45 protein-coding genes, 4 tRNA genes and 1 pseudogene are annotated in these 56540 nt (G+C 59.8%); 24 read left to right on the forward strand and 26 right to left on the reverse strand.

What is annotated here, in order from left to right; translation table 11 throughout:
- The first annotated feature begins 197 nt into the window (after window positions 1-197).
- Together HX805_RS12730 and HX805_RS12735 are read left to right on the forward strand one after the other, a co-directional pair.
- Window positions 198-1856: an MFS transporter gene (locus tag HX805_RS12730; protein WP_003207803.1), complete on the forward strand. Its 1659-nt coding sequence runs from the start codon at window positions 198-200 to the stop codon at window positions 1854-1856.
- Window positions 1853-2998 (forward strand): HlyD family secretion protein, encoded by a 1146-nt coding sequence (locus tag HX805_RS12735; protein ID WP_177116907.1) that lies wholly within the window; start codon window positions 1853-1855, stop codon window positions 2996-2998. The genes HX805_RS12730 and HX805_RS12735 overlap by 4 nt, the downstream gene beginning before the upstream one ends.
- Before the next feature lie 123 nt (window positions 2999-3121).
- On the opposite strand, the gene HX805_RS12740 is transcribed toward HX805_RS12735, so the two are convergent.
- The 10 genes from HX805_RS12740 to HX805_RS12785 all read right to left on the reverse strand — a co-directional run bounded on the left by HX805_RS12740 (window position 3122) and on the right by HX805_RS12785 (window position 12220).
- Window positions 3122-3982, reverse strand: coding sequence for an aldose 1-epimerase (locus HX805_RS12740; protein WP_134327686.1), 861 nt, complete (start codon window positions 3980-3982; stop codon window positions 3122-3124).
- 194 nt (window positions 3983-4176) lie between these two features.
- The gene (locus HX805_RS12745; RefSeq protein ID WP_003207810.1) at window positions 4177-5457 is read right to left on the reverse strand and encodes a TRAP transporter large permease; all 1281 of its coding nucleotides are present in this window, start codon (window positions 5455-5457) and stop codon (window positions 4177-4179) included.
- On the reverse strand, window positions 5458-5985 hold the full coding sequence (locus tag HX805_RS12750) for a TRAP transporter small permease (protein WP_003207813.1): 528 nt from the start codon (window positions 5983-5985) through the stop codon (window positions 5458-5460).
- A 67-nt stretch (window positions 5986-6052) separates the two neighbouring features.
- The gene (locus HX805_RS12755; protein ID WP_177045908.1) at window positions 6053-7024 is read right to left on the reverse strand and encodes a TRAP transporter substrate-binding protein; all 972 of its coding nucleotides are present in this window, start codon (window positions 7022-7024) and stop codon (window positions 6053-6055) included.
- Between the two features lie 51 nt (window positions 7025-7075).
- Window positions 7076-7951 (reverse strand): SMP-30/gluconolactonase/LRE family protein, encoded by an 876-nt coding sequence (locus tag HX805_RS12760; protein WP_177041568.1) that lies wholly within the window; start codon window positions 7949-7951, stop codon window positions 7076-7078.
- A gap of 30 nt (window positions 7952-7981) precedes the next feature.
- The gene (locus HX805_RS12765; RefSeq protein WP_003207819.1) at window positions 7982-8803 is read right to left on the reverse strand and encodes an NAD(P)-dependent oxidoreductase; all 822 of its coding nucleotides are present in this window, start codon (window positions 8801-8803) and stop codon (window positions 7982-7984) included.
- Window positions 8804-9109: 306 nt separating this feature from the next.
- Entirely contained in the window at window positions 9110-10378 is a 1269-nt protein-coding gene (locus tag HX805_RS12770) for an OprD family porin (RefSeq protein WP_177116908.1), read from the reverse strand.
- A 148-nt stretch (window positions 10379-10526) separates the two neighbouring features.
- On the reverse strand, window positions 10527-11384 hold the full coding sequence (copD, locus tag HX805_RS12775; protein WP_003207822.1) for a copper homeostasis membrane protein CopD: 858 nt from the start codon (window positions 11382-11384) through the stop codon (window positions 10527-10529).
- A gap of 3 nt (window positions 11385-11387) precedes the next feature.
- Window positions 11388-11753 carry a copper homeostasis periplasmic binding protein CopC gene (gene copC, locus HX805_RS12780; RefSeq protein ID WP_003207825.1) on the reverse strand — a complete coding sequence of 122 codons (366 nt, stop codon included), beginning with the start codon at window positions 11751-11753 and terminating at the stop codon, window positions 11388-11390.
- A gap of 23 nt (window positions 11754-11776) precedes the next feature.
- A complete protein-coding gene (locus HX805_RS12785) occupies window positions 11777-12220 on the reverse strand; it encodes a GNAT family N-acetyltransferase (RefSeq protein ID WP_003207827.1) in 444 nt (147 codons plus the stop codon).
- Window positions 12221-12364: 144 nt separating this feature from the next.
- Here HX805_RS12785 and HX805_RS12790 point away from each other — a divergent pair, with 144 nt between their 5' ends.
- Complete coding sequence (locus HX805_RS12790) at window positions 12365-12985, forward strand: TetR/AcrR family transcriptional regulator (protein WP_003207828.1); 621 nt, start codon at window positions 12365-12367, stop codon at window positions 12983-12985.
- Window positions 12986-13104: 119 nt separating this feature from the next.
- Here HX805_RS12790 and preA read toward each other — a convergent pair whose 3' ends face one another.
- From preA to hydA, 3 genes are all read right to left on the reverse strand, one after another.
- Window positions 13105-14379 carry an NAD-dependent dihydropyrimidine dehydrogenase subunit PreA gene (preA, locus tag HX805_RS12795; protein WP_003207829.1) on the reverse strand — a complete coding sequence of 425 codons (1275 nt, stop codon included), beginning with the start codon at window positions 14377-14379 and terminating at the stop codon, window positions 13105-13107.
- Window positions 14379-15746 (reverse strand): NAD(P)-dependent oxidoreductase, encoded by a 1368-nt coding sequence (locus HX805_RS12800; protein WP_087694481.1) that lies wholly within the window; start codon window positions 15744-15746, stop codon window positions 14379-14381. Before HX805_RS12800 ends, preA begins: the two co-directional genes overlap by 1 nt.
- A 163-nt stretch (window positions 15747-15909) precedes the next feature.
- Window positions 15910-17349: a dihydropyrimidinase gene (gene hydA / locus HX805_RS12805; protein WP_003207833.1), complete on the reverse strand. Its 1440-nt coding sequence runs from the start codon at window positions 17347-17349 to the stop codon at window positions 15910-15912.
- Between the two features lie 601 nt (window positions 17350-17950).
- Between hydA and HX805_RS12810 the strand changes: the two genes are divergently transcribed.
- Together HX805_RS12810 and HX805_RS12815 are read left to right on the forward strand one after the other, a co-directional pair.
- Window positions 17951-19438 (forward strand): NCS1 family nucleobase:cation symporter-1, encoded by a 1488-nt coding sequence (locus HX805_RS12810; RefSeq protein WP_177116909.1) that lies wholly within the window; start codon window positions 17951-17953, stop codon window positions 19436-19438.
- Window positions 19439-19617: 179 nt separating this feature from the next.
- Window positions 19618-20901 carry a Zn-dependent hydrolase gene (locus tag HX805_RS12815; RefSeq protein WP_087693198.1) on the forward strand — a complete coding sequence of 428 codons (1284 nt, stop codon included), beginning with the start codon at window positions 19618-19620 and terminating at the stop codon, window positions 20899-20901.
- A gap of 144 nt (window positions 20902-21045) precedes the next feature.
- On the opposite strand, the pseudogene HX805_RS12820 reads toward HX805_RS12815, so the two are convergent.
- Window positions 21046-21384 (reverse strand): annotated as a pseudogene (locus HX805_RS12820) (RND transporter); the annotation flags it as partial.
- 225 nt (window positions 21385-21609) lie between these two features.
- Between HX805_RS12820 and HX805_RS12825 the strand changes: the two are divergent.
- The 4 genes from HX805_RS12825 to HX805_RS12840 all read left to right on the forward strand — a co-directional run bounded on the left by HX805_RS12825 (window position 21610) and on the right by HX805_RS12840 (window position 25368).
- On the forward strand, window positions 21610-22551 hold the full coding sequence (locus HX805_RS12825; protein ID WP_177022259.1) for a cysteine synthase family protein: 942 nt from the start codon (window positions 21610-21612) through the stop codon (window positions 22549-22551).
- Between the two features lie 4 nt (window positions 22552-22555).
- Entirely contained in the window at window positions 22556-23119 is a 564-nt protein-coding gene (locus HX805_RS12830; protein WP_177022258.1) for a phosphoribosyltransferase family protein, read from the forward strand.
- Between the two features lie 75 nt (window positions 23120-23194).
- On the forward strand, window positions 23195-24124 hold the full coding sequence (locus HX805_RS12835; protein ID WP_177116910.1) for a DMT family transporter: 930 nt from the start codon (window positions 23195-23197) through the stop codon (window positions 24122-24124).
- A complete protein-coding gene (locus tag HX805_RS12840) occupies window positions 24121-25368 on the forward strand; it encodes an ATP-grasp domain-containing protein (protein ID WP_087693202.1) in 1248 nt (415 codons plus the stop codon). Before HX805_RS12835 ends, HX805_RS12840 begins: the two co-directional genes overlap by 4 nt.
- 51 nt (window positions 25369-25419) lie before the next feature.
- Here HX805_RS12840 and HX805_RS12845 read toward each other — a convergent pair whose 3' ends face one another.
- The 3 genes from HX805_RS12845 to HX805_RS12855 are packed head-to-tail and all read right to left on the reverse strand — an operon-like array spanning window position 25420 to window position 31199.
- Window positions 25420-26838, reverse strand: a complete 1419-nt coding sequence (locus HX805_RS12845) for an efflux transporter outer membrane subunit (RefSeq protein ID WP_177116911.1) — start codon at window positions 26836-26838, stop codon at window positions 25420-25422.
- The gene (locus HX805_RS12850) at window positions 26822-27988 is read right to left on the reverse strand and encodes an efflux RND transporter periplasmic adaptor subunit (protein ID WP_003207841.1); all 1167 of its coding nucleotides are present in this window, start codon (window positions 27986-27988) and stop codon (window positions 26822-26824) included. Before HX805_RS12850 ends, HX805_RS12845 begins: the two co-directional genes overlap by 17 nt.
- Window positions 27978-31199 (reverse strand): efflux RND transporter permease subunit, encoded by a 3222-nt coding sequence (locus HX805_RS12855; RefSeq protein ID WP_177116912.1) that lies wholly within the window; start codon window positions 31197-31199, stop codon window positions 27978-27980. The genes HX805_RS12850 and HX805_RS12855 overlap by 11 nt, the downstream gene beginning before the upstream one ends.
- 216 nt (window positions 31200-31415) lie before the next feature.
- On the opposite strand from HX805_RS12855, the gene HX805_RS12860 reads away from it, so the two are divergent.
- Window positions 31416-31826 carry a hypothetical protein gene (locus HX805_RS12860; protein ID WP_003207845.1) on the forward strand — a complete coding sequence of 137 codons (411 nt, stop codon included), beginning with the start codon at window positions 31416-31418 and terminating at the stop codon, window positions 31824-31826.
- Between the two features lie 4 nt (window positions 31827-31830).
- Here the strand turns inward: HX805_RS12860 and HX805_RS12865 are convergent, their stop codons facing one another.
- Complete coding sequence (locus HX805_RS12865) at window positions 31831-31992, reverse strand: hypothetical protein (protein ID WP_003207847.1); 162 nt, start codon at window positions 31990-31992, stop codon at window positions 31831-31833.
- A 263-nt stretch (window positions 31993-32255) separates the two neighbouring features.
- On the opposite strand from HX805_RS12865, the gene HX805_RS12870 reads away from it, so the two are divergent.
- Window positions 32256-32885, forward strand: a complete 630-nt coding sequence (locus HX805_RS12870) for a peptidase C39 family protein (RefSeq protein WP_050550299.1) — start codon at window positions 32256-32258, stop codon at window positions 32883-32885.
- A 46-nt stretch (window positions 32886-32931) separates the two neighbouring features.
- On the opposite strand, the gene pbpG is transcribed toward HX805_RS12870, so the two are convergent.
- Together pbpG and folD are read right to left on the reverse strand one after the other, a co-directional pair.
- The gene (gene pbpG, locus HX805_RS12875) at window positions 32932-33864 is read right to left on the reverse strand and encodes a D-alanyl-D-alanine endopeptidase (protein WP_003207851.1); all 933 of its coding nucleotides are present in this window, start codon (window positions 33862-33864) and stop codon (window positions 32932-32934) included.
- A gap of 208 nt (window positions 33865-34072) precedes the next feature.
- Window positions 34073-34927, reverse strand: coding sequence for a bifunctional methylenetetrahydrofolate dehydrogenase/methenyltetrahydrofolate cyclohydrolase FolD (gene folD, locus HX805_RS12880; RefSeq protein ID WP_003207853.1), 855 nt, complete (start codon window positions 34925-34927; stop codon window positions 34073-34075).
- A gap of 230 nt (window positions 34928-35157) precedes the next feature.
- Here folD and HX805_RS12885 point away from each other — a divergent pair.
- The 10 genes from HX805_RS12885 to HX805_RS12930 all read left to right on the forward strand — a co-directional run bounded on the left by HX805_RS12885 (window position 35158) and on the right by HX805_RS12930 (window position 44549).
- Window positions 35158-35234 (forward strand) — tRNA-Arg (locus tag HX805_RS12885).
- Window positions 35235-35266: 32 nt separating this feature from the next.
- Window positions 35267-35342: transfer RNA gene (locus HX805_RS12890), tRNA-His, on the forward strand.
- A 56-nt stretch (window positions 35343-35398) separates the two neighbouring features.
- Window positions 35399-35483 (forward strand) — tRNA-Leu (locus HX805_RS12895).
- 82 nt (window positions 35484-35565) lie between these two features.
- Window positions 35566-35641 (forward strand) — tRNA-His (locus tag HX805_RS12900).
- A gap of 401 nt (window positions 35642-36042) precedes the next feature.
- Window positions 36043-37353, forward strand: a complete 1311-nt coding sequence (gene tig / locus HX805_RS12905) for a trigger factor (RefSeq protein WP_003207855.1) — start codon at window positions 36043-36045, stop codon at window positions 37351-37353.
- Window positions 37354-37445: 92 nt separating this feature from the next.
- Window positions 37446-38081 carry an ATP-dependent Clp endopeptidase proteolytic subunit ClpP gene (gene clpP / locus HX805_RS12910; protein WP_003174822.1) on the forward strand — a complete coding sequence of 212 codons (636 nt, stop codon included), beginning with the start codon at window positions 37446-37448 and terminating at the stop codon, window positions 38079-38081.
- 112 nt (window positions 38082-38193) lie between these two features.
- Window positions 38194-39477, forward strand: a complete 1284-nt coding sequence (clpX, locus tag HX805_RS12915) for an ATP-dependent Clp protease ATP-binding subunit ClpX (protein WP_003207856.1) — start codon at window positions 38194-38196, stop codon at window positions 39475-39477.
- A gap of 151 nt (window positions 39478-39628) precedes the next feature.
- Window positions 39629-42025 (forward strand): endopeptidase La, encoded by a 2397-nt coding sequence (gene lon / locus HX805_RS12920; RefSeq protein ID WP_003207858.1) that lies wholly within the window; start codon window positions 39629-39631, stop codon window positions 42023-42025.
- 146 nt (window positions 42026-42171) lie between these two features.
- Window positions 42172-42444 (forward strand): HU family DNA-binding protein, encoded by a 273-nt coding sequence (locus tag HX805_RS12925; RefSeq protein WP_003174819.1) that lies wholly within the window; start codon window positions 42172-42174, stop codon window positions 42442-42444.
- Window positions 42445-42674: 230 nt separating this feature from the next.
- Window positions 42675-44549, forward strand: a complete 1875-nt coding sequence (locus HX805_RS12930; RefSeq protein ID WP_003207860.1) for a SurA N-terminal domain-containing protein — start codon at window positions 42675-42677, stop codon at window positions 44547-44549.
- Window positions 44550-44638: 89 nt separating this feature from the next.
- On the opposite strand, the gene nhaA is transcribed toward HX805_RS12930, so the two are convergent.
- Window positions 44639-45973: a Na+/H+ antiporter NhaA gene (nhaA, locus tag HX805_RS12935; RefSeq protein WP_087693206.1), complete on the reverse strand. Its 1335-nt coding sequence runs from the start codon at window positions 45971-45973 to the stop codon at window positions 44639-44641.
- A gap of 115 nt (window positions 45974-46088) precedes the next feature.
- On the reverse strand, window positions 46089-47267 hold the full coding sequence (locus tag HX805_RS12940; protein WP_177022254.1) for an MFS transporter: 1179 nt from the start codon (window positions 47265-47267) through the stop codon (window positions 46089-46091).
- A 128-nt stretch (window positions 47268-47395) separates the two neighbouring features.
- On the opposite strand from HX805_RS12940, the gene HX805_RS12945 reads away from it, so the two are divergent.
- Together HX805_RS12945 and HX805_RS12950 are read left to right on the forward strand one after the other, a co-directional pair.
- Window positions 47396-48295 (forward strand): LysR family transcriptional regulator, encoded by a 900-nt coding sequence (locus tag HX805_RS12945; RefSeq protein WP_003207864.1) that lies wholly within the window; start codon window positions 47396-47398, stop codon window positions 48293-48295.
- Between the two features lie 89 nt (window positions 48296-48384).
- On the forward strand, window positions 48385-49224 hold the full coding sequence (locus tag HX805_RS12950) for a DUF2242 domain-containing protein (protein ID WP_003207865.1): 840 nt from the start codon (window positions 48385-48387) through the stop codon (window positions 49222-49224).
- On the opposite strand, the gene aceE is transcribed toward HX805_RS12950, so the two are convergent.
- Entirely contained in the window at window positions 49225-51894 is a 2670-nt protein-coding gene (gene aceE, locus HX805_RS12955) for a pyruvate dehydrogenase (acetyl-transferring), homodimeric type (protein ID WP_177116913.1), read from the reverse strand.
- Between the two features lie 145 nt (window positions 51895-52039).
- Here aceE and HX805_RS12960 point away from each other — a divergent pair, with 145 nt between their 5' ends.
- The gene (locus tag HX805_RS12960) at window positions 52040-52510 is read left to right on the forward strand and encodes a MarR family winged helix-turn-helix transcriptional regulator (protein WP_008431958.1); all 471 of its coding nucleotides are present in this window, start codon (window positions 52040-52042) and stop codon (window positions 52508-52510) included.
- Between the two features lie 144 nt (window positions 52511-52654).
- Here the strand turns inward: HX805_RS12960 and HX805_RS12965 are convergent, their stop codons facing one another.
- From HX805_RS12965 to HX805_RS12975, 3 genes are all read right to left on the reverse strand, one after another.
- Window positions 52655-53674, reverse strand: a complete 1020-nt coding sequence (locus HX805_RS12965; RefSeq protein ID WP_177116914.1) for a pyruvate dehydrogenase — start codon at window positions 53672-53674, stop codon at window positions 52655-52657.
- 300 nt (window positions 53675-53974) lie between these two features.
- Window positions 53975-55009 carry an AraC family transcriptional regulator gene (locus HX805_RS12970; protein ID WP_177116915.1) on the reverse strand — a complete coding sequence of 345 codons (1035 nt, stop codon included), beginning with the start codon at window positions 55007-55009 and terminating at the stop codon, window positions 53975-53977.
- 4 nt (window positions 55010-55013) lie between these two features.
- On the reverse strand, window positions 55014-56144 hold the full coding sequence (locus HX805_RS12975; RefSeq protein WP_003207875.1) for a carbon-nitrogen hydrolase family protein: 1131 nt from the start codon (window positions 56142-56144) through the stop codon (window positions 55014-55016).
- Between the last annotated feature and the right edge of the window lie 396 nt (window positions 56145-56540).

Genomic DNA, 56540 nt, shown 5'->3' on the forward strand with positions numbered 1-56540 from the left:
GCGTTTTGCTTACTTTTGCGCTGTTAAGAAGTGAGCCGCTGTAAGAGCGGAACCATAAGCAGCCGTTACCGCAGCAACGGATATGCACCCCAACCGCCCAAATCCCTCCCAAGATGGCAAGTTGAACTCCACTCAGGTTTACTACTCCCTGAGTAACCGTTCCACCGGCCCCAAACGCCGGTCATCAAGGCCACCGAATGGACAAATACACCCCCCACACCTGGCAGCCCCACGAGCGCCCGAGCCTGCCGGGCTCGCCGTCGACGCCGCTGCATTCCACCCGCAAGCGCTGGGCCTACGCCCTCGTTGGCGTACTGGTGGCAATCACCGGTGGCCTCGGCAACTCGCTGGTGATCGCCAACCTTGTGTACCTCCAGGGCGCCCTGGGCGCGACGACGGCCGAGATGGCCTGGCTCCCCGCCGCCTACGTCATGACCAACGTCTCCATGAACCTGCTGCTGGTGAAATTCCGCCAGCAATTCGGCCTGCGTGCGTTCACCGAAGTGTTCCTGGTGCTCTACGCCCTGGTCACCTTCGGCCACCTGTTCGTCAACGACCTCAGCTCGGCCATCGCCGTACGCGCGGCCCACGGCATGGTCGGCGCCGCCCTCAGTTCCCTGGGCCTGTACTACATGATCCAGGCCTTTCCCGCAAAGTGGCGGATGAAAGCCCTGGTGCTCGGCCTGGGCACCGCGCAATTGGCGTTGCCCCTGGCCCGACTGTTTTCCGAAGACCTGCTGCAAATCGCCGAATGGCGCGGCCTGTACCTGTTCGAACTGGGCATGGCCCTGACCTGCCTGGGCTGTGTGTTCCTGCTCAAGCTGCCACCGGGCGACCGCTTCAAGACCTTCGAAAAACTCGACTTCCTGACCTTCGCCATCCTCGCCACCGGCGTCGCCTTGCTCTGCGCGGTGCTTTCCCTGGGCCGTATCGACTGGTGGCTGGAAGCGCCGTGGATCGGTATCGCCTCGGCCTGCTCGCTGGTGCTGATCATGGCCGGCCTGGCCATCGAACATAACCGCTCCAACCCGTTGCTGATGACCCGTTGGCTGGGCAGCGGGGCGATGATTCGCCTGGCGCTGGCGGTGGTGCTGATTCGCATGGTGCTCTCGGAGCAGTCCACCGGCGCCGTGGGCTTCATGCAGATGCTGAACATGAGCAACGAGCAGATGCGCACGCTGTATTGGGTGATGCTGGCGGGGGCGATTGCCGGCCTGGCCGTGAGCGCGCTGACCATCAACCCCGCGCATTTGCTGATGCCGCTGATCATCTCCCTGGCCTTCATGGCCGTGGGCTCGGTGATGGACAGTTTCTCCAGCAACCTCACGCGTCCGCAAAACATGTACATCAGCCAGTTCCTGCTAGGCTTTGGCGGCACGTTCTTCCTCGGGCCGACCATGGTCCTGGGCACGAAGAACGTACTGACCAACCCCAGGAACCTGGTGAGTTTCTCGGTGCTGTTCGGGATCTGCCAGAACCTCGGCGGCCTCATCGGTGCGGCATTGCTCGGTACGTTCCAGATCGTGCGGGAGAAATTCCATTCCAGCATGATCGTCGAACACCTGACTTTGCTCGACCCGCGTGTGGCCGCACGGGTGGCCAGCGGCGGCTCGGCCTATGGCGGGGTGATCGCCGACCCCGAGCTGCGCAACCTCATGGGCATTCGCAGCCTGGCCACGGCCGCCACCCGCGAGGCGAATGTGATGGCCTACAACGATGTGTTCATGCTGATCGCGATCATCGCCATACTCACCATGATCTGGATCTTTATCCGCAGCCTCTGGCTGATGAGTACCACTAAAGCTGCCGCCAGTGCAGCGCCTCCCGTTCAACCCAGCGGCGCACTTTCTTCATGACCGAACCGACGACGACCACCACCAACGCCATCGCTTCCACGCCGGAAGGCACCGCGCCGCCGAGCATGCCGGCCACCGAACCGCGCTCCTTGCGGGTGCGCATCATCTCTTCCATGGGCTTTGCCGCGATTGCGATTATCGGCGTGCTGATCGTGCTCTACGCCTGGCAGTTGCCGCCCTTCAGCAGCGCCGTGGAAACCACCGAAAACGCCCTGGTGCGCGGCCAGGTGACGATCATCGGGCCGCAGCTCAGCGGCTATGTGTATGAAGTGCCGGTGACGGACTTCCAGTACGTCAAGGCCGGGGATTTGCTGGTGCGCCTCGATGACCGTATCTACAAGCAGCGCCTTGATCAGGCCCAGGCGCAATTGGCGGTGCAGCAGGCGTCCCTGGCCAATGTGGTGCAGCAACGCAACAGCGCCGAGGCGACCATCAAGCTGCGTCAGGCGGCCTTGATGGACAGCCAGGCCCAGGCCCGCAAAAGCACCGCGGATTTGCGCCGCAATGAGGAGTTGATCAGCGATGGGTCGGTGTCCAAACGCGAGCTGGACGTAACCCGCGCCGCCAATGCGCAAACCATCGCGGCCGTGGCCCAGGCCCTGGCCAACCTGGAAATCGCCCGGCAGGATTTGCAGACAGTGATCGTCAATCGCGGTTCGCTGGAGGCGGCGGTGGCCAGTGCCGATGCGGCAGTGGAGCTGGCGCGTATCGACCTGTCGAACACCCGGATCATCGCCCCGCGTGACGGGCAACTGGGCCAGATTGGCGTGCGCCTCGGGGCCTACGTCAACAGCGGCGCGCAGTTGATGGCGCTGGTGCCGAACCAGCTGTGGGTGATCGCCAACATGAAAGAAACCCAGATGGACAACGTGCAGGTTGGCCAGCCGGTGACCTTTACCGTGGATGCCCTGGACCACCGAAAGTTTCACGGCACGGTGCAGCGCATTTCCCCAGCGACCGGGTCGGAGTTCAGCCTGTTGCAGGCGGATAACGCCACCGGCAACTTCGTCAAGATCGCCCAGCGGGTGCCGGTGCGGATTACCGTGGATCCGGGGCAGGAGCAGAGTGAACGGCTGCGACCGGGGTTATCGGTGGTGGTGAGTATCGACACGGCGGGGCGCCTGAAAAACACCCCTCCCTAAGACACAATGGAGATCAAAAATGTGGGAGCGGGCTTGCTCGCGAATGCGGAGTGTCAGTCGCAGATGTGTTGACTGATCCACCGCATTCGCGAGCAAGCCCGCTCCCACATGGGTTTTGTGTTGTTAGAGGGTTTTGTATTGCAGGCTGAAACTGAGTTCTGCCGACTGGCCTTGTTCCAACAGCTTCAATCCCGGCCTACCCGGCAGGTGATGGGCATTCACCGGATGACTCACCGGCTCGAAGCAGAAAAAATCCAGCCCCGGCGGGCAATACAGCAGGTAATAGTCGCTGCCGGTGGCCTGGCATTCCAGGGTGTAACCCAGGTCTGGCTGCTGGATGACGCAGCGCCCGTCCCACTGGCAAAAACCGTTGTCCACCAGTGTCTCGGGCAACGATTCTGGGTGTTGAAAATCCCACTCGGCGGGTACGGCAGCCAGCCCTGTCGGCAATTTCGCCGCATCACTCATCCATACCTGCGAAGCCTTTGCCTGCAATTGCGTGCCCGGCCTGCGGGGCAGATACGGATGCAATCCCAGCCCATGCCACGTCGCCGTTTCCGCCAGGTGCGTGACGCGCAAGGTGATGCTCAACTTGCCGCCCTTCAACTGAACTCGCTGCTCGGCGCGATACGCAAAGGGTGTGCTGCTGTCCAGTTGCAACACCACTTCGTCTGACGTCTGGCTGACCACCTGCCACACCTGTTGCCAGGCACTGCCATGAATTGGCAGCGGGTCCAGCGGGCTGTTGGGCTCAAGTCCCAACCACCCTGATGGGTTATCAAAGCCACCTTCGGCAACCCGGTTCGACCAGGGCGCCAGCGGGAAGCACGCAAGCTTCCCCGGCAGGCCGCTGGCCAGCGACTGTTGATCGGTGTGGCGTAGCAAGGGCTGGCCGCTGCTGCGTACTGTCCAGTTGACGATACTCCCGCCCAACGCTGGCGCCAGCGTCAGGTGGGTCAGGTTGTCTTCGAGTTCAAGCATCATGAGTGTCAGCAGACCTATTGAATGATGAATGCTTGTGTGGCGAGGGAGCTTGCTCCCGATGGGCTGCGGAGCGGCCCCAAAAAAGCGGGAGCGCTTCGCACTCCAGCGGGAGCAAGCTCCCTCGCCACAGAAAGCTCCCTTGCCACAGCAGCTCCCTCTCCACAATAGCTCCCTCGCTACACGCAGTGTGGGGCTTATAACACCAACCCCGGCAACCACAACGACAACGCCGGAATGTAGGTCACGGCCATCAGCACCAAAAACAGCACGCCATAAAACGGCAGCAACGCCTTCACGGTCTTCTCGATGCTGACTTTGCCCACCGCCGCCCCCACAAACAACACCGCACCCACCGGCGGGGTGATCAGGCCGATCCCCAGGTTCACCAGCATGATCATGCCGAAGTGCACCGGGTCGACGCCAATCCCCAGGATCACCGGCAGCAAAATCGGCGTGAGGATCAAAATCAGCGGCGCCATGTCCATCACCGTACCCAGCAACAGCAGCATGGCGTTGATGCACATCAGGATCACGTAGCGGTTGTCCGACAGGGTCAGGAACATCGTGGTGATCTTCGCCGGGATCTGCATCAGGGTCATGATGTAGCCGAAGCTGGCGGCGAACGCGATCAGGATCATCACGATGGAGATCGTGCGCACCGTGCGGTGCATCAGCTTGGGCAGCTCGCTCCATTTGTAGTCGCGGTAGATGAACATGGTCACGAAGAACGCCCACAACACCGCAATCGCCGCCGACTCGGTGGCGGTGAAGATGCCCGACAGAATCCCGCCAAGAATGATCACCATGGCCATCAGGCCCCACAGTGCATCGGCGCAGATTTTCAGTGCCTGTTTCAGGGGGATCACTTCGCCTTTGGGGTAGTTGCGCTTTTTCGCGAAGATCAGGCACAGCACCATCAGGCAGGCGCTCATCAGCAGGCCCGGGACCACGCCGGCCATGAACAGCGAGGCGATGGACACGGTGCCGCCCGCCGCCAGGGAGTAGAGCACCGAGTTGTGGCTGGGAGGCGTCAGCAAGGCTTGTACCGAGCCGCTCACGGTGACGGCGGTGGCGAATTCACGGGGATAGCCCTGGCGTTCCATTTCCGGAATCAGCACCGAACCGACAGACGCCGTATCGGCCACCGACGAGCCGGAGATCGCGCCAAAAAACGTCGAGGCCATGATGTTCACCAGGGACAGGCCGCCGCGCACAAACCCCACCAGCACCCCGGCAAACGCCACCAGCCGGCGCGACATGCCGCCCTCGGCCATGATCGCCCCGGCCAGCACGAAGAACGGAATCGCCATCAGCGAAAACTTGTTCACCCCGCCGGCCACCTGAATCATCAGGGCCTGGAACGGAATGTCGATCCACCACGCGCCGATCAGCGCAGAAAGCCCCAGGGCGTAGGCCACCGGCATGCCAATCAGGATCAGGGCGATAAAGCTGCCCAACAGAATCAATGCGTCCATTCAGGCAGCCCCTTCACTTTCTTCAACCAGGTCGAAGCGCACGACCCGACGATTGCTCTGGTCACCCAGCAGGAGTTTTTCCAGCACAAAAACCAGGGTCAGCAAGCCACCGATCGGGATCGGCATATAGGTGATGCCCACCCGCAAGGTCGGCATGGCGCTCATGAACTGGTTCCAGGTCGACAGGCACAATTTGCTGCCCCAGATCGTCATGAACAGGCAGATGGTTGCCATCAGCAATTGTGAGACGATGCCGACGATTCGGCGTTGGCCGGGCGGCAGGCGGTCGGTGACCATGGCCACCGACATGTGCGCCCCGGCGCGGTAACTGGCGGCGGCGCCGACAAAGGTGAACACCAGCATCAGCAGGATAGCGGTGGGCTCCGGCCAGCTGGAGCCGGTGCCGAGCACGTAGCGGGCGAAGATGCCCCAGGGAATGATCAGCGCGACGCCAAGAACGGCGAGGCCGGCGATCCAGATGCAGCTCATGTAAATGCGGTCGTTGATGCGCAGCAGTAAATTCTTCATGGCGTTCACCGTAACCGGGCGCGTCGATGCCGACCGCGCCGGGCCTTATCTATGAGGGGAAGGAGGGTTACTCGACGGCTTCGATGCGCTTGATCAGGTCGGCGTAAGGCGCGCCGTACTTGTCGCGAATCGAAGCGGTGGCCTCATAGAACGGTTTTTTGTCGATGTCGATGAACTCGACGCCAGCAGCCTTGAGCTTGGCTTCACTGCTGGCGGACTTGGCGTCCCACAGCTCGCGCTCCTGGATCTGCGCGGCCTTGGCGGTGTTCTTCACCAGCACCTGTTGCTCGGGGGTGAGCTTGTTCCAGGTGATTTTCGACATCACGATGGGCTCGGGCAGAATCAGGTGGCCGGTCAGGCTGTAGAACTTGGCGTTCTGGTAGTGGTTGTGTTCCAGCAGGGTGGGCGGGTTGTTTTCCGCGCCGTCAATCACGCCGGTCTGCAGGGCGCTGAAGATCTCGCCGGTGTCCATGGCAATGCCGTTGCCGCCCATGGCGTTGATGGTTTCGATGAAGATCGGGTTGCCCTGCACGCGGATCTTCATGCCCTTGAGGTCTTCGATCTTGCGCACCGGTTTCTTGGTGTAGAGGTTGCGCGTGCCGCCGTCCATCCAGGCGAGCGCCACCAGGTTGAATTCGGAGTCGGTGATCTTGGCGAGGATTTCATCGCCGATCTCGCCGTCGATGACCTTGCGCATATGCACCTGGTCGCGGAACACGAACGGCATGTTGAACACGTTCACGTCCGGCACCACCGGGCCGACGATGCCGAGGCTGACCCGGGCCATCTGGATCGCGCCGACCTGGGCCTGTTCCACCACTTCCTTTTCCGAGCCCAGCACGCCGCCGGGGAACATCTTGAAGGTCAGGCCGCCGTTGCTTTGGGCCACCAGGGTTTTACCCAGCTGTTCTTCGGCGACGACGGTGGGGTAGCCGGCGGGGTGGATGTCGGCGAATTTGATTTCCAGCGCGTGGGCGGCACCGGCGAAGACGAAGGTGAAGGGGAGTGCGGCGAGGAGCAAAGTGCGTTTGAAGTCCATGGGGTGTCTCTCCAGTCTTGTTATTGTTTTATTCAAGGCACAGCGATGCAGCTAGAGGATGAAGGTCGGCTCCGGCAATCCGGTGACCCCGGGGTTGAGGGCAAACACGCCGCCGGCCAGCGACTGGGCACTGTGGTCGTCGCGGATCGAGGTGACGAACAGGGTGTCCAGGCGGTTGCCACCGAAGGCGCACATGGTGGGTTTTTTCACCGGCACGGCCAGTGAGCGGTCGAGACGGCCGTCGGGGGTAAAGCGGTGGACCAGCCCGGCATCGTTGGCGCAGATCCAGTAGCAACCTTCGGCATCCACGGCGGCTCCGTCGGGGCGGCCGAGGAACTGGTGCATATCCACAAACAGCCGCCGATTGGACGGCGTGCCGCTGTCGATGTCGTAGTCGAAGGCCCAGACCTGCTGGACCAACGGGTGCGAATCCGAGAGGTACATCGTGCGCCCGTCCGGGCTGAAGGCCAGGCCGTTGGGGGTGATGAAACCGTTGAGTGCGGTGTGAACCGCCCGGCCTGTTTCGTAGCGGTACAGTGCACCGTCGGCCGCATTCTCGGCCATGTTCAGCACCATGCTGCCGGCCCAGAACCGGCCCTGGCGATCACAGCGGCCATCGTTCAGGCGCATGTCCGGGCGGGCGTGCTCGACGCTGGCCAGGGGCGCAGTGTCGAGCCTGCCATCGTTGTGGGGCGTCAGCCGGAAAAACCCGGTTTGCATGCCCGCAACCCAATCGCCCGCCGAGGTGCGGGCGATGCAGGCGAGCATCTGCGGAGCTTTCCAGGCCTGCGCCTGGCCGCTGGTGGCGTTCCAGCGTTGCAGTTCGCCTGTGGGAATATCCACCCAGTACAGGGCGTTTTCCCCGGGTACCCACACCGGGCATTCACCCACGGCGTTGCGGGCGTCGACAATCAGTTCTGCTTGCATGGCCACTCATTCCCTTGGGTTGGTCTGTGGTCAGTCACCGAACGGGCCGGCGGCGCAAAACGCGCCACCCTGGTACACCCGCGCCGGGTCGTCGGCAGCGGGCATCGGCTGGGCTTCCACCTGTTTGCGGAATACTTCGGAAGAGTCCCGCGGGGTGAAGCCCAGGTGCGCGGCGAAGCGGTTGTCCCACCACACATCGAGGTTATCCGACATGCCGTAGACCACGGTATGCCCGACATTCGGTGTGTACAGCGAGCGTTCGAGCAGTTGGGTGAGGTCGTCGAAGCTCAGCCAGGTGTGCATCATCCGGCGGTTCTGGGGTTCCGGGAACGAGGAGCCGATGCGGATGCTCACGGTCTCGATGCCGTAGCGATCGAAGTAGAAACTGGCCATGTCCTCGCCGTAGGATTTGGACAGCCCGTAGTAACTGTCGGGGCGGCGCGGGGAGTGGGCGTCGAGGGCTTCGTCCTGCTTGTAGAAGCCGATCACGTGGTTGGAGCTGGCGAAGATGACGCGCTTGACCCCATGGCGACGCGCCGCTTCATAGATGTGGAAGATCCCGCAGATGTTCGCGCCCAGCACTTCCTCGAACGAGCGTTCCACCGATACGCCGCCGAAATGCAGGATCGCATCGACGCCTTCCACCAGTTGGTGCACGGCTTGTTTGTCGGAAAGATCGCAAGGCAATACTTCTTCGCTGTCGTCAGCGGCCGGGGCCATGTCGGCGATATCCGACAGGCGCAGTACCTTGGCGTAAGGACGCAGGCGTTCGCGCAAGACTTTGCCCAGGCCACCGGCGGCACCGGTGAGCAGCAAGCGGTTGAACGGGGTAGGGGCGGTTGTGGTGGTCATGGTGATCCCGTTATTGTTGTAGGTTGTCGTATGACTGATCCGAAGTATCCTTAGGGTTTCCTACACTTGTCAACGCACTATTGGTCGAAGTTGATAGAGGCTCATCGCTGTCCTGTGGCGAGGGAGCTTGCTGTGGCAAGAGGGCTTACTGTGGCGAGGGAGCTTGCTGTGGTGAGGGAGCTTGCTCCCGCTGGAGTGCGAAGCGCTCCCAAGATTTTGGGGCCGCTGCGCAGCCCAGCGGGAGCAAGCTCCCTCGCCACAGCAATCTCCCTTGCCACAAAAACCTTTCCGGTTGTTTGTAAACCGCTATAACAACGACAGCGGGTAACTGATGAATATCCGGTTCTCATCAAACTCGTTGGTACTGAAATCCCGGCGCATCGTTGCGTTGCGCCAGCGCACATTCAGGTCCCGCAGTGGACCGCTTTGTACCGTGTAGGCCAGCTCCGACTCACGGCCCCACTCCTTGCCATTGGTGATCGCCCCGGTGTGCACGTTATCGCCACTGATGTAGCGGTTCATCATGGTCAACCCGGGAATGCCCATTACCACGAAGTTGAAGTCGTGCCGCACCTGCCAGGACTTTTCCTTGGCGTTGTCGTAGCTGGCGTTGTAGCTGTCGTTGGCCAGGGTGCCGCCGCTGGTGCCGTTGACCCGCATCCAGGCGCTGTCGCCGCTGAGTTTCTGCAGGCCGATATAGAAGCTGTTGCCTTTGTATTTGGCCGAGAGCAGGGCGAACGCGGTTTTGTTGTCGAGGTCGCCGGCCAGGGCCTTGCCGTCTTCCTTGCCGGTGAAGAACCCGAGGTTGGCGCCCAGGGTCCAGTCGCCCACGGGCTGGCTGTGGGTCAGGTTGAAATACTGTTGCTGGTAGATGTCACTGAGTTCGGCGTACCACACGCCAACCTGGGTGCGCTTGTCGTTGAAGGTGTATTCGCCGCCGCCGAAGTTGAAGCGGTCCGAGGTGGATGCGGCTTTGCCGTTGAGAAACATGTCATCCATGCTCGCGTCGTTGCGCGGGCTGTTGCCGCGAAACTGGCCGCCATACAAGGTCAGGCCGGCGATTTCCCTGGACGTTACCTGGCCGCCGCGGAACGTTTGCGGCAGTGAGCGGCCGTCATCCGAGCGCAGGATCGGCAGTACCGGCATCCATTCGCCGACTTTCAATTCGGTGTTCGACAGCTTGGTTTTCAGCGCCACGCCCAGGCGCCCGAAGTTATCGGCAGGGCGGCCATCGCTGCGGGTCGGCAGCAGTTGGGTGCCGGCGGTACCTTTGCCGCCGTCGAGTTTCTGCGAGTACAGGCCCAGCACGTCCAGGCCGAAACCGACGGTGCCTTGAGTGAAGCCGGACCTGGCATCGAGAATGAAGTTTTGCGTCCACTCCTCGGCCTTGCCCTGGGGGTAGGCGGGGTTGGTGAAGTTGCGGTTGAAGTAGGCGTTGCGCAGGTTGAGCGTGGCGGTGGCGTCATCGATGAAGCCTTCTGCCGAGGCGGTGGCGGGGAGGGTAAAGGCCAGGCTGCTCAAACCGATGGCGGCAAAACGGGTGGTGCCGGAGAAATGGCGGACGTGTTGGCTCACAGTGACGCTCCCTTGTCTTCTTGTTGTTTTTATTTTTTGTTATACGTTGTCGTACAACATTGGGAGCGATATTTGCGAGGTTTCAGGGGGTTGTCAATCGAAAGTTATACGATGACTCCCTGCGTGAAGGGAGTCAGTGGGGGAGGAGTTATCCCGCTGCAACCATGGGCGGCAAGGTGCCAAGCAGCGAAACGGCGGCTACCGCTGAAACACCTAGTAACCATTCAATCATCACGCTGGCCTTCAAGGCAGGCAGCCGCTGCTCACAGTTGTGAATCCGCAGGCGGTTCAGCAGCGCCAGGGCGAGCATGCCGAACACCAGCAGCACCTTGATCAACAGGATCAGGGCGAACCCTGTGAACAAGGGCGTCGGCCAGAACTGCCCGGTGAGCACCCGCACGTTGATCAATCCGGTCACCAGCAGCCCTGTCACCAGGCCATAACCGATGCCACTGAAGCGCTTGAGGATCGGTTCCAACGGATAGCGGGGCGATTGCCTGAGGATCAACACCAGCAGGAGCAGGCCGCCCAGCCAGGCACCGACACACACCAGGTGCACCACCTGATTGAGGATCAGCAACTGTCCGGCCATGCCATTGAGCATGGCGCCATGGCCCACCGGTGCCAGTGTCGCCAGCAGCAATGCACAGAGCGGCAGGCGCAACGCTTTCCACGGCGTCATCAGGCCCAGAACCAGCAGCACGTTCAGTAGCAAGTGCCAGGTCCAGACCTGGCCGAAGAAGGTTTTGCCCAGCACCAACTGCACGGTCGACCATTCCAGCGCGCCCAGGCCGACACCGGCCATGCTCGCGCTAATCAACAGCAGCCACGCCACCCCCGACACCAATGCCAGCCACGCCAACCCTTGGGTGATGCGCGACAGTTGGCGGTCCAGCACCGGTTGCGGTCCCGCGCCCAGCAGCCAGGGCCTGAACACACAGGCCCCGAACATCAACAGCACGACGATGAAATGCAGGAAACGGCACAGCACCAGCAGGGTGGCCATGGATTACTGGCCGACCTTGAAGCTGTATTCACCGTTGCTCTTGTGGGTATCCACCGAGACCGCGTTCCACACCACTTTGTAGGTGCCGGCGGCCAAGGGTGCGGCCGGTGTCACCACCAATACTTTCTTGTCGGCGTCCGGGGTTTCCAGGCCCTTGATCGCGACTTCGGTGCCGTCCTTGCTCAGGGATACCTTGGTGAAGGTCGCTTCAACGCCTTCGCTGAACGTCAGGCGCAGGTCCTTGGGCGCGGCGACGCTGCTGTCGGCGGCAGGCTCCGAGCTTTTCAGGTGGGCGTGGGCAAACGCGGCCGAGGCGCCCAGCAGGGAAGCGAGCAGGGCAACGGTGGTGAGGGTCTTCTTGATCAACATTGTTCAATACCTTCAGGTGAGAGTCAGTCGTTCGGTAGTGCCATGTGCAACAAGGGGAAGGGCTTGCCTTCGCCATCGACGGGCGAGCGGCCGGTCTGGATAAAACCATAGTGCAGGTAGAAACCCACGGCCTGTGGATTCTGCTCGTTCACGTCGACCCGCAGGGTGTCGTGGCGGGCGCGTACGAAGTCCAGCAACTGGCGACCGATGCCCTGGCCGCGTCGGTTCGGGTCGATAAACAGCATCTCGACATTATTGCCGCCGGTGCCGACGAAGCCGCCAATGCCTTGGGTATCTTCGTACACCCACACTTCAAGTGCGGGCATCGGCAGGTAGCAGTCGCGTACCAGGGGCAGCAGGCGCTGGATGTCGTCTTCGCTGAGAAAGTCATGGGTGGCGCGCACCGAGCGTTCCCACAGTGCACCCAGCACCGGGTCGTCGCACGCGCTTCGCTGTCGAATAGTCATGGGGGATGATCCTTCGAGGGGATGGCGATGCTAACCAATCCGCTATCGGCGGGGAAGGTTCTTGTACGAAGTTTCACAGTGGCGTGTCGCCGCGATCTAGAGCGGATGGTAGTCTTGAAGCCATGTTGTTGTCAGGGAGCCCTTATGGGCAATCACAAGATCGGTATTCGTCGGGTCAACGTCGAAAAGATTCTGCTGGCGGCTGAAAAGGTCTTCGCCGAGAAGGGCTATGGCAGCACCGCCATGGCCGACATCGCTGAAGAAGTGCAACTGCCGCGCTCCAACCTGCATTACTACTTCAGTACCAAGAGCGAGCTGTACAGCGCGGTGTTGTTCGACCTGCTGGAGGTGTGGAAGCAGGACGCCTTGTGCTTCGAGATGTTCGACGACCCGCGGGTGGTGCTCAGTAGCTACATCCGCGCCAAGATGCAACATTCCCGCAGCCGGCCTTATGGTTCGAAAGTCTGGGCGAATGAAATCATCCACGGCGCGCCAACCCTGGGGGAGGCGCTGGATGTGAGCCTGTATGACTGGGCCAAGATGAAGGAAGCGAAGATTCGCCAGTGGGTGGAGGACAAGCGGATTTTGCCGGTGGAGCCGTCGAGCCTGCTGTATATGATCTGGGCGTCGACCCAGCACTATGCCGACTTTGATCATCAGGTGAAGATCCTGAATGACCATCAGCCGTTGTCGGACATGCAGTTTGAGCGGGCGGTGCAGACGGTGACGAGTGTGATCCTGCGGGGGATTGGGTTGGAGCCCTAGATCGTTCCCACGCTCCGCGTGGGAGTGCCGCCGTGGACGCTCTGCGTCCGCTCTTAAGGTCGTGACGCGGAGCGTCAACGGATGCATTCCCACGCGGAGCGTGGGAACGATCATTCAGGCTACACCGCCTCGCGGTAGGGGTTCCTCGGATCCTGCGTCCAGTTCAAAAACGGCTTCCCGGTATCCACCGGCACCATCTCGATACAGTCCGCCACCGGGCAGGTGATCTGGCACAGGTTGCACCCCACGCACTCATCATCGATCACTTCGTATTTATGTGTCCCATCCGCCTGCTTCAAGCTGGCAATCGCCTGGTGCGACGTGTCTTCACAGGCAATATGGCAACGCCCACAGCCAATACATGCCGCCTGGTCAATTTTGGCGATCACCTGATAATTGATATCCAGGTACTTCCAATCCGTCGTATTGCCCACCGCCCGCCCGGAAAATTCCTGCAGGCTGCTGTAACCCTGGCTGTCCATCCACCGCGACAGCCCGTCCTTCATTTCTTCGACAATCCGAAACCCATGCAGCATCGCCGCCGTGCACACCTGCACCGCGCCGCAGCCCAGCGCGACGAATTCCGCTGCATCGCGCCAGTTGCCAATCCCGCCAATCCCGCAGATCGGCAAGCCTTGTGTCTGTGGGTCCCGGGCAATCTCCGCCACCATGTTCAGCGCGATGGGTTTCACCGCCGAGCCGCAGTAACCCCCGTGGGTGCTTTGGGTGCCGACCATCGGCAGGGCGACCATGCGCTCCAGGTCGACACTGGTGATGGAGTTGATGGTGTTGATCAGCGACACCGCATCCGCGCCCCCGCGATACGCTGCCCGCGCCGCCACGCGTATGTCGGTGATGTTCGGCGTGAGCTTGACGATCACCGGCAGCGAGCAATAGGTCTTGCACCAGCGCGTCACCTGTTCCACATACTCCGGCACCTGGCCCACCGCCGCGCCCATGCCGCGTTCCGGCATGCCGTGGGGGCAGCCGAAGTTCAGCTCGATGCCGTCGCAGCCGGTGGCTTCCACCAGTGGCAGGATGTGTTTCCACGACTCCTCAACACACGGCACCATCAATGACACGATCAGCGCGCGGTCCGGCCAGTCCTTTTTCACCTGGGTGATTTCCCGCAGGTTGATCTCCAGGGACCTATCGGTAATCAGCTCGATATTGTTGATGCCGAGCACTTCACGGTTGGCGCCAAAGTGCGCCGAGTAGCGCGATGAGACGTTGACCGCGGCCGGGTCTTCGCCGAGGGTTTTCCAGACCACGCCGCCCCAGCCTGCTTCAAAGGCGCGGACCACGTTGTAGGCCTTGTCGGTAGGCGGCGCGGAGGCCAGCCAGAACGGATTGGGGGCTTTGATGCCGGCGAATACAATCGAGAGATCGGCCATTACGCAGCCTCCACATTCAGCATGAGTTGAGCGTGCATGGCTTGCGCGGCCAGCTTGCCGTGTTGCACGGCCTGGACGGTGAGGTCCTGGCCGAGGCTGACGCAATCGCCGCCGGCGTACACACCGGGGATGCTGGTGCGCAGCTGTTCGTTGACGAAGATCCGATCGCCCTGGCGTTGCAGTTGGTGGGCCAGCGGGTCGTGCAGCGCCTCGTCGTCGAAGCCTTGGCCGATGGCCTTGAAGATCGCGTCGGCGGCCAGTTCGAAGGTCTCGCCGGTGGCTTGCAGGCGGCCATCGACCATGCGGGTGCGGGCGAAACGCATGCCGCGCACATGGCCCTGGTCGTCGAGCAATACTTCTTCGGGCTGGGCCCAGGTCAGCAGGCGTACCTGGTTGGCCTTGGCGATGTCCTGCTCATGGCCGGTGGCGCCCATTTCAGCCAGGCCACGGCGATACACCAGGTTGACGTCGCGAGCACCGAGGCGGGCCATTTGCACCGCCATGTCGATGGCCGTGTTGCCGGCGCCGAGCACGATGCAACGGTCGGCCAGGGGCAGTTGACTGAGGTCGTCGGCCTGGCGCAGTTCACGGATGTAGTCGGTGGCGGCGAGCAGGCCGGGGGCGTCTTCGTGTGGCAGGCCGAGCTGTTTGCTGGCAGCCAGGCCAAGGCCGAGGAACACTGCATCGAACTGCTGGTGCAGTTCGCTCAAGGTCAGGTTGTCGCCCAGACGCTGGCCGTGACGGATCTCGATGCCGCCAATTTGCAGGAGGAAATCCAGTTCCTTTTGCGCGAAGTCATCCACCAGCTTGTACTTGGCGATCCCGTATTCATTCAGGCCGCCGGCTTTTTCCCGGGCTTCGAAAATCACCACGTCATGGCCGTGCAAGGCGCTGCGATGGGCGCAGGACAACCCCGCAGGCCCGGCGCCGACCACCGCGATGCGCTTGCCGGTGGGTGCGGCGCGCTGGAACGGGTGTTCGCTGAAGTGCGCGTTGTCCACCGCGTAACGCTGCAACAGGCCGATCAGTACCGGGGCGCATTCCTCGGCGTTGTTGCGCACGCAGGCTTGCTGGCAGAGGATTTCCGTCGGGCAGACCCGGGCGCAACTGCCGCCGAGGATATTCGCCGAGAGAATCTTCTGTGCGGCGCCCTGGACGTTCTCCGTGTGGATATTGCGGATGAACGACGGGATATCGATCTCGCTGGGGCACGCGTTAACGCACGGCGCGTCGTAGCAGTAGAGGCAGCGCGAGGCTTCCAGTTGGGCTTGCCGGGCATTGAGCGGCGGCGCCAGGTCGGTGAAATGCGCGGCGAGGGCCGCCGCATCTTCATGGGGGTGGGGAAGATGGTTCAGGGTCTGGATCACGGTATTGGCCTCACGGTTTTTGAGGTGCTGCCTCTGGTGGGCAGTGGTTTTTTTGTTGCCGGTACCGGCCTCTTCGCGAGCAAGCCCGCTCCCACATTCGACTGCATTTATCCTGTTGGAATGGGGGCGAATGTGGGAGCGGGCTTGCTCGCGAATGGCGGCCTCAGCGTTTCACAGCAACCGGCCTGGAACGCTCCGCCCGCTTGCTCAACTGCTCAAACACCGGCGGATACGTCGGCCGTTCGATATACCGACCCGCACCCCGTTCGGCGCGCAAATCCCCATCCGCCCAGACCAGCTTGCCCTGGCTGATGGTATGGCTCGGCACGCCGCGCACGGTCTTGCCTTCGAAGATGTTGAAGTCGACTTTCTGGTGGTGAGTCTTCGCGGAAATGGTCCGTGTGCCTTGCGGGTCCCACAGCACCAGGTCAGCATCGGCCCCCACGCGGATCGCTCCTTTGCGTGGATACAGGTTGAAGATCTTCGCGGTGTTGGTAGACGTCAGCGCAACGAATTCCTGCATCGACAAGCGCCCAGTGTTCACGCCCTCATCCCACAACAGCGCCATGCGGTCTTCGATACCGGCAGTGCCATTGGGAATTTTGCTGAAGTCATCCCGCCCGGCGGCTTTTTGCTCGGCGCAGAAGCAGCAATGGTCGGTGGCGGTGGTGTGCAGGTTGCCCGATTGCAGGCCATGCCACAGTGCCTCCTGATGCCCGCGCGGGCGGAAGGGCGGGCTCATCACATAGCCGGCGGCGGTCTGCCAGTCGGGGTGTTGATACACGCTGTCGTCCAGCAGCAGATGCCCGGCCAATACTTCGCCGTACACCGGCTGGCCCTTGCTGCGGGCGTAGGTGATTTCATCCAGCGCTTCCTTGGTGGACACGTGCACCAGGTACAGCGGCGTGCCGATGGTTTCGGCAATCCTGATCGCCCGGCTGGCGGCTTCACCTTCCACCTGCGAAGGCCGCGACAACGGATGCGCTTCAGGCCCGGTAATGCCCTGGGCCATCAGCTTGCGTTGCAGGTGATACACCAGCTCGCCGTTTTCGGCATGCACCGTCGGTACCGCACCCAGTTCCAGGCAGCGTTCGAAGCTCGCCACCAAGGTGTCGTCCGCGGCCATGATCGCGTTCTTGTACGCCATGAAATGCTTGAAGCTGTTGATGCCGTGTTGGCTCACCAACTCGGCCATTTCCTCGCGGACCTGCTCGCTCCACCAGGTAATGGCGACGTGAAAGCCGTAGTCGGACGCCGACTTCTCGGCCCAGCCGCGCCACTGATGGAAGGCTTCCAGCAGGGATTGCTGCGGGTTGGGAATCACGAAGTCGATGATCGACGTGGTGCCGCCCGCCAACCCGGCGGCCGTGCCACTGAAAAAATCTTCACTGGCCACGGTGCCCATGAAGGGCAACTGCATATGGGTATGGGGGTCGATGCCGCCGGGCATCAGGTATTGACCGCTGCCGTCGAGTATCTCGGTGCCGGCGGGAATATCCAGATCAGTGCCAATGGCGCGGATTAGACCGTCTGCGCATAAAACATCGGCTCGGTAACTTTCATCATGGGTAATAACGGTAGCGCCACGGATCAACAGCGACATGTCGAGTTCCTCACAGGCTTGACCGGCTTGTGCCAGTTCTAAGTGTTGTCATGCATCGCGCCGCTGGAAAGTTAATTCCTGTCAGCGGTGACAGGAATAGAAGCTAGCCCGAGTTTTTCGAATGAGCAAGAATATTTTTTATAAGCTTATATATTTATTAAGTGATTGATTTTTAACGATAAAAAATCAAAATCACCAAAATGTAGCGGCCTCTCACCATTTTGACGCACTTGACAGGTTCCCAATATGAGCAACATTTCCTATTGCAAATCAGACGCTTGAGACATGCCTCTTGACGGGGCCGGTAAATAAAAATAATTGTGTTGCACCAGATTGAGTCTTGATGGTTCGGACAACTTCTGCGTTATTTGGCCTGAGTAACGCTGAAAGTAACGAGGGGCTCTCCGGTCGAGACAATAAAGCTGATAAACATCAGCAAGTTATGCAAGCGGTGCGGGCAGGTTGACGGTTTACGGCACGGTTATTGAGTGCGGTGGCGGTTGGCCGGGTCCCGGATGTCATGTTGTCAACGAGGTACTCCGGCCATTCCGTGCATGTCACGGGATGAGCAAAAATAATTCGAAAAAACCGTGGAGCGGCCATGCAACAGAACAGATCGCAAGTCATTGAGCGCAACGGCCTGTACGAACTCGACGCCGGCCCCGACGTCCTCGACAGCCCCCGCTACAACCACGATATGGCACCGACCAAGGTGCGCGAACGCACTTGGAACAAGTGGCATATCACCGCGCTGTGGATCGGCATGTCGGTGTGCGTGCCGACCTACACCCTGGGCGGCGTGCTCACCGCGTACTTCGGGTTGTCGGTGGGCGAGGCGCTGATGGCGATCCTGCTGGCCAATATCGTGGTGCTGATCCCGCTGACCCTCAACGCCTTCCCCGGTACCAAGTACGGCATCCCGTTTCCGGTGTTGCTGCGCTCGTCCTTCGGCGTGCTCGGCTCCAACGTGCCGTGCCTGATCCGCGCGCTGGTGGCGTGTGGCTGGTTCGGTATCCAGACGATGTTTGGCGGCCTGGCGATCCACCTGTTCCTGGGGTCGATTTTCGAGGGTTGGAAATCCCTTGGCGGCACCGGTGAAGCGATCGGCTTCATGATCTTCTGGACCCTGAACCTGTGGGTGGTATTGCGTGGCGCCGAGTCGATCAAATGGCTGGAAACCCTGTCGGCACCGCTGCTGGTGGCGGTGGGTATCGGGCTGCTGGTGTGGGCGCTGCCGAATGTGTCGCTGACCGAGCTGATGGCCATCCCGCCCAAACGTCCCGAAGGCGCCAGCCTCACCGGCTACTTCATGGCGGGCCTGACGGCGATGGTGGGTTTCTGGGCCACCTTGTCATTGAACATCCCCGACTTCAGCCGCTACGCCAAGAGTCAGAAAGACCAGATCCTCGGGCAGATATTCGGCCTGCCGCTGACCATGTTCCTGTTCGCCGCCCTCGGCGTAATCATGACCGCCGCCTCGGTGAAACTGGTGGGCGTCAGCGTCTCCGACCCGGTCACCCTGATCGGCCATATCCAGAGCCCGGTGTGGGTGGCCGTGGCGATGGCGCTGATCATCATCGCCACCTTGTCCACCAACACCGCGGCGAACATCGTCTCGCCCACCAACGACTTCCAGAACATCGCCCCCAAGCTGATCAACCGCACCACGGCGGTGGTGCTCACCGGCCTGGTGGGCCTGGCGTTGATGGCCCATGAGCTGCTGAAAAAGCTCGGGCTGATCATCTCCGACGTGAGCCTGGAAACCGTCTATTCCAACTGGTTGCTGGGTTACTCAAGCCTCTTGGGGCCGATCGCCGGGATCATGGTGGTGGACTATTTCATCATCAAGAAACAGCAACTGGACCTCGCCGGTTTGTATCGCGATGACGTGTACCCGGCGTGGAACTGGCATGGCTTCCTGGCGTTTGGCGTGCCGGTGGTGTTGACGTTGCTGTCCCTGGGCAGCGACGCGTTCAGCTGGTTCTACAGCTATGGCTGGTTCACCGGCTCGGCGCTCGGTGGCCTGTTGTATTACGCCCTCTGCATGAAACGCGGGGCTCGTGTGGTCGCGGTGAAAACACCGCTTTAATCGATGTGGAATGCAATCAAATGTGGGAGCGGGCTTGCTCGCGAATACGGTGTGCCAGTCGCCAGATGTGTTAGCTGAATCACCGCCTTCGCGAGCAAGCCCGCTCCCACATTTTTGATCGCAGTCCTCCAGTGAGAGTCTGGTCAAATTCATAAGAACTACTGCCTGAGGAGATCCCCATGAACGCTGCCATAGACGTTCTGCAATCCACCCATCAGCACATCAACCGCGATCGTCTGTGGCTGTCTCTGATGGAACTCGCCAAGCTCGGCGCCACCCCCAAGGGCGGTGTGTGCCGCCTGGCCCTGACCGACCTCGATCGCCAGGCCCGCGACCTGTTTGTGAAGTGGTGCGAGGAAGCGGGCTGTACCGTGACCATCGATGGCGTCGGCAATATCTTCGCCCGCCGGCCGGGGCGCAATCCCCAGTTGCCGCCGGTGATGACCGGCAGCCATATCGACACCCAGCCCACCGGCGGCAAGTTTGATGGCTGTTTTGGCGTGCTGGCGGGCGTTGAGGTATTGCGCACCCTCAATGACCTGAAGGTGGAAACCGAAGCGCCGCTGGAAGTGGTGGTGTGGACCAACGAAGAAGGCTCGCGCTTTCCTCCATGCATGATGGGCTCCGGGGTGTTTGCCGAGAAATTCACCCTGGCCGACACGCTGGCCAAGACGGATGCCGACGGCGTGACCGTGGGCGATGCGCTGAATGCCATTGGGTATGCCGGATCACGCCCGGTGAGCGGGCACAAGGTGGGCGCATATTTCGAAGCACATATCGAGCAAGGTCCGATTCTTGAGGATGAAAAGAAAACCATCGGTGTGGTGCTGGGCGCCCTTGGCCAGAAATGGTTCGACCTGAAACTGCGGGGTGTCGAGGCGCATGCGGGGCCGACCCCGATGCACCTGCGCAAGGATGCCCTGGTCGGTGCCGCGGCCGTGGTGGCTGCAGTTAACGCGGCGGCGTTGGGTCATCAGCCTCACGCCTGCGGCACCGTCGGTTGCCTGCAAGCGTATCCGGGCTCACGCAACGTCATTCCTGGCGAAGTGCGCATGACCCTGGACTTCCGCCATCTGGAACCGGCGCGGCTGGATTCGATGATTGCCCAGGTGCGCAAGGTGATCGACGAGACCTGCGCCAAGCACGGCCTCACATTCGAGATGACACCCACCGCTGACTTCCCGCCGCTGTACTTCGACAAAGGCTGCGTGGATGCCGTGCGTGATGCGGCCAATGGGTTGGGGTTGTCCAACATGGATATCGTGAGCGGGGCAGGGCATGACGCGATTTTCGTCGCGGAACTGGGGCCCGCGGGGATGATCTTTGTGCCGTGTGAAGGTGGCATCAGCCATAACGAAATCGAGAACGCGGCGCCGGATGATTTGGCGGCGGGGTGTGCGGTGTTGCTGAGGGCGATGGTGGCAGCTTCGGTGGCAATCGCCAGCGGCAAACTGGCTGCCTGAGTCGACAGGCTTCACTCCTCTCAAATGTGGGAGCCGGGCTTGCCCGCGATAGCGGTGTTTCAGACACAGTTGCAGTGCCTGACACTCCGCTATCGCAGGCAAGCCAGCTCCCACATTTGATCCAGGGTGGGCTCGAGATTTGTATCAGGCGTCAGGCTTCCAACCGCCGCCCAGCGCCGTCACCAAGCCTACACTTGCCTGCAACTGCCGCGTTTGCACCGCTTGCAACGTGCGCTGCGCCTGCAACGCTGCGGTCTGCGCCGTCACCACATCCAGATAACTCAGAGCCCCCGCCAGATAACTGTTCATCCAGCGCTTTCTGCTGCAAATCCGGCAGTTGCCCCTAGTTATCTTTAACCTTGCGCACGGCGCGTAAAACCTGGCTGAGGTAGTGGGCCGAGGCCTCTTCAAATTCGGCCTTGGCTTGGCACTCAGGCGCCCGCCGTCGAAGATCGGCAGGTTTACCAAGGACCCCAGAGCCCAGAGCCCAGTGGATACTGGTAACTGCAGATAATGGGTTAAATAGTATGAAGGCCACATCCGAGCAGCTTGTGTGAAAGTTCCCTTTTTCATTTTTCCGTTATCGGTGCTACCTGAAGGTGTTAGTTTTTTTTGCAAGCACCTAACCGTTTTGCTAGCTATTTACTTTTGCAATGTTTTGATAGGGTCAAATGCATCGGAATAAATGCTTGGGTTAAAGGAGGAATAATGAAGCTAGGTGATATAGGAGATACGCCACTTGTGGAGGTTAAAAGCGACAGCGGAAATCGGGTGTTTTCAAAGTGCGAGTTTATGAACCCGTCGGGCAGTCATAAGGATAGAACCTACTTGAGTATCATTACCAAGCTAGAGGCATCGGGGGTTATTCAACCTGGCATGATACTGGTGGATAGTTCCACAGGGAACGGAGGTGCCGCGCTCGCATGGATAGGCAGAGAAAAAGGTTATTCAATAAGAGTTTTTATGCCAGAGGGCATGACGCAGGAACGCAAAGCACAAATTTTATCTTATGGGGCACAAATAACCGAAACTCCAAAAGAAGAGTTTTTAGCTGGAGCGGCTACGATGGCCAAAAAGTTTTCCTCAGAAGCACTAGAAGGAAATACCTACTTTCTGGATCAGTCCAATACGCTACTAAATAAAGAGGCATGGCACGGCTGTGGCGAAGAAATCGTCAATGCACTAAAAAAGATGAATGTCATACCTGACTTTTTCATATGCTCCATCGGTACAGGGGGAACGTTTTCCGGTATTGCAGAAGTGTTGAAACGAGAATACAAAGAAATTAAAGCTATAGGTATAGAGGTCAAAAGTTCGGCACCTCTCTACGCGATGAAGAAAAATACGGCTTTTAAGCATCGTCCTCATAATCTTATGGGGCTGGGGGCTGGAGTATTATCCATTAATACGATACCTGAACTTGTAGATGAGGTGAGGTTAGTGGATGGCGCCCGGTCTTGGCAGCGCATGAAGCAATTTATCGTTGATTCGGGTATCCAGATTGGACCAACTTGCGGCGCAAATTTATTGGTCTGTGACGAGATTATTCGGGAGTGTAACAATCAAAATATCGTGACTCTATTTTTTGATAGTGCGTGGAAATATAGAAGTCGCTGGGATGGTATTTATCCAGAATACAGGGAGGATTGAAAAAATGTTACTTGAAGATGTTTATAGGAACGCCGATGTTGTGAATTCTGGAAAAGCATTGACTACGGTTAATGAGTTTGCGGATCAGATTCCCGCGCTGCGGCCACAAGTTTTGATGGAAGTCGCTCAGAGGTCAATTAGGCTTATGGATCTGACTGCTACTAAAATTGTTACTGAGGAGGATAAAGGGGCACCTCTCGCCACAGCGGTTTCGTTATTGACTGGCATTCCTCTTGCGATGGCGCGCTGGTATCCCTATAGCCTCGGTTGTCTAAATGAGCAGGTTGTGGATATTAGTTCAGAATACTTTGACGGGAAACTATATCTCAACGGAATAGGTCGCGATGATCGAGTTGTCATCGTTGATGATACGTTGAGTACCGGGGGGACGATTGTTTCATTGGTTGACGCCGTTAGAGCAAGTGGTGGGGAAGTTTTAGGTGTTATCTGTGCAGTAGAAAAAGTAGGCAGCGGAGGAATCGGGGAAGTGTTTGAGAAAACTGGGATTTTGGTAAAAACTATAATAAAAATCAATGTGAGGGCTGGAGGTGTTGAGGTGATTGACTGATGCGGATTTTAGATGGCATCAAGACGATGAAGCAATTCGAAGCCCGTCAAGGTTGCACACCATCTGGTGATTTAAATGAGTAGCTTGATGCGGCGTGGAATGGTGCTTGGGCTGATTTTTTGCTTTATCAGTGCTGCATTTGACGTGTATGTGGCTTTTGTTACCCAAATGATAAATCCCTTGGTAGTCATTTTTTACTGCTTCAGTTTTTCAGGAGCGTTTTTTCTAAGTTTTACGCTCTTGCGAAGTAACAAAAAACTTATCTTAAAACTGTGCGAAAACATATTGTTAGTTTTTTTAGTCAATGTTGCAGTTCTATTGAACTGGGGCGGCCTATTCTACGCACTCCGTTATCTGGAACCTGCCGTTGTCGGCGTGGCCTCAGTGGCATGCGGGCCGGCGCTAACGCTCATCCTCTCTGCTCTTGATAAAAACAGAGTTAAAACCGCGTTGGCGGATACATTGATTTCCTGGCTGGTACTGATTTCCGTGGGAGCCATGTTGTTCAAGTCATTCATGGGTGACAGTGGTGTGTCTTCCACCACTACCGGGCAGCGAATGCTTGGCATCGTCAGCGTTCTGGTGTGCGCGTTGGGCACCGTGATGTATACGATCGTCTCGAAAAAGCTATTCGCTCGACAGTGGGTTGTTTATGAAATTCTGGCGGTCCGAAATGTGGTGATGATCATTGCCTGTGTCGTCTTGATTCCCGCGACGGGTGTCGGTTTTGCCTTGGGCCCTGAGCTGTTCTGGCCGATGCTGACGTTAGTGGTGATTGGCCATTTGCTGCCGATTTATCTGATTCAAAAAACCATTCATTATCTCAGTGCTATCCATGTGTCGCTGTTACTGCTGACACTGCCGGTGTTTGTCCTGCTGCTTCAATATCTCGACACACGAGTGGAGTTTTCGGCAGCCAGTGTCACGGCGGTTGGCGTCATTATTTTTTTACTCTCTGGACGAGCAATCGCAAGTCTGTATCTCGAAAGGCGGGGATTGAGATGAGCAGAGTCGTGATAGTCGATGGTTTTTCATCCGGTAAGTTTGTCGCGAAAGCGTTGCGTGAGCGAGGCTGTACGTTGATCCATGTGGCGTCGTCCGCGACGCTCGATGATTATTACTACATGGGTTTCGATGCCTCGATTTATGAATGTCTGATCGTCAATAAGCAGTTGGAAGCGACGGTCGAACGCGTTGCGACGTTCGATCCCCAGTACATCATCGCTGGGGCTGAAACCGGTGTGTTGTTGTCTGATTGGCTCAACGAGCAGCTCAATCTTCCTTATCGCAACCAATTCAACCGAACTCAAGCGCGCAGGAACAAGTTTGAAATGATCCGTTGTGTCGCCGACGCTGGGCTGCCAGCCGCGCAACAGGCTATCGTTGAGTCATGGAATGCGGCCAAGGCCTGGATTCTGGGGCATGGCAGGTTTCCCGTGGTGCTGAAACCTCTGGATAGTGCAGGCGCGGATGGGGTTTATATTTGCGATGATTTGCAAGATTGTGAGGTCGCCTTCGGAAAGGTTTTGGGAACGACCAATCGACTCAATATTAGGAACGCTCAGGTCCTGATCCAGGAATATTTGGTTGGTGTGGAATATGTTGTGAATATGGTCTCCCTGGGCGCGAGGCAGATGGTCACTGAAGTGGTGAGATACCGAAAGGAGCGGCTGGACAGCGGTAGCGTCATTTACGACATTGATGAACTGGTCAGCCCTGCCGAGCCTGAGTGTGAGCTGCTGGTCGACTACACCCGCAAGGTCGTCAGAAGCCTGGGCATTGAAAATGGCCCTAGCCACGCGGAGGTTATGCTGACCGAAAAAGGTCCCAGACTTGTGGAGATCGCAGCGCGCACCGACGGAATTCTTCGTCCTGAAGTATCCGAACAGACGACAGGACTGGGGCAGATTCGCGCCACGGTTATGTCCATCGTTGAGCCGGAACAATTTGAGCGCTTGCTTGACGCCCAGGTAGGTTATGAATTGTTGCTGCACAGCTATAACGTCTGCCTAATCAATCGTTCGCCGGGTTGTTTCACCAAAGAGCTGTTTTTAAGCGAGCTTCTGAAGCTCGAGTCCTATTTTTATTCGGTGTTCTACGTTGGCAGCGGGCAGCCGATTGGCATGACCAAAGACGTATTCAGCCAACCGGGTACCATTTATTTGGTGCATGCCGACAACGCGGTCATCAAGGCGGATTATTTGAAGCTTCGAGCACTCGAGGCTGTGGGAGCCTACTTGGCGCCCTGACGTCCGGATCAACAAAACTCCCGTATGTGATCCCGGTTGTAGGAAGCAACCTCACGCCCCAGGCAACCAGCCGCCGCCCAGCGCCGTCACCAAACCCACACTCGCCTGCAACTGCCGCGTCTGCACCGCCTGCAATGTGCGCTGCGCCTGCAACGCCGCCGTCTGCGCCGTCACCACATCCAGGTAACTCACAGCCCCCGCCTGGTAACTGTTCATCGCCAGTGCCTGTGTGTGTTCGGCAGCATTCGCGGCGGCTTGTTCGTCCATCGCCTCCTGCTGCAAGTCGCGCAGTTGCCCAAGGTTGTCTTCCACCTCACGCACGGCTCTTAACACCTGGCTGCGATAGTGCGCCGAAGCCTCTTCAAACTCCGCCTTGGCCTGGCGCTCATTGGCGCTCAACCGGCCGCCATCAAAGATCGGCAGATTCACCAGCGGCCCCAGCGCCCAATACCGATTGGCGGCGGAGAACAAGTTGCCCACACCTTGGGTCTGCCCGCCAATCAAGCCGGTCAAACTGAAATCCGGGTACCACGCCGCCTTGGCCACGCCGATATTCGCGTTGGCCGCAAACACCCGTCGCTCGGCTGCCGCGATATCCGGCCGGCGTTGCAGCAGGTGGCTCGGCAGTTGTTGCGGAATCCCCGGCAGCGCGATCAATTGCTTGCTCGGCGGCAGCTGGAATTCACTGGCGGATACGCCCACCAATTCACCAATCGCATGCTCGGTGAGATTGCGTTGACCGCGCACATCGTCAAGCTGCGCCTGTGCTTCAGCCAGCTGATTCTGCGCCCGGGTCAGGTCGAGCTCCGAGGCGATCTGCCCCTCGTACCGGCTGCGGGTCAGTTTCAGCGCCTGGCCAAAATCATCCAGCGAACTGCTGAGAATCCGGCGCTGGGCATCCAGTCCGTTGAGCTGCACGTACAGCGTCGCCAACTGATGCTGCAGGCTCAGGCGTGCCACCGCCAAATCATCCCCGGAGGCTTGGGCCTGTGCATCGCCAGCCGCCACCTGGTTGCGGATTTTGCCCCACAGATCCAGATCGAAGCTCAGCGCAAACCCCGCCGTGTTGCTGTTGTACACCGAAGGCTGGGTATCACCCCGCAGTGGCCGATTGTCCGATTGCCGCTGGCGCAACGGTTGCGCGCTGGCGGTTATTTGCGGGAACAGCCCGGCATGCAGTTGGCTGGCATACGCCTGGGACGCATCGAAATGCGCCAGCGCTGCGGCCAGGTCCGGGTTGGCCTTGAGCAGTTGTTCCTGCAGGTCGTTCAGGCGCGGGTCCTGGTAAAGCTGCCACCACTTCGGCGCCAGTTGGTCGGACGGTTGTGCGCTGTGCCACGGACCGTCGCTGGTCTGTTCGCGGTACTTGGCCGGCAGGTCGATGGTCGGCGCCTTGTAGGTGGGCGCCAGCGAGCAACCGTGCAGTGCCACCAATACCAGGGCCGCGAGGGGTTTAAGCCTTGGGCGCATGGGCACCTCCGGCATCGGCCATTTGCACGGCGTCGCCTTCGCGCAGTGCGTCGGGTGGGTTGTCGACTACGCGGTCAGTGGGTTTCAGGCCCTGGTCAATCACCAGGCGCTCGCCGAGGTCGAGGCCGATGTGGATGTCTTGCAGGTGCACGTGGTTCTTGGCGTCCAGTACCGCGACCTGAGTACCTTCGGCGCGGAAGATCAGGGCGCTGGCCGGGATGCTCACGCCATGGGTATCCGCCGGAATCGCCAGGGTGGCTTCGGCGTAGTCGCCGGGCAGCAACTTGCCGTCCGGGTTGTCGGCCACGAACTGTGCGAGCAGGGTGCCGGAGCGGCGGTCGATGGCGGTGGAGTCGCCCATCAGCTTCGCGCTGAAGTGTTCGCCGGGGTGCTCGGGTACCGTCAGTTGGGCGGCCAGCCCGGGATGAATCACCGCGGCGTAGTTCTGCGGCACCGGCACGTAGAGGCGCAGTTGGTGGGTGTCGGCGATGTCGAACAGTTCCGGATCGCTGTCGCTGTCAGCCTTGATCAACTGGCCGATGTCGGTGTTGCGTGCGGTGATCACGCCGGCAAATGGCGCGCGGATGGTCTTGTAGTCTTCCAGCGCCGAGAGCCGCGCATAGTCAGCCTCGGCGGCCTGGGCGTTGGCCTTGGCGGCCAGGGCATTCGAGGTTTTTTCATCGGCCTCCTGGCGCGATACCGAATGGCTGTCCAGCAGGTTTTTCCAGCGGGTGGCAGTGGTTTCTGCCAGTCGTGCGTTGGCCTGTTCCTGCACCATACGCGCGTGGGTTTGCGCCACTTGCTGGTCGAGGTCGGGGCTGTCGATCTCGGCGAGAATCTGCCCGGCCTTGACCTGGCTGCCGATGTCGACTTTCCAGTCTTTCAGGTAACCGCTGACCCGCGCATGAATCGGTGCCTTGCTCCAGGCTTCCAGATGCGCGGGCAGGCGCAGGGTGTCGCCGGCCGCGTTCTGTTTGGGCTGGAACACCAGCACCTGCGGCACGGCGGCGGTTTCGGTCCAGGCGGTGACGGATTTTTCATGCATCGTACGGGCGTGCAGGCCGTTGGCGACCAACAGGGCGGCCAGTGTCAGGCCGCCGACACCCATGAGCATCAGACGCTTGCGCGAGGGTTTGTGATCAGACGACATGTGAAGTTTCTCCAGCAGCAGCGCGAGTAGGGTGACGACCGTGGACCAGGCTGAAGACCACGGGTACAAACAGCAAAGTGGCAGTGGTGGCGAGGATCAGGCCGCCGATCACGGCACGTCCCAGCGGCGCGTTTTGTTCTTCGGACAAGGCCAGCGGCAACATGCCGATGATCATCGCCAGGGCGGTCATGCAGACCGGGCGGAAACGGGTGTAGCCGGCTTCCAGTGCAGCCTTGAGTGCATCGCCATGTTCGGCCAGGCGCTCTCGGCAGAAGCTCACCACCAGGATCGAGTTGGCGGTGGCCACGCCCATACAGAGGATGGCCCCCGTGAGTGCGGGCACCGACAATGACGTGCCGCTGAGGAACAGCATCCAGACGATTCCCGCGAGCGCTGCCGGCAGTGCGGTGATGATCACGAACGGGTCGGTCCAGGACTGGAAGTTGACCACGATCAGCAGGTAGATCAGCACCACCGCACCGAGCAGGCCGAAGCTCAAGCCGTTGAACGCTTCATGCAGCGCATCGATCTGCCCGTGCAGGCTGATGGTCGCGCCTTTGGGGCGCATCGGGGCCATGTCGTTCAGCACTTTTTGCACATCGCTGGCGACGCCGCCGAGGTCGCGGCCTTGCACGTTGGCGTACAGGTCCAGGGTCGGCTCGATGTTGTAGTGGGTCACCACCGCCGGGCTTTGTACCCGCGAGATGGTCGCCACGCCGCCGAGGATCTGCGACTGACCATCGGCACCGGTTACCGGCAACGCTTCCAGGGACGGCAGGCTGTCGAGGCGGTATTGCGGGGTGGCTGCCACGATCGAATACGACACGCCGTTGGCCGGGTTGAGCCAGAACGTTGGTGCGGTTTGCGAGCTGCCGGCCAGGGACGCAACCATGCTGTTGGTTACGTCACGCTCGGTGATGCCCAGGCCGTTGGCACGCATGCGGTCCACGTTGACTTGCAGTGACGGGTAGCCGGTGGACTGCTGGATGCGCAGGTCGGCAATGCCCGGTATGTGTTTCAGGCGACGTTCCAGTTCGATGGCGTAGGCGCGGTTTTCTTCATCGCTGCGCCCGGAGATTTTCACGTCCAGCGGGGCCGGCGAACCGAAGTTGAGGATCTGGCTGCTGATGTCTGCCGGGAGGAATGCGAACTGGCTGCCGGGGAAGCTTTCGGGCAACGCTTCACGCAGTTTTTTCACGTAGTCGGCGGTGGGCGCATGGTCCTTTTTCAGGGTGACCTGGATATCGCCGTCCTGTGGGCCGATGGTGCCACTGCTGCTGTAGGCCATGTCGATGCCGCTCAGCGGGATGCCGATGTTGTCGACGATGGTGTCCAGTTCGTCGGCCGGAACGATCTCGCGAATCCGCGCTTCGATCCGGTCAAAGGCCGCCGCGCTCTCTTCGATGCGTGTGCCCAGCGGCAAGCGCACGTGCAGGGCCATGGCCCCGGCGTCGGTGGCCGGGAAGAAGTCCTGGCCCAGGCTTGGCAGCAACAGGAACGAGGCGAGGATGCACGCCAGGAAGCCGATGATGAAGCGCTTGCGTGCGCCCAGGGCGAGGGTCAGCAGGCCGTGATAAACGTCCCGCACGTTGGAGAAGTGACGCTCAAAACCCTGCTGGAAATTCAGCACCGATTGCAGCACCGCGTTGCGCTGCGGTTTGTGCTGGTCGCCCTCGTGATGGTTGATGAATTCATCTTCCGGGTGATGACCTTCACCTTGCTCCGGCACGTGCGGCTTGAGCAGGAACATCGCCAGGGTCGGCACCAGGGTTCGCGACAGAATGAACGAGCTGGCCATGGCGAAAATCACCGCCAATGCCATCGGGCGGAACAGGTAGCCGGCGATGCCTTGCAGCATGAACATCGGCACAAACACGATGCAGATACACAGCAGGGACACGAACGCCGGGCCGACGATTTGCTTCGCGCCGTCGAGGATCGCGTCCTTCACCGCCTTGCCTTGTTCCAGGTGCCAGTTGATGTTCTCGATGGTCACTGTGGCGTCGTCCACCAGGATCCCCACCGCCAACGCCAGCCCGCCGAGGGTCATGACGTTGAGAGTTTGCCCGGTGGCCGCCAGCAGGGCGATGGCCGAGAGTACCGCGAGGGGAATCGACGCGGCGATGATGAGGGTCGAGCGCCAGCTGCCGAGGAACAGCAGGATCATCGCACTGGTCAGCAAGGCGGCGATGATGCCTTCCTGGGCCACGCTGCCCACCGACTGTTTGACAAACACCGAGGCGTCGCCGAGCAGCGAGGTCTTCAGCGACGGCGGCAGGGTTTCATTGATGCGCGGCAGCATCTGGCGGATGCCGTCGATGATCGACAGGGTGGAGATGCTGCCGTTTTTCAGGGCCGGCATCAGCACCGCACGGTGGCCGTCGACGCGCACGATGTTGGTCTGCGGCGGCGAGCCGTCACGCACGTGGGCCACCTGGCCGATGGTGATGATCGCACCGTCGACTGTCTTGATCGGCAAGTCGTTGAGCTCATCAATCGCCTTCGGGCTGTTGTTGAGCAAAATCGTGTATTCGTTGGGGCCGAGTTTGGCGGTACCCACCGGGATAATCTGGTTCTGCAGGGCCAGGGCGTTGCCTACGTCCTGCGCCGAGAGGCCTTTGGCGGCCAGCGCCTGTGGGTCGAGGTCGAGGGTGATCTGGCGTTGCTTGCCGCCCATTGGCGTGGGCATGGCCAGGCCGGGCAGGGCGCTCAGGGGCAAGCGGATGTTGTTCTGCACCAGGTCGCGGATCTTCGCTTCCGACAAGCTGGGGCTTGAGAACGCCATCTGCAGAATCGGCACCGTAGAGGCGCTGTAGTTGAGGATCAGCGGCGGCGTAATGCCCGGTGGCATCTGCTTGAGCACGGTTTGTGACACCGCTGTTACCTGGGCGTTGGCGGTGCGGATATCCACGCCGGGCTGGAAGAAAATCTTCACGATGCCCATGCCGGGTAACGACTGCGATTCAATGTGCTCGATGTCGTTGACGGTGGTACTCAGGGAGCGTTCGTAGGTGTAGATCACACGACCGGCCATGGCGTCCGGAGACAGGCCGTTGTACTGCCAAACCACCGCAACGACGGGGATGCCAATATCGGGAAATACGTCAGTGGGGGTACGCAAGGCCGCCATGGGCCCGATGATGCAGATGAAAATTGCCAGCACGATAAACGTGTAGGGCTTGAGCAGTGCGGTCTTTACCAGCCCGAGCATGCCGTAACCTCCAAAGGAGTTGGATTGCAAACGCTCGCAGTCTTGACGGACCCACCTAACACGCACCTTTCAGCCAGGTGAAGGAAGATTTAGTTAACGGCTGAAGATCCTTTCATATGTATTCATTTGTTCAACAATGGTGACAGTAACAAGCTGGATACCGATCGAACGGGAGCTGTTTCGCCTGTTCACTCTTTATCCATTTGGAGTTCTGCCATGTCTCTTAAACCCTTGTTGTTGATCCCGGCCTTGAGTGCGGTCCTGTTGTTGTCGGCGTGTGCCGGCCCGATGCCGAAGGCGGACCCGAGCGAAGCCTGGATCGGCTTGCAAGAGGAGGCACCCAACGACCTGATGGCCGAGCGGGTAGACGGTAAAAACATTAATGATGGCCGCTACTTCGAAGTGAAACCCGGCGCGCATCGCCTGGACGTCACCTTGTTTGAAGAAGAGGCGGGGGATGATAACCAGCAGGATTGTCGCGGGCATGTGACCTACGGCAACTTCAAGGCCGGCGAGCATTACACCCTGGTGGAATCCAGCCTGGGTACGACGGTGCGTGCCGAGTTGAAGGATAGCCACGGCAAGGAATTGGCGCAGACCGAAGACTTCAGTTGCATGCCTGGCTAAGGCGTCAGGCGTGGTGCCCGGCGGGTTTGTGCAGCTTGCCGGGTGCTGCGGGTTTTACGTGTGGGTGATGGTGCCGGCGGGTCACGCGCATCACGCCCCACAGCATGGCGGCGGCGACGGCCAGCCAGCCACAGATCAAAAGCAGAATCGTTGTTGTCAGGCTCATAAGTGCCTCCTTTCGCCCGGTGCCGGGCACACACTGTCTTCTCAATGGACAGTCTAGCTATCCGCAGGTTGCCTGCTATTGACCAATGGTCGTGTGCGTCCAACTTGTTTGCTCTATCGCCGGCCTTTTACTGCGCTGCAAGGCTATACCCGCGCCCCGGAGCGTCCTATGATCAGGGCCCACGTCGACCGTTGATCAAGTGAGTGAAGAAGTTGCGGTTTCCCTCGAACATTAAAACCTCCTGGTGGGTCGCCGCCTGTTTCATGGGGCTGGCGGCCTGTTCCTCGCATCCAAAACCCACGAGCATCCCGGGGCTGCCGGAGAGTGTCGAGCTCAAGGGCGTGCCGGCGTTTCGCGGTGAGACTTACCTCGGTGGCCCAGCCGCTCTTGCCAGCATGCTGTCTCAACAAGGCATTGTGATTACACCGGGGCTATTGGATAAGCCACTGCATTTGCCGGGCGCTGAAGCGGACCTTGAACGCAACATGCAGGTGCTGGCCCGTGAATACGGGATGTTGGTGTACCCGCTGGAAGATCAGCTGCCGGCGCTGCTGGCACAGGTCGCGGCCGGGTACCCGGTGATGGCGCGTATCACCCAGGGCTCGACCTTCTGGGCCGGTCCGCGGTATGTCGTGGTGGTGGGTTACAACAAGCAGAAGAGCATGGTGCTGCTGCGTTCAGGCTTGGCGCGACGCATGCCGATGGATTTCAGTGCGTTTGAGTCGGCGTGGAAAGACGGCGGCAAGTGGGCGGTACTGATTCAGCGGCCCACCCAGTTGCCGGTCAAGGTCGACGCCCAGCGCTGGCAGCAGGCTGCCAGCGCCACCGCGCAGGCGGGCCAGGAACAGGCGGCGGCCCAAGCAGTCAAGGCACTGGCCAGTCAGGCCAAATAAAAAAACGGCGCTCAAGGGCGCCGTTTTTTATGTCGCTATTTACGGATCAGCGGGACTCGGTGACCTGAACATTCGCCCGTGGGCGGTTCTTCAGGTTCTTGTCAGCCTTGTAGCGCAATGCGACGTCTGGCACCGAGCCGCTCTTGCCGGTTTCGACCCAGCTGCGGATGCGCCCGGCATCGGCAAAGTGGGTGAATTTGCCGAAGGCATCGAGGATCACCAGCGACACCGGGCGATTACCCATGCTGGTCACCAGTACCAGGCAATGGCCGGCCTGGTTGGTAAAGCCGGTCTTGGTCAGCTTGATGTCCCAGTTGGCGCGGTTGATCAGGTGGTCAGTGTTGGAGAAACCCAGGGTGTAGTTGGGTTTGCGGAACGAGACGGTCTTTTCCTTGGTGGTGCTCAACTGGCTGAGCATCGGGTACTTGCGTGCGGCGGCCAGCAGCTTGCTCAGGTCGCGGGCGGTGGACACGTTATGGATCGACAGGCCGGTAGGTTCCACATAATGGGTACTGGTCATGCCCAGTGCCTTGGCCTTGGCGTTCATCGCTGCGATGAAGGCCGGGTAGCCGCCCGGATAGTGGTGGGCCAGGCTGGCGGCGGCGCGGTTTTCCGAGGACATCAGGGCAATCAGCAACATCTCCTTGCGCGGCATCTCGCTGCCGATCTTGACCCGGGAGAACACGCCTTTCATCTCTGGCGTGTCCTTGATGTTGATGTCGATGTATTCATCCATGTTCTGCTTGGCTTCCAGCACGATCAGGCCGGTCATCAGTTTGCTCACCGAGGCGATCGGCACGATGACATCCGGGTTGCTGGCATAGATGACTTTGTTGGTCTGCAGGTCTACCACCATCGCACTGCCGGAGGCGATGTGCAGGGTGGACATGTCGCGGGGAGCGGTGGTGGTTTCGCTTGCGCTCGCGAAGGTGCCTGTCAATGCAAAAAATAGGCTGACAATGGAAAGATGAATTTTCACGCGGATGAACTCGCTAAAAAAAGTAGGGATATACCGTTCTGCACGGACTTTCTGATAAATGCCGTTACATTTTAGGAGTATGGATCAGAAACTGTCGAATGTTCTTCTGAAAACAGATGAAACCCCTTAAAAACAAAGAAAAAACTACTTTTTTTCGGCCAATAAAAAGCCCTGCGATAAGGCAGGGCTCTTTCAGAACGGCTGGTTATTAGACGTGCAGGGTTTCGGCGGCGTACAGGGTGTTTTCCAGCAGGCAGGCACGGGTCATCGGGCCGACACCACCGGGTACCGGGGTGATCCAGCCGGCACGGGGCAGGGCGGTTTCATACACCACGTCGCCCACCAGCTTGCCATCGTCCTGGCGGTTGATGCCCACGTCGATGACGATGGCGCCCTCCTTGATCCACTCACCCTTGACCAGGCCCGGCTTGCCGGCGGCGACGACCACCAGGTCGGCGCGGCCAACGTGGCCGGCCAGGTCCTTGGTGAAGCGATGAGTCACGGTCACGGTGCAGCCGGCCAGCAGCAGTTCCATGGCCATCGGGCGACCGACGATGTTCGAGGCGCCGACGACGACGGCATCCAGGCCATACAGATCGACGCCGGTGCTTTCCAGCAGGGTCATGATGCCCTTCGGGGTGCACGGGCGCAGCAGCGGGATACGCTGGGCCAGGCGGCCGACGTTATAAGGGTGGAAACCGTCGACGTCCTTGTCCGGGCGGATGCGTTCGAGCAATTTCGACGCGTCCAGATGCTCGGGCAATGGCAGTTGCAGCAGGATGCCGTCGATGGCCGGATCGTCGTTGAGGCTGTCGATCAGGTCGGTGAGGGCCTGTTGGGTGGTGTCTTCAGCCAAGTCGTAGGCTTTGGAAATAAAGCCGACCTCTTCACAGTCTTTACGCTTGTGCGAGACATAAACCTGAGAGGCAGGATCGCTGCCGACCAGGATCACCGCGAGGCCCGGCGTGCGCAGGCCTTGTTGGCTGCGCTCGGCGACTCGTTTGGCGATCTGCTGGCGCAGGCTGGCGGCGATTGATTTGCCGTCGATAAGTTGTGCAGTCATTACGCGTGATTAACCATCGAGAGGGGGAAGAAAAGTGCGCGCATTCTCGCATGCCATGGCGTGAGGGCAAAGGCGCTTGGTCTGCAAATTCCCCTAACCCCTTAAATAAAATGAATTTTTTATAAAAAGGATTTGACGGGTTTCGGGTCCATCTATACTATTCGTCGCACTTGTCGGGCACAGCCTAGCACTGGTTAGTTTGTAATCCTCCAAGAGTACAGATTAATAAGGCGCCCGTAGCTCAGCTGGATAGAGCATCCGCCTTCTAAGCGGATGGTCGCAGGTTCGAGTCCTGCCGGGTGCGCCATTAGGCAGCTTTGGCACAAGTAGCGCAATATGGTGGGCGTAGCTCAGTTGGTAGAGCACGGGATTGTGACTCCCGTTGTCGAGGGTTCGATCCCCTTCGTCCACCCCATATTTAAAAAGGCGCCAGATTAATAGTCTGGCGCCTTTGCTTTAAAAGCTTCAAGCGCGGATGTGGTGGAATTGGTAGACACACTGGATTTAGGTTCCAGCGCCGCAAGGTGTAAGAGTTCGAGTCTCTTCATCCGCACCAAATAAAGTTTCGTGAAGGCCTGCGGGTCGACGCGAAGCTCAACAAATAGCCTTATTGACGGGCTTTTTGGTCACGCAATATGGTGGGCGTAGCTCAGTTGGTAGAGCACGGGATTGTGACTCCCGTTGTCGAGGGTTCGATCCCCTTCGTCCACCCCATATTTCGAAAGGCGCCAGATTAATAGTCTGGCGCCTTTTTTGTTTCAGCGGTTTGAGTTTCAACGCGGTCGCAGGTGCTGGGCTGCAGGGCAGGGCGTTTCGTCGTATTTATGTTTCGCGATGATGCCGCACTGCTTGCCGGCCTTGTCCGCAGGGTTGGTTGTCAGGGAGATGATTGGCAACCGCTTCTATATATAGAAGGGTTGGCGCAGAGCCCTGGCATGATGGGATGTATTTGCCACCGGGGCGAGCTGCACTCGTGCATTCGCACCTATAAATTGCCTGCTGTTTTTTTACCCGTTTTCAGTAGGGTGACTTCTTGAGTTTGACCCACTAGAATGCATGCCCTTGATTCTGGGGTCGGAAACGGCCAGCTAACGTCTGTGCAACGAGGAATATCCATGCAAGTTTCTGTTGAAAATACTTCTGCTCTTGAGCGCCGCATGAGCATCACCGTGCCGGCCGAGCGCATCGAGACCCAGGTCAACAAGCGTCTGCAGCAGACTGCCCAAAAGGCCAAGATCGCTGGTTTCCGTCCAGGCAAAGTGCCAATGAGCGAAATCAAGCGCCGCTTCGGTGCTGATGCACGTCAGGAAGCTGTAGGTGACGTGATCCAGGCTTCCTTCTACGAAGCCGTTGTCGAGCAAAAGCTGAACCCGGCTGGCTCGCCCTCCATCGAGCCCAAGTCCCTGGAAGCAGGCAAGGATCTGGAATACGTTGCAATCTTCGAAGTGTTCCCTGAATTCGAAGTTGCCGGTTTCGATTCGATCGCCATCGAGCGCCTGAGCGCTGATGTTGCTGACTCCGACCTGGACAACATGCTGGAAATCCTGCGCAAGCAGAACACCCGTTTTGAAGTGGCCGATCGTGCTGCCCAGAACGAAGACCAGCTGAACATCGATTTCGTAGGCAAGGTTGACGGCGAAGCATTCGCTGGCGGCTCCGCCAAGGGTACTCAGCTGGTGCTGGGTTCCAACCGCATGATTCCTGGTTTCGAAGACGGCCTGGTTGGCGCCAAAGCCGGCGAAGAGCGCGTTCTGAACCTGACTTTCCCGGCTGACTATCAGAACCTGGACCTGGCTGGCAAAACCGCCGAGTTCACCGTGACCGTCAACACCGTTTCCGAGCCCAAGCTGCCAGAACTGAACGAAGAGTTCTTCAACCAGTTCGGTATCAAGGAAACCGGCATCGAAGGTTTCCGCACCGAAGTTCGCAAGAACATGGAGCGTGAACTGCGTCAGGCCATCAAATCCAAGGTCAAGAACCAGGTGATGGACGGTCTGCTGGCTGCCAACCCGATCGAAGTGCCGAAGGCCCTGCTGTCCAACGAAGTTGATCGTCTGCGCGTGCAGGCTGTTCAGCAGTTCGGCGGCAACATCAAGCCTGACCAACTGCCGGCCGAACTGTTCGAAGAACAGGCCAAGCGCCGCGTTGTACTGGGTCTGATCGTGGCTGAAGTGGTCAAGCAATTCGACCTCAAGCCTGACGAAACCCGCGTTCGCGAAATGATCCAGGAAATGGCTTCGGCCTACCAGGAGCCTGAGGCTGTTGTGTCCTGGTACTACAAGAACGACCAGCAGCTGAACGAAGTGCGTTCGGTTGTGCTGGAAGAGCAAGTTGTGGATACTGTTCTGCAGAAGGCTAAGGTGACCGATAAAGCGGTCTCTTACGAAGAAGCAGTCAAGCCGGCTGAAGCAGCACAAGCCGACTGATCGCTCAACTCGTTTGAAAATACACCCATAAGCCAGCCTCGCGCTGGCTTATGCGTATTCAAGACATGACTATTTGGGAGTAACTGCAGAGCATGTTCCGTAATTCGTATATTCAGCAGAACTCTGATATCCAGGCCGCTGGCGGCCTGGTCCCGATGGTTGTCGAGCAATCTGCTCGTGGCGAACGCGCCTATGACATCTACTCGCGCCTGCTCAAGGAGCGAGTGATCTTTCTGGTTGGTCCGGTAGAGGACTACATGGCCAACCTGATCTGTGCGCAGCTGCTGTTCCTTGAAGCGGAAAATCCGGACAAGGACATCCATCTCTACATCAACTCCCCGGGCGGTTCGGTGACAGCGGGCATGTCGATCTACGACACCATGCAGTTCATCAAGCCGAACGTATCGACCACCTGTATCGGTCAGGCGTGCAGCATGGGTGCTTTCCTGCTGACCGCTGGTGCTGAGGGCAAGCGTTACTGCCTGCCGAACTCACGCGTGATGATTCACCAGCCACTGGGCGGTTTCCAGGGCCAGGCATCGGACATCGAAATCCATGCCAAGGAAATCCTCTTCATTCGTGAGCGTCTCAACACGCTGATGGCCAAACATAGCGGGCATACCCTGGAAGAGATCGAGCGCGACACCAACCGTGACAATTTCATGAGCGCCGAAGCGGCTCGTGAATACGGGTTGATCGACGCAGTGATCGAAAAGCGCCCCGCTTAATATAAGCAGCTCAAAATAGGGCTGGTCGGCAGGTCCGACCACCAGTGGACTTGAAAAAGCCCTCAATAGCCTTCATCTTGTGTTGCAAGCCTATCGGATTTGGATCGAACGAATGACTGACACCCGCAACGGCGAGGACAACGGCAAGCTGCTCTATTGCTCCTTCTGTGGCAAAAGCCAGCATGAAGTACGCAAGTTGATTGCCGGCCCCTCGGTCTTTATCTGCGACGAGTGCGTCGACCTGTGCAATGACATCATCCGTGAGGAGGTGCAGGAAGCCCAGGCCGAAAGCAGCGCGCATAAATTGCCTTCGCCTAAAGAAATCAGCGGCATCCTTGATCAGTATGTGATTGGTCAAGAGCGTGCAAAGAAGGTTCTGGCCGTAGCGGTGTACAACCACTACAAGCGTCTGAACCAGCGTGACAAGAAAAGTGACGACGTCGAGCTCGGCAAAAGCAACATCTTGCTGATCGGCCCTACAGGCTCGGGTAAAACCCTGCTTGCAGAGACCCTGGCTCGCCTGCTGAACGTTCCCTTCACCATCGCCGACGCAACCACTCTTACCGAGGCCGGTTACGTAGGTGAAGACGTCGAGAACATCATTCAGAAGCTGCTGCAGAAATGCGACTACGACGTGGAGAAGGCCCAGATGGGCATTGTCTACATCGATGAAATCGACAAGATTTCGCGCAAATCCGACAACCCGTCGATCACCCGGGACGTTTCCGGTGAAGGCGTGCAGCAAGCGCTGTTGAAACTGATCGAAGGCACGGTTGCTTCCGTACCGCCACAAGGCGGCCGCAAGCACCCGCAGCAGGAATTCCTTCAGGTTGATACGCGCAACATCCTGTTCATCTGTGGCGGTGCGTTCTCCGGCCTGGAAAAGGTTATTCAAAACCGTTCCACCCGTGGCGGCATTGGCTTCAGTGCAGAAGTACGCAGCAAGGAAGAAGGCAAGAAAGTCGGTGAATCCCTGCGTGAAGTCGAGCCTGACGATTTGGTCAAGTTCGGTCTGATCCCGGAATTCGTTGGCCGTCTGCCGGTCCTGGCGACGCTGGACGAGCTGGATGAGGCTGCGTTGATGCAGATCCTCACCGAGCCGAAAAACGCCCTGACCAAGCAATACGCCAAGCTGTTCGAGATGGAAGGTGTGGACCTCGAGTTCCGTGCTGACGCGCTCAAATCGGTGGCCAAGCGGGCACTGGAGCGCAAGACCGGCGCCCGTGGTTTGCGCTCGATCCTCGAAGGCGTACTGCTCGACACCATGTACGAAATCCCCTCGCAGTCCGAGGTGAGTAAAGTGGTGATCGACGAAAGCGTTATAGAAGGCAAGTCCAAGCCACTGTATATCTACGAAAACAGTGAGCCGGCTGCCAAGGCTGCGCCAGACGCGTAAGCGTTGCACCGCCGAGCTGTACAAAATAAAGGGGCCTTAATGGGCCCCTTTGTTTTTACTGCGTTTAACTGATGCCATTACGCTTGTTTTTTTTGCAGGCAGCCCCCATCTTGGTTTCAAGCTTACTTTCATCTGTCATAGAGGCGAAATCATGAAGACAACCATCGAATTGCCTCTCCTGCCGTTGCGTGATGTCGTCGTCTATCCGCACATGGTTATCCCGCTGTTCGTGGGGCGCGAGAAGTCTATCGAAGCCCTCGAGGCCGCGATGACGGGCGACAAGCAGATCCTGCTGCTGGCCCAGAGAAATCCTGCTGACGATGATCCGGGCGAAGATGCCCTGTATCGCGTTGGTACCGTTGCAACTGTCCTGCAACTGCTCAAGCTGCCTGATGGCACCGTCAAGGTGCTGGTGGAAGGCGAGCAGCGCGGTGCGGTCGAGCGCTTCATGGAAGTGGACGGCCACCTGCGTGCCGAAGTGGCGCTGATCGACGAAGTCGACGCCCCTGAGCGCGAATCCGAAGTGTTCGTTCGCAGCCTGCTGTCCCAGTTCGAGCAATACGTGCAACTGGGCAAGAAAGTCCCCGCAGAAGTCCTCTCTTCCCTCAACAGCATTGATGAGCCAAGCCGCCTGGTCGACACCATGGCCGCGCACATGGCGCTGAAAATCGAGCAGAAGCAGGACATTCTCGAGATCATCGATTTGTCGGCCCGGGTCGAACACGTCCTGGCGCTGCTGGATGCCGAAATCGACCTGCTGCAGGTTGAGAAGCGCATTCGCGGCCGTGTCAAAAAGCAAATGGAGCGCAGCCAGCGCGAGTACTACCTGAATGAGCAGATGAAGGCCATTCAGAAAGAGCTGGGCGACAGCGAGGAAGGCCACAACGAAATCGAGGAGCTGAAAAAGCGCATTGATGCCGCCGGCCTGCCGAAAGACGCGTTGACCAAGGCCACTGCCGAGCTGAACAAGCTCAAGCAAATGTCGCCGATGTCGGCCGAAGCCACCGTGGTTCGTTCGTATATCGACTGGCTGGTGCAGGTGCCGTGGAAGGCCCAGACCAAGGTGCGCCTGGACCTGGCCCGCGCCGAAGATATTCTCGATGCCGATCACTACGGCCTCGAAGAAGTCAAGGAACGCATCCTCGAATACCTCGCCGTGCAAAAGCGCGTGAAGAAGATTCGTGGTCCGGTGTTGTGCCTGGTCGGTCCTCCTGGTGTGGGTAAAACCTCGCTGGCGGAGTCGATTGCCCACGCCACCAACCGCAAATTCGTGCGCATGGCCCTGGGCGGTGTGCGTGATGAAGCGGAAATCCGTGGTCATCGTCGGACTTATATCGGTTCGATGCCAGGAAGATTGATTCAAAAGATGACAAAGGTGGGTGTGCGCAACCCGCTGTTCCTGCTCGATGAAATCGACAAGATGGGCAGCGACATGCGTGGCGACCCGGCGTCTGCTTTGCTGGAAGTGCTCGACCCCGAGCAGAACCACAATTTCAACGACCATTACCTGGAAGTCGACTACGACCTGTCCGACGTAATGTTCCTGTGCACCTCCAACTCGATGAATATTCCGCCAGCCTTGCTGGACCGGATGGAGGTGATTCGTCTGCCGGGTTACACCGAAGACGAGAAGATCAACATCGCCGTCAAATACCTCTCGCCCAAGCAGATTGCGGCCAACGGCCTGAAAAAAGGCGAGATCGAATTTGATGCCGACGCGATCCGCGACATCATTCGTTTCTACACCCGCGAGGCCGGTGTACGGGGCCTTGAGCGTCAACTGGCGAAGATCTGCCGCAAGGCCGTGAAGGAACATGCGCTGGAAAAACGCTTCTCGGTGAAGGTCACCGCTGACCTGCTGGAACACTTCCTGGGCGTGCGCAAATTCCGCTACGGCCTGGCTGAGCAGCAGGACCAGGTAGGCCAGGTCACTGGCCTGGCGTGGACCCAGGTGGGCGGCGAATTGCTGACCATCGAGGCCGCCGTGATCCCGGGCAAAGGGCAACTGATCAAGACCGGTTCCCTGGGTGACGTGATGGTTGAATCCATCACCGCCGCGCAGACCGTGGTGCGCAGCCGCGCCAAGAGCCTGGGGATCCCCCTGGACTTCCACGAGAAGCACGACACCCACATCCACATGCCGGAAGGGGCAACGCCGAAAGACGGTCCTAGCGCAGGCGTAGGCATGTGCACGGCACTGGTATCAGCCCTGACCGGCATTCCGGTGCGCGCCGATGTCGCCATGACCGGGGAAATCACCCTGCGTGGCCAGGTACTGGCCATTGGTGGCCTCAAAGAGAAATTGCTGGCTGCACACCGCGGTGGTATCAAGACTGTGATCATTCCTGAAGAGAATGTCCGCGACTTGAAGGAGATTCCTGACAACATCAAGCAGGATCTGCAGATTAAACCGGTTAAATGGATTGACGAGGTCCTGCAAATTGCGCTGCAATACGCGCCGGAGCCCTTGCCGGATGTGGCTCCTGAGATAGTTGCAAAGGATGAAAAACGCGAGACTGACTCTAAGGAAAGAATTAGCACGCATTAATACGTTTAAGCCTGGGGGCTTCCTTGACAGCTTTTTAGAGCCCTTGTTATAAAGCGGCTCTTAAGTGTCTGTAGGCCATTCAGCACTGGTTTTTGCTTTCACCAAAAAACTTAGAATCATACTCAATAGATATAAGGGGACTTAGAGTGAACAAGTCGGAACTGATTGATGCTATCGCTGCATCTGCTGATATCCCGAAAGCCGCTGCTGGCCGTGCGCTGGACGCAGTAATCGAATCCGTCACTGGCGCTCTCAAGGCCGGCGACTCTGTGGTACTGGTTGGTTTCGGTACTTTCTCTGTGACCGATCGTCCAGCTCGCACTGGCCGTAACCCACAGACTGGCAAGGCTCTGCAAATCGCCGCTGCCAAAAAACCAGGTTTCAAAGCCGGTAAAGCCCTGAAAGAAGCCGTTAACTAAGCTTCGCTCAAGCCTTACCCATCCGGGTCGGACGCAGGTCTGACCTGGCAGCGGAGCGGCAGCTGACCCGAGTATCCATCGGGTCGCCACGCCGGGGGTGTGGGTTCAAACCCCCGTCCGCTCCGCCAGTTACGAGAAGGCGCATCCTCGGATGCGCCTTTCTTCTATCCGGACTCTACCCACGCTCCACGGTTGCCTAATTTTGAAGTTCAACCGTTTCTGGGGGACGCATGCTGCAGAATATCAGGGACAATTCACAAGGCTGGATTGCCAAGACCATTATCGGGATCATCGTCGCATTGATGGCGTTCACCGGTATCGAGGCTATTTTTCAGGCTTCGACCAACAACAAGCAGGACGTGGCCAAGGTCAACGGTGAAGAAATCACCCAAAGCGAACTGGGCCAGGCCGTCGACATGCAACGTCGCCAGCTGATGCAACAGCTGGGCAAGGACTTCGATGCTTCCTTGCTGGACGAAAAGCTGCTGCGCGACGCCGCCCTCAAGGGCCTGATCGATCGCAAGCTGCTGCTGCAAGGCGCGGCCGATTCGAAATTCGCTTTCTCCGAAGCTGCGCTGGATCAAGTGATCCTGCAGACGCCGGAATTCCAGGTGGATGGCCAGTTCAACGCTGAGCGTTTCGACCAGGTGATCCGTCAGCTGGGCTACAGCCGTATGCAATTCCGTCAGATGCTGAGCCAGGAAATGCTGATCGGCCAGGTTCGTGCAGGCATTGCCGGCAGCGGTTTTGTGACTGATGCCGAAGTGCTCGCGTTCGCCCGTCTGGAAAAACAGACCCGCGATTTCGCCACCGTCAGCGTCAAGGCCGACCCTGCAGCAGTGAAGATCACTGACGACGAGGTCAAGGCTTACTACGACCAGCACGCCAAGGAGTTCATGACCCCGGACCAGGTGGTCATCGACTATCTGGAGCTGAAGAAGGCTTCCTTCTTCGACCAGGTCGCGGTCAAGGACGATGAGCTGCAAGCCCTCTATCAGAAAGAAACCGCCAACCTCGCTGAACAGCGTCGCGCGGCGCACATCCTGATTGAAGTCAACGACAAGACCACCGACGAGCAGGCCAAGGCCAAGATCGAAGAGATCCAGGCACGCCTGGCCAAGGGCGAGAAATTCGAAGCCCTGGCCAAGGAGTTCTCCCAGGATCCGGGTTCTGCGAACAACGGCGGTGACCTCGGTTTCGCTGGCCCTGGCGTCTACGACCCTGCCTTCGAAACAGCGCTGTATGCACTGAACAAGGACCAGGTCTCGGCACCGGTGCGTTCCAGCTTCGGCTGGCACCTGATCAAGCTGTTGGGCGTTGAAGCACCTGAAGTGCCATCGTTCGCCAGCCTGAAAGACAAGCTGACCCGCGAGCTCAAGACCCAACAGGTTGAACAGCGTTTCGTCGATGCGACCAAGCAACTGGAAGACGCTGCATTCGAAGCTTCCGACCTGGCCCAGCCGGCGTCGGATCTGAAGCTGACCGTGCACACCTCCGCGCCGTTTGGCCGTGAAGGTGGCGAAGGCATCGCTGCCAACCGTGCCGTGGTGACCGCTGCATTCAGCCCTGAAGTACTGGATGAGGGTGCCAACAGCACCGCCATCGAGCTGGACCCGGAAACCATCGTGGTACTGCGTGCCAAAGAGCACCTGAAGCCTACCCAGCTGCCGCTGGAAAGCGTTGCCACTGCCATCCGTGCCCAGTTGACCAAGGAGCGCGCGAGCGCTGCGGCGAAGACTCACGCGGACGAGCTGATTGCCAACCTGCGTGATGGCAAGACCCCGCTGAACCAGCCGGTGGATGGCCAGGCCTGGAAAGTCACCGAAGCGGCCACCCGGGGCCAGGAAGGCGTCGAGCCAGCCGTGCTGCAAGCCCTGTTCCGCATGCCAAAGCCTGCGGCCAAGGACAAGCCGACCTTCACCAGCGTGACACTGCCAGACGGTAGCCTGGTGATCGTGCGCTTGAACGCGGTCAATGAAGCCGCTGCACCGACCGATGACGAGAAGGCTCAGTACCGCCGCTTCCTCGCGTCCCGTGTCGGCCAGCAAGACTTCGCCGCCTATCGCAAGCAGTTGGAAACCAAGGCTGAGATCAAGAAGTTCTGATCTCGTAACAGCCTGAATAAAAAGACCCCGGCCTGAAGAGGCCGGGGTCTTTTTTTATCCACTAATCAGCTGACTCAACCAGTCTTGATTCAACGCGCAAACTTGAGCTTGCCCCAACTCAGGCCAATCACAGCCGCCAGGGTCGAAGCGCTCAGCACACTCAGCTTGGCAGCCGACAGCAGCGTCGGATCGGAGAAGGCCAGCGACGAGATGAAAATCGACATGGTGAAACCAATTCCCGCCAGCAGGCCCACCAGGGCGACGCCGTTCCAGGTCACGCCCTCCGGCAATTGGCAGATGTTCAGTTTGACCAGCACCACGCTCGCCAGCATCACACCGAGCGGCTTGCCGAGCACCAGGGCCAGGATGACCCCCATGAACACGCCGTGGGGCAGTGGATCGTCCAGGTTGAACCCTTGCAGGCTCACTCCGGCGTTGGCCAGGGCAAACAGTGGCATGACGCCAAAGGCCACCCAGGGGTGCAAGCCCGCTTGAATACGTTGCACCGGCGGCAGCATTTCCCGCTGGGCCTGTCTCAATTGCTTCAACGGTTTGGCGACTTGATGGGCACTTTCAGCCGATTGTGAAAGCCGCTCCATCAGCTCGTTGAACGTGCGCCCGATGGTGTCCAGAGGGCGTTCCCGAGTCGGTCTGGAAGTCACGGGCGTTATCAGGCCAAGCATTACGCCCGCGAGCGTCGGATGGACGCCGGTCTTGAGCAGGCCAAACCAGACAATCGCCCCCGGCAACAGGTACACCACCGCCTTGCCAATTCCCATCCGCTGAAAAACCAGCACCAGCGCCAGCCCGCAGGCCGCGATCACCAGGCCCATGTAGTCCAGGCTGGCGGTATAGAAAATCGCGATGATCAGGATGGCGACGATGTCATCAATGATCGCCAAAGCCAGCAACAGGATGCGCACGCCAGCCGGAATCGATTTGCCCAGCAGCGCCAGCACACCCACGGCAAATGCGATGTCGGTGGCTGTGGGCACCGCCCAGCCACTGGCCGCTACGGTGCCATGGTTGAGCAGGGTGTAAATCAGCGCCGGCATCAGCACGCCACCCAGTGCCGCGCCGAGGGGCAGGGTGGCCAGTTTCAGGTTGGCGAGTGCGCCGTCCCTGATCTCCTGGCGAATCTCGGCGCCCACCACCAGGAAGAAGATGGTCATCAGCCCATCGTTCACCAGGAAGTGCAACGAGCGCGAGACCGTGAAGTCTCCCAGTCCGATAGTGAGTGGGGTGTTCCAGAAGTGTTCGTAGGAATCTGCGACGGGGCTGTTGGCCCAGACCAGCGCGACGATCGCTGCCAGCAGCAACACGATACCGCTGACTGCTTCGATCCTTGAAAACCGCTCCAATGCGGACAGGGCGCCTTCGACCAGAACCTGGGGGCGCGGAATAGCAGGGTGTTTATCAGGCACGACAAGTCTCCATTGGCGGCCCGACCAATGCTTATCCTTTAACCTGCGCTGTGCCGTATGCAGCAGCGCACCCGGTGCGATCATAAGAGTTAAGAAACATCACGTCACGTTTCGTTTAAACATCGGTTAAACGCAGCGTCGCGATCAGTGCCAGTACGACCAACGCGGCGACCGCCCATGGAAACGATGTCACTCCCCACCCTTGCAACAACATGCCGCCGAGTAGTCCGCCACCGGCGATGCCCAGGTTCCACACCGTCACCAGCATCGACTGTGCGGCATCGGCTGAATCCCCGGCCGACTTGGCCAGCGCCGTTTGCAGCAATGCCGGCAAACCGCCAAACGCCAGCCCCCATAAGGCCACCGTGGTGTAGATCACCGTCGCCGAGGTGATCCAGAACGCCAGCGCCAGTGCCGACAGCGCGAACATTGCGCAGCTGATCACCAATAACGCGCGCAGCCGCTGATCAATCAGCGCGCCGACGATCCAGATACCCAGCAGCGCCGCCAGGCCAAACACCAGCAGCACCTGGTCGATGTCCGCTGCAATCCCGGCAGGTACCAGGAACGGCGCGATATAGGTGTAGAGAATGTTATGAGCCAGTACGTAGGTGAAAGTCACAAACAGCACCGGACGAATCCCTGGCAGTGCCAGCACCTGGCGCAGCCCCAGGCGTTTTTCCGCCTGTTGCCCGGCAAAGTCCGGGACCTGCCAGCGCACCCAGGCCAGCAGCACAACCGTCAGGCCGGACATGATCGCGAAGCTCAGGCGCCAGCCCACCGTGGTGCCCAGGAATGTCCCGGCCGGTACACCCAGTGACAGCGCCAATGGCGCGCCGAGCATGGCCACGGCAATGGCCCTGCCTTGCAGGTGCGGCGCAACCATGCGGCTGGCATAACCGGCCAGCAGCGCCCAGAGCAATCCCGCGAACACCCCGGCGAAGAACCTGGCCACCAGGGTCAGCAGGTAATCGCTGGAAAACGCCGTCACACTGTTGACCAAGGCAAACCCGCCGATGGCAATCATCAGCAATGGCCGCCGGCGCCAGCCCCGGGTGGCGATGGTCAGGGGAATCGCGGCCAACAGCGAGCCCAGGGCGTACAGGGTCACCAACTGGCCCACCAACGCTTCGGACACCCCGAGGCCGGCACCCATTTGCGGGAGCAAGCCTGCCGGCATGGCTTCGGTGAGGATGGTGATGAAGCCGGCGGTAGCCAATGCCAACAGGCCGCCCAGAGGCAGTCGTTCACGGCTCACCGCGCGGGTCGTGGAAGATAGGGCGCTGTCGCTCATGTTTTCTTGGCTCCGGTTTTCAGACGAAAGGGCAGGGAGCCAGAGTAGGGTGCTGCACGGTGGAGAAAAACAGGCTAAGGTTCCGAACTTATCGGACGCCAATGTCCGCAATCCTCGGGAGCGAGACGATGGACAGCCTGGGCAGTATTTCAGTGTTTGTGCAGGTGGCCGAAACCCGCAGCTTTACCGAGGCCGGGCGCATGCTGGGGGTGTCGTCCTCGGCGATTGGCAAAAGCATCGCGCGCATCGAAGAGCGCCTGGGGGTGCGGCTGTTCCATCGCAGCACCCGCAGTATCACGTTGACCAGCGAGGGCGCGCTGTTTCTCGAACGCTCCCGGCGCATCCTGGCGGAAGTCGAAGCCGCAGAACAGGAACTGAGCCAGGCATCCGCCACCCCCAGAGGCAAGTTGCGCGTCAGCCTGCCGCAAGTGCGCGGCTTGTTGATGCCGGTACTGACGGATTTCATGCGCGCCTATCCCGAGATCGAGCTGGACGTGGACTTCTCCGACCGCATGGTGGATGTGATCGAGGAGGGTTTCGACGCGGTGATCCGCACCGGCAAGCCCGAGGACTCACGCTTGATGGCGCGCCACCTCGGGTATTACCGCCTGGTGCTGGTGGCGTCCCCGGAGTACCTGCGCCTGCACGGTACGCCGCGCCAGCCCCGGGATTTGAGCGACCACGCCTGCCTGCGCCACAAATTCTGCGCCACCGGCAAGCTGGAAACCTGGCCACTGCGCCCGGAGCCGGGCCTGCCGGAGCCGACCCTGCGTGCGCCGCTGGTCTCCACCACCATCGAATCACTGATGCACGTGGCCCATGAAGGCCTGGGGATTGCCTGCCTGCCAGACTTCATGGTCCGCGAATCGGTGGAGCAGGGCCGGCTGCAACGGGTGCTGGACTATTACCTGGAGCACAGCGGCAGCTTCTGGATGCTCTGGCCATCAAGTCGCCATGCCTCGGCGAAATTGCGCGTGTTTATCGACCATATGGGCGAGCGGCTTTTTCCTGCGGACACCGTCCCGTAAGGCTGTGACGTTTTACCGACAGGAATTCGCGCGCCGAGGCCACGTTCTGTTGCACAATACCGCCCTGACTGTTTTCCTCAGGATTTTCGATGTCGACATCATTTCACTTGCGTAGCCTCGGGTTGGCGCTGGTGCTGGCGGGCGCTGCGGGCTGCTCGTCACCCAAGACCGCTATTTATGAACATGAGAACTTCGACGACTCCGGCACGTTTTCCCGTGATTACCCGGTCAGTGACACGGCGGCCTGCGAAGCGGCGCGGCGTGCGCTGTTGAGCCAGGGTTACATCATCACCAGCAGCGATCCAAAGCTGGTGGCGGGTAACAAGAGCTTCCAGCAGACCGGCGAAACTCACCTGCAGATCAGCTTCAACGTGGTGTGTGCCGACGATGGCAGCGGCAATCATCACTCGACGATGTTCGCCAACGCCTTGCAGGATCGCTACGCCTTGAAGAAGGTCAACAACTCCGCCAGCCTCGGTGTGGGTGTGTTGGGTTCGGTGTCGATGCCGATTGGCTCCACCGACGACTCCATGGTCAAGGTGGCCAGCGAGACGGTGTCTGCGCCGAAGTTTTATGAGCGTTATTTCGCCCTGGTGGACGTTTTCCTGCCCCAGGAAGTGAAAAAGGCAGCGCATATTCCAGAGAAACCCAAGGCTGACCTGGGCATCCCGGAACCTAAGGCAGCTCCGGCGGCCGATAAGGCCGATAAGGTTGAAGCGCCGAAAGAAGTGCCAAAAGAAGCGCCAGCCACACCGGCAGCCCCAGTGACACCGGCGGTGGTGCCAGCGGCATCGGAGCCGGTAGTACCACCGGCGGAACCTGCGCCGATTGCACCAAAGGAAGCCCCGGCACCTGCGCCAGAGGCCACCACTCCTGCGCTGCCGGCGCCGACCGAAGCGATTCCGCCTCTGCCGACGCCTGCACAGTAACTACACCGCTACGGGGTTGGCCTTGTCGACGTTGATCCCGTAGCGGCTGATCGCCTCCGCCACCCTGGCGCGGCTGATCAGGCCGTCATCCGCCAGCGCCTTCAAGGCCGCCAGGGCAATGAAATACCGGTCCACCTCGAAGAACTCGCGCAAGGTTTCGCGGGTATCCGATTGCCCGAAGCCATCGGTGCCCAGCGCCACAAAGCGCCGGCCCGGTACAAACGGGCGAATCTGATCGGCAAAGATTTTCATGTAGTCGGTGGCGACCACCACGGGCCCAGGCTGGCCCTCAAGGCACTGCTCGACATAGCTGGTACGCGGTTCGCTTTCAGGATGCAGCAGGTTCCAGCGCTCCACGGCATGGCCTTCCCGGCGCAGCTCGGTCAGGCTGGTGACACTCCACACATCGCTGGCCACGGCAAAATCATCGCGCAGCAGGTCCGCGGCGGCGATGACTTCCCGCAGGATCGAACCGCTGCCCATCAGCTGTACCCGTGGTTGCGTGGTGTCTTCAGCCGCCTTCAACCGATACATGCCCTTGAGAATCCCGTCCTCGACGCCTTCGGGCATCGCCGGGTGCGGGTAGTTTTCGTTGAGCAGGGTGATGTAGTAGTAGATGTCCTCTTGCTCGACGTACATCCGGCGCATGCCTTCGCGAATGATCACCGCCAGCTCGAAGGCAAACGTCGGGTCGTAGGAAATGCAGCACGGGATCACCGACGACAGCACATGGCTGTGGCCATCGTCATGCTGCAGGCCTTCGCCCATCAGTGTGGTGCGCCCGGCGGTCGCCCCCAGCAGGAAGCCCCGCGCCCGCGCATCGCCCGCGGCCCAGGCCAGGTCGCCGACCCGCTGGAAGCCGAACATCGAATAGAAAATGTAGAACGGTACGGTCATCAACCCGTGGTTGGCGTAGGACGTACTCGCTGCGATCCATGAGGAAATGGCGCCGGATTCATTCAGGCCTTCCTGCATGATCTGTCCGTCCTTGCTCTCCTTGTAGTAGGAAAGCTGGCCCGCATCCTGTGGGGTGTAGAGCTGGCCGACAGCGGAGTGAATGCCGATCTGGCGGAACAGGCTTTCCATGCCAAAGGTGCGGGACTCGTCCGGCACGATGGGCACGATCAGTTTGCCCAGGTTCGGGTCCTTGAGCAGGGTGCCGAGGATGCGCACAAAGGCCATGGTGGTGGAGATCGCGCGTTCGCCGGTGTCCTTGAGCTGGGTGGCGAAGGCATCCAGTTCCGGGATCTTCAGCGACTCGACCGCGCTATGGCGAGCCGGCACGTAGCCACCCAGTGACTGGCGGCGGGCGGCGAAATAGCGGGCCTCTTCGCTGTCGGCGGCCGGTTTGAGATACGGGATTTCAGCCAGTTGGTCGTCGGCCACTTCCAGCCCGAAGCGATCGCGGAAGGCTTTGACGGCTTCAGCGCCCATCTTTTTCAGCTGGTGGTTGATGTTCTGGCCTTCGCCGGCCTCGCCCATGCCGAAGCCCTTGACGGTTTTCGCCAGGATCACCGTCGGCTGGCCGCTGTGACGCACGGCGGCGGCATAGGCGTTGTAGACCTTGTCCGGGTCATGGCCGCCCCGTGAGAGTTTCCAGATATCGTCGTCGGACATATCTGCCACCAGCGCTAGCAACTCCGGGTATTTGCCGAAGAAGTGTTCCCGCACGTAGGCGCCGTTTTGTGATTTGTAGTTTTGATAGTCGCCGTCCACGCACTCCATCATGCGCTGGCGCAGCAAGCCGCTTTTATCCTTTTCCAGCAGCGCATCCCAGCCGCCGCCCCAGATTACCTTGATCACGTTCCAGCCGGCGGCGCGGTACAGGCTTTCGAATTCCTGGATCACCTTGGCATTGCCGCGAACTGGGCCATCGAGGCGTTGCAGGTTGCAGTTGACCACGAAGATCAGGTTGTCGAGTTTCTCGCGCCCGGCCAGGGAAATGGCCGCCAGGGATTCCGGCTGATCCATCTCGCCATCACCGAGGAACGCCCACACCTTGCGGCCCTGGTGCTGCTTGAGGTCGCGGAACTCCAGGTAGCGCATGAAGCGCGCCTGATACGCGGCGGTAATCGGTCCGAGGCCCATGGAAACCGTAGGAAACTGCCAGAAGTCCGGCATCAGGCGAGGGTGCGGATAGGATGACAAACCGTCGCCACCGGCTTCCCGGCGGAAGTTGTCCAGCTGCGCTTCGCTGATCCGGCCTTCGAGGTACGCCCGCCCGTAAATGCCCGGCGCGGAGTGGCCCTGGATGTACACCAGGTCGCCATCGAAGCGTTCAGTTCGGCCACGGAAGAAATGGTCGAAGCCTACGTCATACAGCACCGCAGCCGACGCATAGGTTGCGATATGCCCGCCCACGCCGGAATGTTTGCCCGCGCGCAGCACCATGGCCATGGCGTTCCAGCGAATAAACGCATTCAGCCGGCGCTCGGTGGCCAGGTTGCCGGGGTAGGGCAACTGGCGGTCTACCGGGATGGTGTTGACGTACGGGGTGGTCACCCGCCCGTAGAAGTCGCCATGCCGCGCCACGTCGAAATCCAGCAACTGATCAATCAGGTAATGCGCGCGCGGGCGGCCTTCGGTGGACAGCACCGATTCGATGGACTCCAGCCATTCGCGGGTTTCCTGTGGATCGTCGTCGAGGCGTACTGCAGTGTTCGGGGTCATGTCAGGCTCCAGGGTGGACGGGTTTCAGCGTGTGGGCTCCTTGTGGGAGCTTTGCGAATGTAGTTGCAATTGCAACTACATGGCTGAATCTAGCGCGGGATGAGCTACTATTGCAACCTTCTTGAAATTCCCCGGATGGTGTTGCATGTCGTCGAAAGAGCCTGATGTCTGGTTCCGTTTTGTTCGGGCCCACAGGACGGTCATCCGTGAAATCGAACGGCGCCTGGCCGATGCCGGTCTGCCGCCGTATGCCTGGTACGACGCTTTGTGGGGCCTGGAAAGTGGCCCCGATGGCACCCGGCGCATGCACGAATTGGCCGATGTGCTGGCCATCGAACGCTACAACCTGACGCGCCTGGTCGACCGCCTGGAAAAGGACGGCCTGGTGGTGCGTTCGCGCTCCGACGGTGACGGGCGTGCTGCCTTTGTCTCAATTACCGACGCGGGCCGGGTATTGCGTAAAAAGATGTGGAAAATCTACGAAAGCAGCGTGGATGAATTGTTTTTGTCGCAGCTCGACAGCGAGCAACGCCGGGGTTTTGCCGAGGCATTGGAGCGTACCGCGGGGCTGGCGATGGAGGCGGGCGTGCAGACCCGCGGGCGACGTAAGACCTGAAGCAAAGACTCCAGGCGACGCGGATTCCGTATGGGAGCGGGCTTGCTCGCGAAAGCGGTGTGTCAGCAACAGTAATATCAACAGGCACACCGTTTTCGCGAGCAAGCCCGCTCCCACATTTGATCTGCGATGGATTGCAGATCGTCATTTCAGGTGATATCGATTCAGGGCGGTCTCCACCTGTTCTGCTTCGATCCAGCCGTCATCCGCCAACGCCTTCAATGCCAGCACCGCTACCCAATATCGAACGGGTGCAGACGTTTCCACGGAGCCCGCACCCAACGCCACAAACCGCGCATCCACATGCCCCGCCAATTGATCGACGATCGGCTGCGGATACCCGGTGACCGCGACCACCGGCGCGCCATCCCCAGCCAGGCAATCCCTTAGATGACAACTGCGCTTCGGTGCCAACGGGTGCAGGCGGTTCCAGCGTTGCGCTGCATCCGCTTCGCGGGCCAGCCGTGTATAGCTGGGGCAACTCCACAGTTGCGCCTCGACGTTCCAATCCGTCTCGAGCAACTGCGCGGCGTGCACGACTTCTTCAAACGCTCGACCCGCACCCAGCAACCGCACCCTCAATTCACTCGTGTATGAGCGCCGGACCCGGTACATGCCCCTGAGCGCATGGTCACTATCCTGCGGGCTCAGCCCTGGCCCTTCGTGTTGATCGTGCAGTGCCAGATAGTAGAACCCTGGCTCGCCGTCGACATACAGCGCCTGCAAACCCGCCAGCACAATCGCCCGGGCTTCCTCGCCGGAGGCCGGGTCATAAGGTGTGCAGTGAGGATTGCTGGCCAGCCATAAGGGCAGTGAAGGGGAGGGCTGGGTTGCATTGTCGTTGCACAGGATGCCCCGCTGACGGGTCTCGCCGGACAGCGCGCGCAACTGCGCCGATGACGCGGCCGTGTGCAGGTACAGCATGGGTTTTTCCCCGGTATTGCGCGCGAACCAGGTGGGCCAGCTCACCACTCGGCGTGAGCGCGACTGGCCGCGAATCACCCACGCCTGCCGGCTGGACTCCAGGGTGTTGGCCATGGTCATCACGCTATACAGGGGCGAGCAGCGGGGCTGCTGCGTTGCATTCAGGGCGTCGATGCAGATCAGGGCAGAGCGTTCGGTGCTGGCAGTCATGAGCCGGGTCGCTTGGCAACGGGTGCCCATACCCTAAAGGAATTCGGCTTACGATTGCAATTGCAATGATTGCAGTTGCATCTAAAATTCATCCGGCTAAATCAAGGCAATCCTGCTACGTTTAATCCTGAAGTGCAGGAACGTCATGCCACGGACATTTTTTCGTCATGACGGCACTTTAGGCTGGTTGTGCAGGTCACTAAGCAACCCCTTTTCATAAAACAAGGAGTCAACCATGGACGATTACCAGGAAGAATTGCTCGAGTACCACGCTTTTGAACTGGATCCGCTGGATCCGGCCGATGATGCCACCGAGCTGTAAGACAGACGTCAGGCGGAATGCCGCTGACTGCGGCGAAATTCCCCTGGGGTCTGGCTGTTCCAGCGCTTGAACGCCCGTTGAAAGGCTTCCGCTGAAGCAAAACCGAGCAAATAGGCAATTTCACCGAACGCCAGTTCGGTATCGCGAATGTAGGTCATGGCCAGGTCGCGGCGAGTGTCGTTGAGAATCGCCCGAAACTGAGTCCCTTCTTCCGCCAGCTTGCGCCGCAGGGTCCAGGTCGGCAGTTTCAAGCGTGACGCCACTTCTTCCAGGTCGGGTTCCCGGCCACCATTGAGCATCGGCCCGAGCAAGCGGGTAATGCGCTCGCGCAGGCTGCGGGTGCGCGTCAATTGCTCCAGTTCCCGTTCGCACAACTGCACGAGTAATTGCCAGGTACTCGGGCAGTGTTCCGGGTTGCGCAGGGCCAGGGTTTGCTGGCTAAGGCGCAACTGATTGTGCTCGGCGCCAAACTGGATCGGGCAGTCCCCCAGCACGCTGTAGCGCTCGCTGTAGTCCGGTGCTTCGAATTCGATTTCGATGCGTTGCGCCTGCACCGGTTGCAGGCTCAGGCTCGACAACTGATGCAGCCACCCGGCGATGATCGAATCCACCACAAAGCGGTTGTAGGCGTTGTAGGGGCTGATGGAATAGAAGCGCAACCAGGCGCCATCCGTGTCCTCGTGAAAGCTCGACTGGCCGCGATAGTTGGAGCCGTACAAGGCTTCGAAGCGCGTCAGGGTACGGGCGGCTTCGCGCACGGTGGGCGCCTGGGCGGCGGTGACCCCGGCGAGCCCGGCCTGGCTCAGGCGGCTGAGCTGGCCCATGCGCAGGCCCAGGCTGGCGTCGCCGGTCAACTGGATGGCCGCAAAGCCCAGGCGCATATAGCGCGGGATCGACAAGCGTGCACCCGCCTCGGCCACGCGTGCCGGGTCAAGGCCGTATTGCAGCAGCAACGGTTGCGGGTCCAGGCCATGGCTGTGGATCGCATCGGCCAAGGTGTGGACGAAGCCCACCGACAAATCCCCAAGCCGCACCGGCTTCATTGAGTTACAGCCACACGTTCAGCAGGCGCGCGCCACGGGCATTGCCGTCGGCGAACACCTGGCCGTTGCTGCTGAGGAAGCTTTGCCCGGCGCTGCCCATGTCAAAGAACTGCCCGCGCAGGAACACGCTCATGCCGGCGGTGGCCTGGCTGATGGGTTGCTGGCTGATCAGGGTCAGGCGGTGCCAGGCTTCGCCTTCGCTGAGCTCTTCGGGCTTGAGGCTGATCTCGGCTGGCGTCGACACGCTTTTGAAGCCGCGCCACGGCTTGTCCCAGGTCTCGCGGCCAATCACGAAGGCCGGCACCGCCACCAACTGGGCGCCTTGCTCGTTGAGCTTGCGGTAGTTGTCCGGGTACCAGCTGTCGCTGCCGATCAGGATGCCCAGGCGCCCGGCCGGGGTATCGACCACGCTGACGCTGTTTTCATCGCCCGGCTCAATAAAACCGCGCTCGTCAAAAATCGGATACAGCTGGCGTTGCGGCTGGCCCAGCGGCAAGCCATCGCGGTCGAAGACCACACTGGTGTTGTACAGCGCGCCATGGCCGATCTGCAGCTGGCCCTGGCTGACGCTCGGGTTGGGCAGGGCAATGGAGCCGGCCACCAGGGTCACGCCGAATTCCTTGGCCAGGCCACCGAACAGCACTTGATAGTCGCGGGCCATGGCCGGGGCCTTCATACGCAGGTAGGCGTCGTCGATACGGTCGTCACCCTTGGCGCTGATCAAGGCCCGCAGGAACAGCAGCGGGTTGCTCGCCGACAACCAGTTCATCGCTTCCTTGAGGTTGGTGGCCTGGTACAGCTCGTTCTTTTCGCCGCTGACCATCAGCCAGGTGCCGATATGTTCCGGCAGTACCACGATGGTCTTGTCGTTGATCAGGCCCTGGTCACGGGCGTTTTGCAGGTAGGCCGCCAGCTTGAGGTGCAGGCGTTCCAGGCTCTGGTAGTCGGCGGGAAACAGTTCCGGCTGGATGCCCAGCAGGTTGCCGCGGTCGGCGGGCACGCCCTGGTCGACGGCCAGGTTGATCCGCAGGTCGGACAGGTAATGGCCCACGGGGCGCTCCTGGGTCCAGACCAGATAGGCGGAAACGGCGGCGACCAGGGCCATGATGAGGGTGAAGCCAAGAAGTTTACGCATGGGGCAAATGACAACGGACCGTGTGCTGGGTTTGCATTTTCTCTCAAATTTCTGGGCTGGGTACGAAAAACCGTGGTTTGGCACGAAAATCTCAAAAGCCTTGAGTGCGTGTTTTCGCCGCGGGCCGGATCTTTCCAGGGTCGACAGTAACGGGTTGTGACCACAGGTGCACGCGCGCTGGTCAATGCCGTGGGATGTTACTCGTGCGCGCACCAGCTTCTGGCAGATTGTTACTTTGTGCCTCAATACCGTGCGCAAGTTCCTCGCCAAGGTTGATTCGCGCGATGGGTTCGCGGAGGGCTGGCCGCGCAACTCAGGTGTTTCAGCGCCTTACAGGCCTCTCTGTTCAACGACGCGTCGAGTTGGCAACAACCTTGCATATGCTTGTATGTACAA

Source organism: Pseudomonas sp. G5001, assembly GCF_013385475.1.
In the GTDB taxonomy this organism is placed as follows: Bacteria; Pseudomonadota; Gammaproteobacteria; order Pseudomonadales; family Pseudomonadaceae; genus Aquipseudomonas.

Excerpts from the sequence above, each read along its gene's own strand:
- HX805_RS12730 (WP_003207803.1), top strand. The coding sequence starts at position 198 with ATGGACAAATACACCCCCCACACCTGGCAGCCCCACGAGCGCCCGAGC.
- HX805_RS12735 (WP_177116907.1), top strand. The coding sequence starts at position 1,853 with ATGACCGAACCGACGACGACCACCACCAACGCCATCGCTTCCACGCCG.
- HX805_RS12740 (WP_134327686.1), bottom strand. The coding sequence starts at position 3,982 with ATGATGCTTGAACTCGAAGACAACCTGACCCACCTGACGCTGGCGCCA.
- HX805_RS12745 (WP_003207810.1), bottom strand. The coding sequence starts at position 5,457 with ATGGACGCATTGATTCTGTTGGGCAGCTTTATCGCCCTGATCCTGATT.
- HX805_RS12750 (WP_003207813.1), bottom strand. The coding sequence starts at position 5,985 with ATGAAGAATTTACTGCTGCGCATCAACGACCGCATTTACATGAGCTGC.
- HX805_RS12755 (WP_177045908.1), bottom strand. The coding sequence starts at position 7,024 with ATGGACTTCAAACGCACTTTGCTCCTCGCCGCACTCCCCTTCACCTTC.
- HX805_RS12760 (WP_177041568.1), bottom strand. The coding sequence starts at position 7,951 with ATGCAAGCAGAACTGATTGTCGACGCCCGCAACGCCGTGGGTGAATGC.
- HX805_RS12765 (WP_003207819.1), bottom strand. The coding sequence starts at position 8,803 with ATGACCACCACAACCGCCCCTACCCCGTTCAACCGCTTGCTGCTCACC.
- copD (WP_003207822.1), bottom strand. The coding sequence starts at position 11,384 with ATGGCCACCCTGCTGGTGCTGTGCCGTTTCCTGCATTTCATCGTCGTG.
- copC (WP_003207825.1), bottom strand. The coding sequence starts at position 11,753 with ATGTTGATCAAGAAGACCCTCACCACCGTTGCCCTGCTCGCTTCCCTG.
- HX805_RS12785 (WP_003207827.1), bottom strand. The coding sequence starts at position 12,220 with ATGACTATTCGACAGCGAAGCGCGTGCGACGACCCGGTGCTGGGTGCA.
- HX805_RS12790 (WP_003207828.1), top strand. The coding sequence starts at position 12,365 with ATGGGCAATCACAAGATCGGTATTCGTCGGGTCAACGTCGAAAAGATT.
- preA (WP_003207829.1), bottom strand. The coding sequence starts at position 14,379 with ATGGCCGATCTCTCGATTGTATTCGCCGGCATCAAAGCCCCCAATCCG.
- hydA (WP_003207833.1), bottom strand. The coding sequence starts at position 17,349 with ATGTCGCTGTTGATCCGTGGCGCTACCGTTATTACCCATGATGAAAGT.
- HX805_RS12810 (WP_177116909.1), top strand. The coding sequence starts at position 17,951 with ATGCAACAGAACAGATCGCAAGTCATTGAGCGCAACGGCCTGTACGAA.
- HX805_RS12815 (WP_087693198.1), top strand. The coding sequence starts at position 19,618 with ATGAACGCTGCCATAGACGTTCTGCAATCCACCCATCAGCACATCAAC.
- HX805_RS12825 (WP_177022259.1), top strand. The coding sequence starts at position 21,610 with ATGAAGCTAGGTGATATAGGAGATACGCCACTTGTGGAGGTTAAAAGC.
- HX805_RS12830 (WP_177022258.1), top strand. The coding sequence starts at position 22,556 with ATGTTACTTGAAGATGTTTATAGGAACGCCGATGTTGTGAATTCTGGA.
- HX805_RS12835 (WP_177116910.1), top strand. The coding sequence starts at position 23,195 with ATGAGTAGCTTGATGCGGCGTGGAATGGTGCTTGGGCTGATTTTTTGC.
- HX805_RS12840 (WP_087693202.1), top strand. The coding sequence starts at position 24,121 with ATGAGCAGAGTCGTGATAGTCGATGGTTTTTCATCCGGTAAGTTTGTC.
- HX805_RS12845 (WP_177116911.1), bottom strand. The coding sequence starts at position 26,838 with ATGCGCCCAAGGCTTAAACCCCTCGCGGCCCTGGTATTGGTGGCACTG.
- HX805_RS12850 (WP_003207841.1), bottom strand. The coding sequence starts at position 27,988 with ATGTCGTCTGATCACAAACCCTCGCGCAAGCGTCTGATGCTCATGGGT.
- HX805_RS12855 (WP_177116912.1), bottom strand. The coding sequence starts at position 31,199 with ATGCTCGGGCTGGTAAAGACCGCACTGCTCAAGCCCTACACGTTTATC.
- HX805_RS12860 (WP_003207845.1), top strand. The coding sequence starts at position 31,416 with ATGTCTCTTAAACCCTTGTTGTTGATCCCGGCCTTGAGTGCGGTCCTG.
- HX805_RS12865 (WP_003207847.1), bottom strand. The coding sequence starts at position 31,992 with ATGAGCCTGACAACAACGATTCTGCTTTTGATCTGTGGCTGGCTGGCC.
- HX805_RS12870 (WP_050550299.1), top strand. The coding sequence starts at position 32,256 with ATGGGGCTGGCGGCCTGTTCCTCGCATCCAAAACCCACGAGCATCCCG.
- folD (WP_003207853.1), bottom strand. The coding sequence starts at position 34,927 with ATGACTGCACAACTTATCGACGGCAAATCAATCGCCGCCAGCCTGCGC.
- tig (WP_003207855.1), top strand. The coding sequence starts at position 36,043 with ATGCAAGTTTCTGTTGAAAATACTTCTGCTCTTGAGCGCCGCATGAGC.
- clpP (WP_003174822.1), top strand. The coding sequence starts at position 37,446 with ATGTTCCGTAATTCGTATATTCAGCAGAACTCTGATATCCAGGCCGCT.
- clpX (WP_003207856.1), top strand. The coding sequence starts at position 38,194 with ATGACTGACACCCGCAACGGCGAGGACAACGGCAAGCTGCTCTATTGC.
- lon (WP_003207858.1), top strand. The coding sequence starts at position 39,629 with ATGAAGACAACCATCGAATTGCCTCTCCTGCCGTTGCGTGATGTCGTC.
- HX805_RS12930 (WP_003207860.1), top strand. The coding sequence starts at position 42,675 with ATGCTGCAGAATATCAGGGACAATTCACAAGGCTGGATTGCCAAGACC.
- HX805_RS12940 (WP_177022254.1), bottom strand. The coding sequence starts at position 47,267 with ATGAGCGACAGCGCCCTATCTTCCACGACCCGCGCGGTGAGCCGTGAA.
- HX805_RS12945 (WP_003207864.1), top strand. The coding sequence starts at position 47,396 with ATGGACAGCCTGGGCAGTATTTCAGTGTTTGTGCAGGTGGCCGAAACC.
- HX805_RS12950 (WP_003207865.1), top strand. The coding sequence starts at position 48,385 with ATGTCGACATCATTTCACTTGCGTAGCCTCGGGTTGGCGCTGGTGCTG.
- aceE (WP_177116913.1), bottom strand. The coding sequence starts at position 51,894 with ATGACCCCGAACACTGCAGTACGCCTCGACGACGATCCACAGGAAACC.
- HX805_RS12960 (WP_008431958.1), top strand. The coding sequence starts at position 52,040 with ATGTCGTCGAAAGAGCCTGATGTCTGGTTCCGTTTTGTTCGGGCCCAC.
- HX805_RS12965 (WP_177116914.1), bottom strand. The coding sequence starts at position 53,674 with ATGGGCACCCGTTGCCAAGCGACCCGGCTCATGACTGCCAGCACCGAA.
- HX805_RS12970 (WP_177116915.1), bottom strand. The coding sequence starts at position 55,009 with ATGAAGCCGGTGCGGCTTGGGGATTTGTCGGTGGGCTTCGTCCACACC.
- HX805_RS12975 (WP_003207875.1), bottom strand. The coding sequence starts at position 56,144 with ATGCGTAAACTTCTTGGCTTCACCCTCATCATGGCCCTGGTCGCCGCC.